This window comes from Pseudomonas putida W15Oct28, from assembly GCF_000708715.2.
Classification (GTDB): Bacteria; Pseudomonadota; Gammaproteobacteria; order Pseudomonadales; family Pseudomonadaceae; genus Aquipseudomonas; species Aquipseudomonas putida_R.
In genome coordinates, this window is sequence record NZ_JENB01000041.1 from 1 (window position 1) to 46,051 (window position 46,051).

Below are 46,051 nucleotides of genomic sequence, written 5' to 3' on the forward strand. Positions count from 1 at the left end.
GCCTTCGGTATTCGCGAAGAGAACATCTTCCCGATGTGGGACTGGGTGGGTGGGCGCTATTCGCTTTGGTCGGCCATCGGCCTGCCAATCGCCCTGGCCATCGGCACAGCCAACTTCAAGGAGCTGCTGTCAGGTGCCCACACCATGGACCAGCACTTCCAGACCGCGCCGTTCGACAAGAACATGCCGGTGCTGCTGGCCCTGCTGGGCGTGTGGTATGGCAACTTCTGGGGCGCGAACAGCCACGCGATCCTGCCGTACGACCACTACCTGCGCAACATCACCAAGCACCTGCAGCAACTGGACATGGAGTCCAATGGCAAGAGCGTGCTGCAGGACGGCACCCCGGTGAAGATCGATACCGGCCCGGTAATCTGGGGCGGGGTCGGTTGTAACGGCCAGCATGCCTACCACCAGTTGTTGCACCAGGGCACCCAACTGATTCCGGCCGACTTCATCGTACCGGTGGTGAGCTTCAACCCGGTGGCCGACCACCACCAGTGGCTGTACGCCAACTGCCTGTCGCAGAGCCAGGCGCTGATGCAGGGCAAGACCCGTGAAGAAGCTGAGGCCGAACTGCGCAGCAAAGGCCTGAACGAAGCGGACATCGCCAAGCTGGCCCCGCACAAGGTGATCCCTGGCAACCGCCCGAGCAACACCCTGGTGGTGGAGCGCATCAGCCCACGCCGCTTGGGCGCACTGGTGGCGATGTACGAGCACAAAGTGTTCGTGCAGAGCGTGATCTGGGGTATCAACGCCTTTGACCAGTGGGGTGTGGAACTGGGTAAAGAGCTGGGCAAGGGTGTTTACCAACGCCTGGTCGGCACCCTGGAAGACAGCGCCGAAGACGGCTCTACCCAAGGCCTGATCAACTACTTCCGCGGCCGTCACCGCGGTTGACCTGATACCTTCGCTGGCCTCTTCGCGGGCTTGCCCGCTCCCACAGGTACTGCACAGTCGTTGAAGGCTGTGTTGTCCCTGTGGGAGCGGGCAAGCCCGCGAAGAGGCCAGCACAGGTTGAACACCTCTCCCAGCTACACTGTCCTATCGAATAGCCGTTGCAGTCCATCGCCCCTTACAAGAGCAGGACCACCCGCCATGTTCGATATCCGCAATTACCCCGAGGCCCTGGCCGTCAGCCAGTCTGCCACCCTCACCCCCGACGACTACCACCGCCTCTACCGCCAGTCGGTAGACGACCCTGACACCTTCTGGGCCGAACAGGCCAAACGCCTGGACTGGATCAAGCCCTGGTCGAGCGTGCAGCAATGCGACCTGAACACCGGCAAGGCCCGCTGGTTCGACGGTGCGCAACTGAACGTCAGCTACAACTGCATCGACCGTCACCTGGCCCAGCGCGGCGAGCAGACCGCCCTGCTGTGGGAAGGCGACGACCCGAAAGATTCCAAGGCCATCACCTACTGCGAGCTGCATCGCCAGGTCTGCCGCCTGGCCAACGCACTGAAAGCCCGCGGGGTTAAAAAAGGCGACCGGGTATGCATCTACATGCCGATGATCCCCGAAGCTGCCTTCGCCATGCTCGCCTGCACCCGCATCGGTGCCATCCACTCGGTGGTGTTCGGCGGTTTCTCACCTGACGCCCTGCGTGACCGCATACTCGACGCCGACTGCCGTACCGTGATCACCGCCGATGAAGGCGTGCGCGGTGGCAAGCGCATCCCGCTGAAGCAGAACGTCGACAAGGCCCTGGCCAGCTGCCCTGCGGTCAGCAGTGTATTCGTGGTGCGCCGTACCGGCGGCGATGTCAGCTGGGCCGAAGGCCGCGACCTCTGGTACCACGAGGCAACCGACAAGGCCGGCGACGACTGCCCCCCCGAGCCGATGGAGGCCGAAGACCCGCTGTTCATCCTCTATACCTCCGGCAGCACCGGTAAACCCAAAGGCGTGCTGCATACCACCGCCGGCTACCTGCTGCAGGCGACGATGACCTTCAAGGTGGTGTTCGATTACCGCAACGGCGAGGTGTTCTGGTGCACCGCCGACGTCGGCTGGGTCACCGGCCACAGCTACATCGTCTATGGCCCGCTGGCCAATGGTGCGATCTCGCTGATGTTCGAAGGCGTGCCCAATTACCCGGACACCTCGCGCTTCTGGCAAGTGGTGGACAAGCATCAGGTGAACATCTTCTACACCGCCCCAACCGCCCTGCGCGCCCTGATGCGCGAGGGTTCTGCGCCGTTGCAGAGCACTTCGCGCAAAAGCCTGCGCTTGCTGGGCAGCGTCGGCGAGCCGATCAACCCCGAAGCCTGGGAATGGTATTTCGAGGAAGTCGGGCAAAAGCGTTGCCCCATCGTCGATACCTGGTGGCAGACCGAAACCGGCGGCATCATGCTCACCCCGCTTCCCGGCTCGCAGTCACTCAAGCCCGGCTGCGCCACCCAGCCCATGTTCGGCGTGCAACCGGTGCTGCTGGACGAAAAAGGCAAGCTGATCGAAGGCCCCGGCGCTGGCCTGCTGGTGATCAAGGCCAGCTGGCCGGGGCAGATCCGCAGCGTCTATGGCGACCACCAGCGCATGGTCGACACCTACTTCAAGCCCATGCCCGGCTATTACTTCACCGGCGACGGCGCCCGCCGCGATGCCGATGGCGACTACTGGATCACCGGGCGCATCGACGATGTGATCAACGTGTCCGGGCACCGCATCGGCACCGCAGAGGTGGAAAGCGCGCTGGTGCTGCATGACAGCGTCGCCGAAGCAGCGGTGGTCGGTTACCCCCACGACCTCAAGGGCCAGGGCGTCTACGCCTTCGTCACGACCATGAACGGCGTGACCCCGGACGACGCGCTCAAGGCCGAACTGCTGGCCCTGGTCAGCAAGGAAATCGGCAGTTTCGCCAAGCCCGAGCTGATTCAGTGGGCCCCGGCGCTGCCCAAGACCCGCTCAGGCAAGATCATGCGGCGTATACTGCGCAAAATCGCCTGCAACGAACTGGACAACCTGGGCGACACCTCGACCCTGGCCGACCCCAGCGTGGTACAGGGCCTGATCGATAAACGCCTCAACCAGTAACCGGCGGCCACTGTCCATGGCCGCCCTGAACCACAGGTCGCCATGGAAGCCCTTCGCCGCCGCATCGAAACCCAGGTCATGAGCCTCACCGGGCTGGCCCTCGGCCAGCTCGACCTGGAATCGCCCAAGGGCGACCCCGGCCTGTTCGGCCCGCACAGCATCAGTTGGCAAGTACATGGCGACTTCCCGAGCATGCTGGTCGGGGGCATCAGCGCACTCATGCTGCAGTTGTTGCACCCGCTGGCCCTGGCCGGTGTGTGGGACCACTCCAATTTCCGCGAAGACCTGCTCGGCCGCCTGCGCCGCACCAGCCAGTTCATTTCCGGTACCACCTTTGGCGCCACCGGCGATGCCGAGTGGCTGATCGACAAGGTTCGCACCATTCACCTGCAGGTCACCGGCACCGCACCGGACGGCCGCCCCTACGCAGCCAGTGACCCGGACCTGCTGACCTGGGTGCATGTGGCGGAGGTCAGCAGTTTCCTCGCCGCCCACCTGCGTTACCGCAACCCGCACCTGCCGCGCGCCGAGCAGGATGCCTATTACAACGAAATCGCCCTGATCGCCGAGCGCCTTGGCGCCCGTGACGTGCCACGTTCGTGCCAGCAGGTCGAAGACTACCTGCAACGCATGCGCGCGCAGCTGCACTGCGATACGCGCAGCCATGAAGTGATACAGATCCTGCTCGACGCCCCTGCCCCCAGCCGCATGGCACAGCCGGTAGGCAAGCTGATGCTGCACGCCGGGATCGACCTGCTGCCGGGCTGGGCCCAGGCGATGCTCGGCCTGCAGCACGGGCCCTTGCAACAGCGCCTGATCCGCCTGGGCCTGCAACGCACCGCGCCTGTGCTGCGCTGGGCAATGCGCGACGGCTCGGCGCATCGGGCCAAACGGCGCATGGGCATCGAATGAGGGCAAATGGTCGCCCCTGCGGAACTGATTTAACGTGCCATACTCCAAGCATTCCTGCTTAGACAGACGAAGCGACACATGTACAAAGGATTGACTCGCGCCGCTGGCGCAATCGTGGCCCTCGTAGCCCTCTATAGCCTGCTCGGCTTTCTCATTCTTCCCGGTGTCGCGCTGCGTATCGCCAACCAGCAGTTGGCCCAGTACGCGACCGTGCCGGCCCACCTCGAGCGGATCGAACTCAACCCCTTCAGCCTCGAGCTGACGCTGTGGGGCCTGCAGATCGGCGAGCCGGGCAAGGAGCAGGTCGGTTTCGAGCGGTTGTACGCCAACCTCTCGCTCGACAGCCTGTGGACCAAAGCCCTGCATCTGGAAGCGGTGGAACTCGAGAAACCTCGCAACGAGGTGCTGTTCGCCAAGGACGGTACCCTCAACCTGACCAGGTTGTTCAAGCTGCCCGCCAGTGAAGCCAAACCCGACGCCCCGCCCAGCGACCCGTTCCCGCTACGCATTGGCAGCATCAAGCTGGTCGATGGCTACCTGCACTTCGAGGACCAGCGCCCCAGCGAGCCGATCGAGTTCCTGTACGACAACATGAACCTGGAGCTGAAAAACCTCAGCACCCTGCCCAACGACAATGCCGACATGACGCTGGTGGCCAACGGCCCCAACGGTGGCCGGGTCGACTGGAAAGGCACCCTCAGCCTGTCGCCGATCGCCTCCGAAGGCACACTGAAGGTCACGGACGCCAAGATGAAGCTGTTCTGGCCCTACGTGCGCGATGCGGTGCCACTGGTGCTGGAAGACGGCGTGGTCAGCCTCGATACGCATTACAAGCTCAACCTCGCCAAACAGACCGAGCTGCTGCTGGACAACGCCTCCCTGCGCATCGCGCCATTCGCCATCAAGGCACCGGACGGCCGCCCGTTGGCGCGCCTGGCCAGCCTGGATGTGAGCGAAACCTCCGTCGACCTGGTCAAGCAAGTGGTCAGCGTGGGCAAGATCCGCAGCGAAAAACTGGAAACCTGGGCGGCGCTGGAAAAAGACGGCCAGCTCGACTGGCAGAAGCTGTTCGCCAGCCAACCGGCCAAAGCCACGCCGAAGGAAAAGGCCGAGCCTGCCGCCGCCGAGCCTACGCCTGAAGAGAAAGCCGCCAAGGAGCCCGGCAAGCCTTGGCAAGTGCTGCTCAAGGACGTGCAACTGCGCAACTACCTGGTGCACCTGGCAGACCGCAGCCAGAAAGAACCGGTCGCCTTGGACATCGGCCCGCTCAACGCCGACCTGCAAGGTTTCGACAGCCTCAACCAGTCTCCCTTCACGCTCAAACTCGATACCGGCGTAGGCAGACAAGGCAAACTGCAGGCGGCTGGCCAGGTGAACCTGGCGCCGATATGGGCCAAGCTGGATGTGAGCACCCGCGACATCGACCTGCGCGTGGCCCAGGCCTACATCAGCCCGTTCATCCTGCTGGAGCTGCGCAGCGGCATGCTCTCCAGCGACCTCAAGGTCGACCTGAAGAACACCGCGCCGCTGGCTTTCAACGTGACCGGCAAGGCGCAGGTCAACCAGTTGCATACCCTCGACACCATCAAGAGCCGCGACTTCGTCAAATGGCAGCAGGTGAATGTCGACGGCTTGTCCTACGTGCACGGCGATGCGCTGTCGATCGACAAAGTGACCCTGCTGCAGCCCTATGCGCGGTTCATCATCAACGAAGACCGCACTACCAACGTCAATGACCTGCTGATCCCGCAACCGGCCGGCGCTCCGGCGAGCAGCCCGGCCAAGCCGGCCTCGGCCAGCAGCGACAAGCCGCTGGGCATCCACATCGGCCAGATCGACATCAAAGACGGTTCGGCCAACTTTGCCGACCTGTCGCTCACCCCCAACTTCGCCACGGCCGCGCAGCAGCTCAATGGCCAGATTGGCACCATCGACAACCGCAAGCCGCTGCCGGCCAAGGTCGATATCAAGGGCAAGGTCGACCGCTACGCACCGGTAACCATCAAGGGCGCCCTCAACCCGTTCAACCCGCTTGCCAGCCTGGACATCGCCACCAGCTTCAAGCGCGTCGAGCTGACCACGTTGACGCCCTACTCCGGCAAATTTGCCGGCTTCCGCATCCGCAAGGGCCGGCTCAACCTCGACCTGCACTACCTGATTACCAACGGCCAGCTCAAGGCCGAGAACAAGGTGGTGGTGGAGCAACTACAACTGGGCGAGAAAGTCGACAGCCCGGACGCGGTCGACCTGCCGATCCGCCTGGCAGTGGCACTGCTGAAGGATACCGAGGGCAAGATCTCGATCGAGCTGCCGGTGACCGGCGACCTCAACAACCCACAGTTCAGCGTCATGCCGATTGTGTGGCAAACCCTGCGCAACCTGGTGCTGCGCGCTGCACAGGCGCCGTTCAAGTTCATTGGCGGGCTGATTACCGGCGGTGGCTCGGAAGACCTGGGTAACGTGGCCTTTGCCCCGGGCTCCAGCGAACTCACTGGCGATGCCCAGTCGTCACTGGACAAGCTGGCGTCGGCGCTGAAAGAGCGCCCGGAGCTGCGCCTGGAAATCGAAGGCACCAGCGCCCAGGCCAGCGACGGCCCGCTGATCGCCCAGCAGCGCCTGGAGCGTGAGTACCAGGCCACCTGGTACAAGATCCTGCAGCGCCGCGGTGACAAAGTGCCGGCCAATGCCTCGATGCTGGTAGTCGACGACAGCGACAAGCCGGCAATGCTGGAAGGCATCTACCGCACTCGCCTGAAACAGCAACCGCCTGCCGAATGGGAGCAACTGGGCCGCGACGAACGTACCACCAAGCTGCGTGAGGCAGTGATCAAGTCGTGGGCAGAAAGCACCGCCCTGCTGCGTACACTGGGCCAGGAGCGGGCCAGCAGCATCAAGGATTACCTGGTGGACAAGGGCAAGCTGGAAGATGACCGGGTGTACTTCATCGATACCAGCCTGGGCCAGCCTGAAAGCGATGGCCGGGTAGTGACGCCGATGCACCTGGATGCTGAATAACTTGAAGCTGATGCGTTCCCTGTAGGAGCGGCCTTGTGTCGCGATAGGGCCGCACAGCGGCCCCAGGATAGTTGTACCAAAGCTGAGAACTGGGGGCCGCTTTGCGGCCCTTTCGCGACACAAGGCCGCTCCTACAAAGAGATGTGGTGCCTGCTTAGACCAACCGCTGCCCCGACACCGCCGGGTGATACAGCGGCTGTACCTTGTTCCCCGCCGGGTCCAGCAGGTGGAAGCTGCGGGCCCCGTCACCATGGTTGAATGGCCGGTCCAGCAAGGTCACGCCATGGGCCTTGAAGTACTGGTACCAGGCCTCCAGCTCCTCCACGCTGTCCACAATGAACCCGTAGTGGTCCAGGGTCTGCAACCCATTGGCCGCCCCTGCCCCACGCCCCAGCGACAGGTTGTCGTTGCCGCAGGTGAGGTACACCAGGTCTTCGTTGGCGCGGTTCAGCACTTCCATGCCCAGCACATCGACGTAGAAGCGTTCGCACTCCTCCAGGTTGGGTACCAGCAGGGCAATATGGCGCAGGCCATTCAGGCGGCCGGGGCGTGCAGGCAATTCAGACATTGGCGAGGCTCCATTTTTGTATACAATTCATAATTGAATTTAAAACAAAAGGAGCGCCTTGTGTATAGCCTGTTCATCAAGACCCGTGTAAAGCCCGGTTGTGCCAAGGACTTTCTGGCAGCGATCAAGGTCAATGCCGCCGCTTCCGTTGCCAGCGAGCCAGGCTGCCTGGTGTTCGATGTGTCGCAGGACCGGGTCGACCCGGAGCTGATCTACCTGTACGAGATCTACCGCGACGATGCCGCGTATGAAGCCCATACCCAGACCGCGCATTTTCGCGACAGCCGCCCACTGGTAGAACCGCTGATCCTGGAGCAGGAATGCTTCGAGAGCGATGTAATCGCCCGCAACCCGGTGTACTAAGCGCCAAAAGCAAAGCCCTGGCACAGGGCCAGGGCTTCGGTAGAGGTGGCCAAATCCGTATGGCCGACGGGACTATCCTTATTCGGACTTCAGGCCATCAGCCGACACGGCCTGAACGCCTTTGATTTTCTTGGCGATGGCGACTGCCATCTCTTTCTGTGCATCGGTAACGGCCATATCGGACGACAGCGACACGACACCTTTGTTGGTTTCAACCTTGATGTCGCTGCCTGGCACGCCTTTCTCGGTCATCAGGTCAGCTTTGACCTTGGTGGTGATCCAGGTATCGGAGGTAGCTTCCTTGGCTTTGGTCACCTCACCGGCCGCCAGCGTCATGGGGGCCTGGGTGGACTGTTGGGCGAATGCCGCGTTAGCCATGGTCAGGGTCAGAGCGGTAGCAGTAGCGGCAGCAATGGCGAACTTCTTCATGTGGGTCACTCCTGTTTTTCGAAAGGTCTGCGCCTATGTCCTGGCGGCAGGTATGAAGGTAGTTGCATGTGCTGTGCCAGCTTTCAGAATTCTATTTAACCCTTATAAATCAACTAGTTAGCATACAGCCATCATTTGCGTGGTCGTGCATTTTGCAATCAGCGCGGTAAACCTGCATGCAAGATGCAAGTCCGCAAAAGGTTCCCGCCACCCATAAAAAAAGGGCCCCGAAGGGCCCTTTTTCTGTTGCGGTGCAGTCGCTTAGACGCCCGAGGCCTTGGCCGCGGCAACGTCTTTGATCGACAGCTTGATACGGCCGCGGTTGTCCACGTCCAGTACCAGCACTTCAACTTCCTGGCCTTCTTTCAGGATGTCGGTGACTTTCTCGACGCGAGCATCGCTCAGCATGGAGATGTGCACCAGGCCGTCCTTGCCAGGCAGGATGTTGACGAATGCGCCGAAGTCGACGATACGCTCAACCTTACCAACGTAGATCTTGCCGATTTCGGCCTCGGCGGTGATGCCCAGGATGCGCTGCTTGGCAGCCTCTGCCGCTTCCTTGGTTTCGCCGAAGATCTTGATCGAGCCGTCGTCTTCGATATCGATCGAAGCTTTCGTCTCTTCACAGATGGCACGAATGGTGGCGCCGCCTTTACCGATGACGTCACGGATCTTGTCGGTGTCGATCTTCATCGCGATCATGGTCGGGGCGTTGGCCGACAGTTCGGTACGCGACTGACCAATGATCTGGTTCATCTGGCCGAGGATGTTCAGGCGCGCTTCCAGGGCCTGGCCCAGGGCGATTTCCATGATCTCTTCGGTGATGCCGTTGATCTTGATGTCCATCTGCAGCGCAGTAACACCTTTGGCGGTACCGGCTACCTTGAAGTCCATGTCGCCCAGGTGGTCTTCGTCACCCAGGATGTCGGTCAGAACGGCAAACTTCTCGCCTTCCTTGACCAGGCCCATGGCGATACCGGCAACCGGTGCCTTCATCGGCACACCAGCGTCCATCAGCGCCAGGGAAGCACCACAGACCGAAGCCATGGAGCTGGAACCGTTGGACTCGGTGATTTCCGAAACCACGCGGATGGTGTACGGGAACACATCAGCAGCCGGCAGCATGGCCTGGACCGAACGACGGGCCAGACGGCCGTGGCCGATTTCGCGACGGCCAGCACCGCCCATACGACCACACTCGCCCACCGAGAACGGAGGGAAGTTGTAGTGCAGCATGAAGGGGTCTTTCTTCTCGCCTTCGAGGGTATCCAGCAGCTGGGCGTCACGGGCGGTACCCAGGGTCGCAACGACCAGTGCCTGGGTTTCGCCACGGGTGAACAGCGCCGAACCGTGGGTCTTCGGCAGAACACCTACTTCGATGTTCAGCGGGCGAACGGTCTTGGTGTCGCGGCCGTCGATACGTGGCTTGCCGTTTACGATGTTTTCGCGAACGGTGCGGTATTCGATTTCGCCGAAGATTTCTTTGACTTCGGAAGCCGAAGGCTGGCCTTCTTCACCGGAGAACTTGGCGATGGCCTGATCACGCAGCTCGCCCAGGCGCGCATAGCGGTCAGCCTTGACGGTGATGGTGTAGCCCTGCGAAACGCCCTCGCCGAATTCGGCGCGGATGGCGTTGAACAGTTCGGTGTTGGCAACGGCAGGTTTCCAGTCCCAGGTCGGCTTGGCAGCTTCGGCAGCCAGCTCTTTGACAGCCTGGATAACAGCCTGGAATTCGTCGTGGGCGAACAGTACCGCACCCAGCATCTGGTCTTCGGTCAGCTCTTGGGCTTCCGATTCAACCATCAGTACGGCGTCGGAGGTACCGGCAACGACCATGTCCAGGCTCGAGGCAGCCAGTTGCTCGTAGGTCGGGTTCAGCAGGTAGCCGGTGCTTTCGTGGAAGGCAACGCGGGCGGCGCCGATCGGGCCTTCGAACGGAATACCGGAAATGGCCAGGGCAGCCGAGGTACCGATCATCGCAGCGATGTCCGGGTCGGTCTTCTTGCTGGTGGAAACCACGGTGCAGACGACCTGCACTTCGTTCATGAAGCCTTCCGGGAACAGCGGACGGATCGGGCGGTCGATCAGGCGCGAGGTCAGGGTCTCTTTCTCGGAAGGACGCCCTTCACGCTTGAAGAAACCACCTGGGATCTTGCCGGCGGCGTAGGTCTTTTCCTGGTAGTGAACCGACAGCGGGAAGAAACCCTTGCCTGGATCAGCCTGTTTGGCGCCTACCACAGTCACCAGCACGGTGACGTCGTTGTCGACGGTAACCAGCACGGCGCCGGTTGCCTGACGGGCAATACGGCCCGTTTCGAGAGTAACGGTCGACTGACCGAACTGGAATGTCTTGATTACCGGGTTCACGGTTTCCTACCTTTTTCAGTGGCTCTGGGGGAACTGGTTTCTTGCGAATTTGTGGGCAGAACGGGGAATCGGCCCCATTGACCGTCCAGATACAACACGAGGCTGGGAGCCTGGTTGAAGAGCGGAAAACCGCTCATCTTCACCAGGCTGCCAACCTCGGAGATACGCATGGCGTGCCCATAGACAACGCTGCCAGGCAGCGCTGCCAATGCATGAGACACGCCATGCACACCACTGACCAGGCCGCTATTAGCGACGCAGGCCCAGGCGACCGATCAGGGCGCTGTAACGAGTGGTGTCTTTGCCCTTCAGGTAGTCCAGCAGCTTACGACGCTGGTTTACCATACGGATCAGGCCACGACGCGAGTGGTGGTCTTTACCGTTGGCCTTGAAGTGGCCTTGCAGCTTGTTGATGTTCGCGGTCAGCAGAGCAACCTGAACTTCCGGGCTACCAGTGTCGCCAGCGGCTTGCTGGAAGTCGGTAACGATTTGAGCTTTTTCTTCAACGCTGAGGGCCATTTGGCTTCTCCTGATAACGGATCCCGCAAGCGGGGTCCAATAGGCCAGGGACAAATCCCTGTATTAATAAGAAAGGTGTGACCGTGCCTACTGACAGCCACCCTTGATTCCGTAGGGTTCGGCCAAAGCCTCACCCTGCGGTTTCGGTCATTCCGACCGAATCAGCCGACGCGGCGCAATACGCCCGTCTTCGCTCACTTCACCGATACCGATGAAGCGCGCATTGTGATCCTGTACCCGGACCATGCCAAATTGTGGCGCGTCCGGCGCACGTACCGCCTGGCCATGCAGCCAGTAGAACGCGCTGTGCTCGGACAGGCTCACCATGGGCCAGTCCTGCAGACCGCTGTCCGAGGGCATCAGAAAGCGATCGAGCGCTTCGTTACCGCCTTCGGCATGGGCCTGTTCAAGCGCTTCGAGCGTGACCGTCTGTGCCAGCGCGAAGGGCCCGGCCTGGGTCCTGCGCAGCTCGGCGACATAGGCGCCGCAACCAAGGGCCTCGCCGATATCCTCCACCAGGGTGCGGATATAGGTGCCTTTGCTGCATCCTACGGTCAACCGTGCACGGGTGCCTTCGCACTCCAGCAACTCCAAGCGGTTAATAGTAACAGAACGCGCCTCGCGCTCCACTACCTCTCCTGCACGTGCCAGCTTGTACAACGGCTGGCCGTCACGCTTGAGCGCCGAGTACATCGGCGGTATCTGGCTGATCGGCCCACGAAAACGTGGCAGCACCGCTTCGATGTCGGCACGACCAACGGTCACTTCGCGGGTCTGCAGCACCTCACCTTCGGCATCGCCGGTGTTGGTAGTCTGCCCCATCTGCATGACGGTTTCGTAGCCCTTGTCGGAATCGAGCAAGTACTGCGAAAACTTGGTCGCCTCGCCGAAGCACAGCGGCAGCACGCCGGTTGCCAACGGGTCGAGGCTACCGGTGTGGCCGGCCTTCTCCGCGTTGAGCAGCCAGCGCACCTTTTGCAGGGCGGCGTTGGAGGTGAAGCCCAAAGGCTTGTCGAGCAGGATGATGCCGCTGACATTGCGGCGGATACGTTTGACCTGGGCCACCGCTTACTCCTTGGTGTCCAGCTCGTCGGTATCCTTGTGCAGGCGGTCTTCGGCCACTGCACGCTCGATCAGCGCCGACAGGTGCACACCGCGGCTGACGCTTTCATCGAAGTGGAAGTGCAACTGCGGCACGCTGCGCAGCTGCATCGAGCGGCCCAGGTGCAGACGCAGGAAGCTGGCAGCACTGTTCAGTGCCTTCAACGACTGCTTCACGGCGTCTGGCGTTTCCTCGCCCATGACGGTGATGAACACCTTGGCATGGCCCAGGTCACGGCTGACGTCCACGGCGGTGATGGTGACCAGACCGACACGTGGATCCTTGACTTCGCGACGGATCAGCTCGGCCAGCTCGCGCTGCATCTGATCGCCGATACGTTGGGTACGGCTGTATTCTTTGGCCATTCTTGCTACCTGTAACTTAAAGCGGCAAACGCCCGGTCAGACGAATGCCTGACCGGGCGCTACCTGAAGAGGTGCCGCAAACCGCCCTGTAGCGGGAGTTTGCGGCTTGCTCGCCCTTAGAGGGTACGAGCCACCTGGACTTTCTCGAAGACTTCGATCTTGTCGCCGACCTTGACGTCGTTGTAGCTCTTGACGCCAATACCACACTCCATGCCGTTACGCACTTCGGCGGCGTCGTCCTTGAAGCGACGCAGCGATTCCAGCTCGCCTTCGAAGATAACCACGTCTTCGCGCAGTACGCGGATCGGACGGTTACGGTACACGGTACCCTCGATGACCATACAGCCAGCGACGGCGCCGAACTTCGGCGAACGGAACACGTCACGTACTTCGGCGACACCCAGGATGTTCTCGCGAACATCGCTGCCGAGCATACCGGTCAGGGCCTTCTTGACGTCTTCGATGATGTCGTAGATCACGTTGTAGTAACGCATATCCAGACCTTCCTGCTCGACGATCTTGCGCGCGCCGGCATCGGCACGCACGTTGAAGCCGAACAGTACTGCATTCGAAGCCAGCGCCAGGTTGGCGTCGCTTTCGGTGATACCACCAACGCCACCACCGATCACACGGACCTGCACTTCGTCGTTGCCCAGAGCGCCGAGCGAACCGTTGAGCGCCTCGAGCGAACCGCGAACATCGGTCTTGAGAACGATGTTGAGGGTTTTCTTCTCGGCCTGGCCCATGTTCTCGAAGATGTTTTCCAGCTTGCCGGCGTGAGCACGGGCCAGCTTGACCTCGCGGTACTTGCCTTGACGGAACAGGGCAACTTCGCGGGCTTTCTTCTCGTCGGCCACTACCGACAGCTCGTCACCGGCTTCCGGCGTGCCATCCAGGCCGAGGATCTCGACCGGGATCGACGGGCCAGCTTCCTTCACAGGCTTGCCGTTCTCGTCGAGCATGGCGCGAACGCGGCCATAGTTGGAGCCGCACAGGACCATGTCGCCCTGACGCAGCGTACCGTCCTGAACCAGGATGGTGGCAACCGGACCACGGCCCTTGTCGAGGCGCGATTCAACCACGACACCACGGCCTGGGGCTGTTGGCGTAGCGGTCAGTTCGAGAACCTCGGCCTGCAGCAGGACGGCTTCGAGCAGTTCGTCGACACCGGTACCCATCTTCGCCGAAACCTTGACGAACGGCGTGTCACCACCCCATTCCTCGGAGGTCACGCCTTCGACGGACAGTTCGTTGCGGATGCGATCGAGGTCAGCACCTGGCTTGTCGATCTTGTTCACCGCGACCACCAGCGGAACGCCAGCTGCCTTGGCATGCTGAACGGCCTCGCGGGTTTGCGGCATCACGCCGTCGTCCGCCGCCACCACCAGGATGACGATGTCGGTCGCCTTGGCACCACGTGCACGCATCTGAGTGAAAGCTGCGTGGCCCGGGGTGTCGAGGAAGGTGACCATGCCGCGGTCGGTTTCCACGTGGTAGGCACCGATGTGCTGGGTGATACCACCGGCTTCGCCAGCGGCAACCTTGGCACGACGGATGTAGTCGAGCAGCGAGGTCTTACCATGGTCAACGTGACCCATGACAGTAACCACCGGCGCACGCGACTCGGCCTGGCCTTCGAATTTCAGCGATTCGGCCAGGGAGTCTTCCAGGGCGCTATCGCTGACCAGGGTGACCTTGTGGCCCAGCTCTTCTGCGATCAGCTGAGCGGTTTCCTGGTCGAGCACCTGGTTGATGGTAACCGGGGTACCCATCTTGAACATGAACTTGACGACTTCAGCGCCCTTGACGGACATCTGGTTGGCCAGTTCGGAGACCGTGATGGTCTCGCCGATGGTCACGTCACGAATGACGGGGCCGGTCGGGTTCTGGAAGCCATGCTGGTTACGCTTCTTCAGCTTGCCCTTGCCACCACGACCGCGACGAGCGCCATCGCTCTCTTCGTCGGTGGTACGCGGAGCAGCACGCGGAGTCGGCGCCTTTTCCTTTTCCTTCACCTTGACCTTGATCGACACACGAGGCGCCTCGCCACGACGACGATCGTCATCGCGAGTACGGCTTTCGTTGCGACGGGTCTCGTCCTTCTTGCGCTCGGCAGCACGGGCTGCAGCGTCTTCGGAGGCCGGGGCGTCGGCGACTACCGGAGCCGGAGCAGCGGCAGGTGCCTGCTCTGGCTTGGCGGCAGGCGCAGGAGCGGCTACAGCAGAGTCGGCTGCCTGACGGCGAGCCTGATCTTCGTTGCGCTGGCGGACTTCGGCATCAACCTTGTCACGAACGGCGTTTTCAGCCGCGCGGCGCTCTTCCACTTCACGCTTCTGCTCAGCCTGGACTTCTTCCGGGCTGCGCTGCACGAATACTTTCTTCTTGCGTACTTCTACGCTAATGCTCTTGCTACCGGCGACACGCAGGGTGCTGGTGGTTTTGCGCTGCAAGGTAATCTTGCGCGGCTCTTCCGCCTTGCTCTTGTGGCTGCTTTTCAAATGAGTCAGCAGGGTCTGCTTCTCATTGTCGGTCACTACCTGACCGGCGTCGGTGTGCGGCAGACCTGCCTCACGCATCTGCTGCAGCAGGCGCTCTACCGGTGCCTCGACCTCTTGGGCCAGTTCTTTCACCGTGACTTGCGTCATGCACTTCTCTCCTCAGGCCGCGCCTAATTACTCGAACCAATGGGCTCGGGCGGCCATGATCAACTTGCCGGCACGCTCTTCGTCGATGCCGTCGATGTCGAGCAGATCGTCGATCGACTGCTCGGCCAGGTCTTCGCGGTTAACCACGCCGCGCACCGCCAGTTCAGCCGCCAGGTCCTTGTCCATACCCTCAAGAGAGAGCAGGTCTTCGGCCGGGTGGGCGTCTGCCAGTTTTTCTTCGGTAGCGATGGCCTTGGTCAACAAACGGTCCTTGGCTCGAGCGCGGAGCTCATTGACGATATCTTCGTCAAAGCCATCGATGTTGAGCATTTCTTCCAACGGTACGTAGGCAATTTCTTCGAGGCTGGTGAAGCCTTCGTCGACCAGCACTTGGGCCAGCTCCTCGTCGACTTCCAGTTCATCGATGAAATTGCGCAGGATGTCACCTGTTTCGGCCTGCTGCTTGGCCTGAATGTCCTTCTCGGTCATCACGTTCAGGGTCCAGCCGGTCAACTGACTGGCAAGACGAACGTTCTGACCGCCACGGCCAATGGCCTGGGCCAGGTTATCCTCGGCGACGGCGATGTCCATGGCATGGGCATCTTCATCAACGATGATCGCCGCGACTTCGGCCGGCGACATGGCGTTGATGACGAACTGCGCCGGGTTATCGTCCCACAGGACGATATCCACACGCTCACCACCCAACTCCCCGGATACAGCTTGGACGCGCGAACCACGCATGCCGATACAGGCGCCTTGCGGGTCGATGCGCTTGTCCTTGGAGCGGACGGCGATCTTGGCTCGCGAACCCGGATCACGGGAGGCAGCCATGACTTCAATGAGGCCCTCGGCAATTTCCGGCACTTCAATGCGGAAAAGCTCGATCAGCATCTGTGGCGCGGTGCGCGACAGGATCAGCTGAGGACCACGGTTTTCAGTGCGAATTTCCTTGAGCAGTGCACGCAGGCGCACACCCACACGGAAGGTTTCGCGCGGAATGATATCTTCGCGGGCCAGCAAGGCCTCTGCGTTGTTGCCCAGATCAACGATGACGTTGTCGCGGGTAACCTTTTTAACGGTACCGGAAATGATCTCGCCTACGCGTTCGCGGTAGGCATCGACCACCTGGGCACGCTCGGCCTCACGGACCTTCTGTACGATGACCTGCTTGGCGGTCTGAGCGGCGATACGACCGAACTCGATGGACTCGATCTTCTCCTCGATCACGTCACCAATCTTGGCTTCCGGATGAGTGTCCTTGATCTTGTCCAGCCAGGTTTCGATCGCCGGATCATCAAGATCGGATTCATCGACCACGGTCCAGCGACGGAAGGTCTCGTAGCTACCGGTGTGACGGTTGATTTCCACACGCAGATCGACTTCGTCTTCAAAACGTTTTTTGGTCGCAGTGGCCAGGGCCACTTCCAGCGCTTCGAAAATGACGCCGGGCGGTACACCTTTTTCGTTGGATACCGATTCAACAACCAGCAGTACTTCTTTGCTCATCGTACGCCTCGCCTTGCGCAAGCCATTGGGCCCGGATAGTCCGCCGGGCCCGGCACGTCTCAGTCAAAACTGGGAATAATATTGGCCTTGTCGATCGAGTCGATCGGCAACAGGAACTCTTGATCGTCCACCTGGACCACCACATCCTGCTCCTCCACACCGCGGAGAAGGCCCTGGAAGTTACGACGACCCTCGAAGGGTGAGCGCAGCTTGATCTTCACTTGTTCGCCGGCATGCGAGGCAAACTGTTCAAGCGTGAACAGCGGGCGTTCCATGCCAGGAGAAGAAACCTCTAGGGTATATTCAGAGCTGATCGGATCTTCCACATCGAGAACGCTGCTGACCTGACGGCTGACTTCTGCGCAGTCGTCCACCAGAATCCCGCCTTCCTTGTCGATGTAGACACGTAATACCGAATGCTTGCCCTGGGAGACGAATTCAATCCCCCAGCATTCGAAGCCCAGCCCCGTGACCACCGGGGCCAACAAGGCCTGCAACTGTTCTAGCTTGCTCGACACCTGAACCCCCTCGTGCATGCTGTGCAAATGAAAAATGGGCGAAGCGCCCATCCCTGAAAGCGCCGTTGGACAACGACGCCGAAACTGTTCGGTTAGCAAAAAGCCCCTGAAAAGGGGCTCCGCTGAAGCTGGTTGCGGGGGCTGGATTTGAACCAACGACCTTCGGGTTATGAGCCCGACGAGCTACCAAGCTGCTCCACCCCGCGACAAAGCTGGGGCGAAAGTATAAGACCGAACCCCATTGAGGGTCAAATCCAAACGTTCACCTACAAGAAAGCCCGCTAAAGCGGGCTCTCAAGCTTCAATTGGTACCGAGAAGGGGACTCGAACCCCTACACCCTATGGGCACAACCACCTCAAGGTTGCGTGTCTACCAATTCCACCACCTCGGCAATACTACTATTTGAAACCCGTTACTTCTGCTCTTGAGCCGGAGGAGGTACATCACCCGTATTATTGGTGGTTTCGCTCTTCTGCTGCTGGAGCACCGGTACATCATCATTAACTGCCGGCTTCTGCTGCTCTTTCACTTCTAGCACTGCTGGATCTGGAAGACCTGCTTGGCTAAGCTGGTGAGCTTGTTGCTTCGCGAAGTATCCTAACCCAAGTGCTGTCAAAAAGAAAGTGGCAGCGAGTATAGCAGTGAATTTACTTAGGAACGTTGCAGAGCCCTGGCTCCCGAACACGGTATTAGAAGCACCCGCGCCGAAAGATGCACCTGCTTCGGCACCCTTACCCTGTTGCAACAGTACCAGCACTACAAGCGACAGCGCTGCCAACAGATGAAAAACAACGATGACTGTTTCCAGCATTTGTTCAGTTTCCTGCGGCGCGACAAATTGCACCGAATTCGTCTGCGTTCAGGGAAGCCCCACCAATGAGACCCCCATCGATATCCGGCATGCCGAACAGTTCGGCCGCATTGGCCGCCTTCACGCTGCCGCCGTAGAGCAGCTGCACCTTCGCAGCCACTTCAGCATCTTCTGCCGCCAGCTGGCCGCGGATGGCGGCGTGCACATCCTGGGCCTGCTGTGGCGTGGCCGTCAGGCCGGTGCCGATGGCCCATACAGGCTCATAGGCAATTACTGCATTGGCAAAAGCCTTAACACCGAATGCTTCGATGATACTGCTTAGTTGACGCCCGACAACTTCAAGCGTCTTGCCAGCCTCACGCTCTTCAAGGGTTTCCCCGATGCAAAGCACTGGCTTCAAACCTTTGGCCTGGGCCGCTGCAAACTTGCGATTGAGTACCTCGTCGGTTTCACCAATGATCTGGCGACGCTCCGAGTGACCAACCAACACCAACTTGCAACCTGCTTCAACCAGCTGCTCCGGAGCAACTTCCCCGGTCAGCGCACCCTGTTCGGGTTGTACAGCAGAATTCTGTGCGCCGACAGTAATTTCTTTACCTGCCAGGCCATCAATCACTTGATTGATGAACAAAGCCGGTGGAAACACCGCGACTTCCACTCCGCTCGGCAAGGCGAGATTGCTCAAGCCTTCGGTCAGCTCAGCGACGCTAGCGCGGGTACCGTGCATCTTCCAGTTACCAGCTACCATAGGGCGACGCATGCTTTACCTCGTCGGTCAAAGTGGGCGCAGATCTTACCCAACCAGATCTGCGCTGGCAAGCGCCTTCAGACACAAACTTCGCTGACCAGCTTGGCCAGTGCTTCAGCGTGCGTGCGCACCTGGTTTTCGTCTTCGCCCTCGACCATGACCCGCACCAGCGGCTCGGTACCGGACTTGCGCAACAGAACACGGCCGCGGCCCGCCAAGGCTTCGGTCACATTGGCACTGGCTTCCTTGACTGCAGGGTGCTCCAGCGGGTCGACCTTGCTCGCGCCGAAGCGCACGTTGATCAGCACCTGCGGGCACTTGCGCAGGGCCTGACGGGCCTGCGCCAGGGTTTCACCACGGCGCTTGAGCGCCATCAGCACCTGCAGCGCGGCAATGATCGCGTCACCGGTGGTGGTGTGGTTGCAGCACACGACGTGGCCGGAGTTTTCACCACCGACCAGCCACTCACGCTCCAGCAGCTCGGCCATGACGTAACGATCACCGACCTTGGCCCGCACGAACGGGATATCCAGGTCCTTCAGCGCAAGCTCCAGGCCCAGGTTGCTCATCAGCGTACCTACTACCCCGCCCTGCAGCTTGCCACGGTCGTGCAGGTCGCGGGCGATGATGAACAGCAGCTCGTCACCGTCGACGATGGCGCCGGTATGGTCGACCATCAACACGCGATCGCCGTCACCGTCGAAGGCAATGCCCAGGTCGGCATGACCAACCAGCACGGCGGCCTGCAGCGATTCGATATGGGTCGAGCCACAACCTTCGTTGATGTTCAGGCCGTCCGGCTGCGCATGCAGCACGGTCACGTCCGCACCCAGCTCGCGGAACACGCTTGGCGCAACCTTGTAGGTGGCACCGTGGGCGCAATCGACCACAAGCTTCAGGCCGTCGAAGCTGGTGCTGCTAGGCACGCTGCTCTTGCAGAACTCGATGTAACGGCCGGCAGCATCGTTGATGCGTGAAACCTTGCCCAGCTTACCCGAGTCGACAACGGTCATCGGCTGGTCGAGCAGCTCTTCGATCATCAGCTCGACTTCGTCCGGCAGCTTGGTGCCCTGGCCCGAGAAGAACTTGATGCCGTTGTCTTCGTGCGGGTTGTGCGAGGCACTGATGACAATGCCCGCCTGGGCGTGGAAGGTGCGAGTCAGGTAGGCGATGGCCGGCGTAGGCATTGGCCCCAGCAGCATGACGTCGGCACCTGCCGCGGCCAGACCGGCTTCGAGCGCGGACTCGAACATGTAGCCGGAGATACGCGTGTCCTTGCCCACCAGCACCCGGCAATGCCCCTGCTTGCGGAAGGCCATGCCGGCCGCCCAGCCAAGCTTCAGCATGAAGTCAGGCGTGATCGGGAATTCGCCGACGCGGCCACGAATGCCGTCGGTACCAAAGTATTTTCTGCTCATAGGGACTCCAATGTTCTTATTCGGCGTTTTGCACCGCAGCAATCATGCGTACCACATCGACAGTTTCGGCCACGTCATGGACACGAAGGATACTCGCCCCCTTGGTCATGGCCAACGCCGCCAGCGCAAGGCTGCCGTACAAGCGCTCGCCGACCGGACGATCCAGCGTCAGGCCGATCATGCTCTTTCGTGAAACACCCACCAGCAGCGGGCGCCCAAGGCGATAGAGCGCTTCCATGTGCTTGAACAGGCTCAGGTTGTGCGCCAGTGTCTTGGCGAAACCAAAGCCCGGGTCAAGGATGATTCTGTTCGCGTCGATGCCCGCTGCAGCGCAGGCGGCCATCCGCTGTTCAAGATAACGCGTAACGTCGGCGGTCACATCTTCGTAATGCGGGTCGTCCTGCATGTTACCCGGCTCGCCACGCATGTGCATGAGGCACACCGGCAACCCGGTGTCCGCAGCGGCGTCCAGGGCGCCATCACGCTCCAGGCCCCGGACGTCATTGATCAGCCCGGCACCGAGGCGCGCCGATTCACGCATGACGGCAGGTGTCGAGGTATCGACCGAAATGACCACATCGAGGCGGCTATTGATTGCCTCGACCATCGGCGCCACACGTTCCAGTTCCTCGGTCACCGATACCGCCCGCGCGCCGGGGCGCGTGGACTCACCACCGATGTCGATCAGCGTGGCGCCGGCGGCAGCCATCGCTTCGGCATGGCGCAGGGCCTCGTCACGCTGACTGAAGCGCCCACCATCGGAGAAGGAATCGGGGGTGATATTGAGAATACCCATCACATGGGTACGCGACAAATCAAGAACCCGGTTGCCGCAAGGCAACCGGGTCGGGTACTGCACTGAGCTCATAGACGCCCTTAGAGTTGAGCAGCCGGGCCGCCAATTGGCGATTCAGGGCGATCATCCTGGGCAGTAGGGGTGCCCGAATGCTTGTCATCGTCCCAATCACGCGGTTCGCGTGGCGTACGGCCAGCCATGATGTCATCGATCTGATCGGCATCAATGGTCTCATACTTCATCAGCGCTTCGGTCATCGCTTCGAGCTTGTCGCGATTCTCGACCAGCAACTGCTTGGCCGTGGCGTAGCACTGGTCGATGATGCTGCGCACTTCGGAGTCGATCAGCTTGGCAGTCTCGCCGGACACGCTGGCGTGCTGACTGCCCGCGCTACGGCCGAGGAACACCTCACCCTCTTCTTCTGCATACATCAGCGGGCCGAGCTTTTCCGACAAGCCCCACTTGGTCACCATGTTACGGGCGATCTGGCTGGCCCGCATGATGTCGTTGGAAGCACCCGTGGTGACGCCGTCGAAGCCCAGAGTCATCTCTTCGGCGATACGGCCGCCGTACAACGAGCAGATCTGGCTGATCAGCGCACGCTTGGACAGGCTGTAGCGGTCTTCTTCCGGCAGGAACATGGTCACGCCCAGGGCACGACCGCGCGGAATGATGGAAACCTTGTAAACCGGGTCGTGCTCAGGCACCAGGCGACCAACGATGGCATGACCTGCCTCGTGGTAGGCCGTGTTGCGCTTTTCTTTCTCGGACATGACCATCGACTTGCGCTCGGCGCCCATCATGATCTTGTCCTTGGCCAGTTCGAATTCTTTCATTTCGACCAGGCGCTTGTTGGAACGCGCGGCAAACAGCGAGGCCTCGTTGACCAGGTTGGCCAGGTCGGCACCCGAGAAGCCAGGAGTACCACGGGCAATGACCGCCGGGTTGACGTTTTCGCCGACCGGCACCTTGCGCATGTGCACCTTGAGAATCTGTTCGCGACCGCGGATGTCTGGCAGGCCCACCACCACCTGGCGGTCGAAACGGCCAGGACGCAGCAGTGCCGGGTCGAGTACGTCGGGACGGTTGGTGGCGGCGATGACGATGATGCCATCGTTCATTTCGAAGCCGTCCATCTCTACCAGCAACTGGTTGAGGGTTTGCTCACGCTCGTCGTGACCACCGCCCATGCCGGCGCCACGGTGGCGACCAACGGCGTCGATCTCGTCGATGAAGATGATGCACGGGGCGTGCTTCTTGGCCTGCTCGAACATGTCGCGCACACGGCTGGCACCTACACCGACGAACATTTCCACGAAGTCCGAACCGGAAATGGTGAAGAACGGTACTTTCGCCTCGCCCGCAATGGCCTTGGCCAGCAGGGTCTTACCGGTACCGGGCGGGCCTACCATCAGCACACCGCGCGGGATACGGCCACCCAGGCGCTGGAACTTGCCCGGATCACGCAGGAACTCGACCAGCTCGCCCACTTCTTCCTTGGCTTCGTCGCAACCTGCAACGTCGGCCAATGTGGTCTTGACCTGGTCCTCGGACAGCAGGCGCGCCTTGCTCTTGCCGAAACTCATCGGCCCGCCCTTGCCACCCGCGCCGCCTTGCATCTGGCGCATGAAGAACATGAACACGGCAATGATCACCAGGATCGGGAAGCTGGCTACCAGCAACTGCGTCCAGATGCTCTGCTGTTCTGGCTGCTTGCCTTCGACAACCACGTGGTTGTCGACCAGGTCACCAATCAGGCCATTGTCGGTAATGGCCGGGCGCACGGTCTTGAAGTTGTCGCCGTCGGCACGCTTGCCGGTAATGATGTAGCCGTCGACGGTCACACGCTCGACCTTGCCATCCTTGACCTGCTGGATGAAGTCGGAATAGTTGAGGGTCTGCGGCTCGTTAGGGCTGGAGAAGTTGTTCATCACTGTCACCAGGACAGCTGCGATGATCAACCACAGGATCAGATTCTTTGCCATGTCGTTCAATTCGCTACCCTCTGAGGCCGGCGCACGACGCAGCCGTGCCTCGCATGATATTCATCGCCCTAACTTACTACATTACCTACGCAGCCGCAGGCACCGTCTGTAACCCTTTGTGAAACCTAGACTACACGAAGTTCGGACGATCCAGACGGGAGGGCCGATTGGAAATAACTATCGACCACCCGCAGCACGCTTTTCAAACACCTTTGAAACCTTTGCCCAACAGGTACTGCTCACGGGAACGGTCCCGCGAAGAGGACGGCTTGCGCATTTGCACCTTGTCGAACTTGGTGCGCACATCCTTCAGGTACATATCGAAGCCTTCACCCTGGAAAATCTTGATCAGGAAGTCGCCGCCGGGCTTCAACACGCGGGTTGCCAGATCCAGAGCCAGCTCGCAGAGGAACATGGCGCGCGGCATGTCCACTTCGGGCGTACCACTCATATTGGGGGCCATGTCTGAAATCACAAGGTCTACGTGCGAATCACCGACCGCCGCGAGGATCTGCTGCAGCACTGCGTCATCGGTGAAGTCACCCTGAATGAAGGTCACGTCAGGGATCGAGTCCATTTCCAGGATGTCGGAAGCGATCAAGCGGCCCTGACCACCAATCAGACGACTGGTCACCTGCGACCAGCCACCAGGGGCCGCGCCAAGGTCGATTACACTCATGCCAGGACGGATCAGGCGGTCTTTCTCCTGGATCTCCAGCAGTTTGTAGCTCGCACGCGAGCGGTAGCCATCCTTCTGCGCCTGTTTCACAAAAGGGTCGTTAAAATGCTCTCGCAGCCAGTTTGCGCTGCTTTTGGAACGTTGTACCACGGGGCACCTCGATGATATGCGTCGTGATTGACTGGGCGGAGCCGGTGGCCCTCGGGTAAAATGCCGGTCAATTTTACAGAATCAGACGGAAAGGGTCAGATTATGCCGCTCAATAACGAGCAGAAGAAGCAGTACAAGTCCATTGGTCATGACCTGAAGCCGGTTTTGATCGTTGCTGGCAACGGTTTGAATGAAGGCGTAGTCGCCGAACTGGAACGCGCCCTGGTCGACCATGAGCTGATCAAGGTCGAGATTCGCTCGGAAGACCGCGAAGAACGTGCCGCAACCATTGCAGAACTGTGCAAGGCCGGCCGTGCCGAGCTGGTGCAGACCATCGGCAAGAAAGCGCTGATCTACCGCAAGAACCCACAGCCTAACAAGCAGCTGTCCAATATCCACCGCTACAAGTAACGGTGGCTCCGATCAGTGGCGCGGTTTACGCGCCCTGACCGGTACCGGCTGGGCCACCAGCACGATGCCGGAAAAACCCAGCACCAGGAAACAGAACATCTGCCAGCGCTCGCCGACCGAAATCCCGTAGCGCAAGGTGTAGTACCCCACGCAGGCTGAAAACCCCAGCAACAGCATCTGGCCGCGAAATTGCCGCCACCAGGCCGCCAGGCCGTCTACCCTCGCCAGTACCGCCAGCTGGGTCAACAGCCCAAGCAGCGCCACGCCAATCAACCAGCGGTCGATCTGCCCGGCAATGTCTTGCACCAGCAAGGGTGCCAGACCACTGACCTTGAGCGCAGGCACCAGCCCCACATGGAACACCCACAGGCCACCGACCCAGAAAACCTGGGCCAGTTGCCAGAGGATCCCCTCAAGGGATGGCGCCCGCAGGCGCCGGTCAGATGTGCTGGACTTCGACAATCTCGTACTCGACCGTGCCGCTTGGCGTCTTGATGACGACGATGTCGCCTTCTTCCTTGCCGATAATGGCACGGGCAATCGGCGCGCTTGCCGAAAGCTTGCCGAGCTTGATGTTGGCTTCATCCTCGCCAACGATCTGGTATTTCACCCGCTCGTCGGTTTCGGTATTGGCCAGCTCTACGGTGGTGCCGAAGATGACCTTGCCGGTATGGGCAATGGTGGTCACGTCGATCACGACCGAATTCTGCAGACGGCCTTCGATATCGCGGATACGCGCCTCGACCATGCCCTGCTCTTCGCGGGCGGCATGGTATTCGGCGTTTTCCTTGAGGTCGCCCAGTTCGCGCGCTTCACCGATCGCCTGGCTCAGGCGCGGGCGCTCGGTCTTGCTCAGGAACAGGTGCTCCTCTTCCAGGGCGCGAGCGCCCTGGACGGTCATCGGGTACTTGGTAATGCTCATGCTTTCATTCCTGCATGCAGATCTTGCAGGCGACGAACGGTCTTTTCAGGACCAAATTTCAGCGCCTCGCAGATGGCTTCACCGGCCGCAATGGTGGTGGTGCAGTAAATCTTGTGCTGCAGCGCATTGCGACGAATCGAGTAGGAATCGGCAATCGACTGGCGGCCTTCGGTGGTGTTGATGATCAGCGACACTTCGTCGTTCTTGATCATGTCGACCACGTGCGGGCGACCTTCGGTCACCTTGTTCACACGGCGCACTTTCAGGCCAGCCGCCTCGATAACCTTGGCGGTGCCAGCAGTTGCAACCACTTCGAAGCCCAGGGCGATCAGGTCGCGGGCAACGCCAGCCACTTGCGGCTTGTCGTCGTCACGCACGCTGATGAACGCGGTACCACCGGTCGGCAGCACTTCGCTGGCACCCATCTGGGCTTTGGCGAATGCTTCACCGAAGGTGTCACCGACACCCATGACTTCACCGGTCGATTTCATCTCAGGGCCGAGGATCGGGTCAACCCCCGGGAACTTGGCGAACGGGAAGACGGCTTCCTTGACGCTGTAGAAGTTCGGGATGATTTCCTGGGTGAAGCCCAGCTCTTTCAGGGTTTTGCCGGCCATTACGCGGGCGGCGATCATGGCCAGGGAGGTGCCGATGCACTTGGACACGAACGGCACGGTACGCGAGGCGCGCGGGTTGACTTCGATCACGTAGATCTTGTCGCCCTGCAGGGCCAGCTGCACGTTCATCAGGCCGACAACGCCCAGTTCCAGGGCCATTTTGGCGACCTGTACGCGGACTTCGTCCTGCACATCCTTGCTCAGCGAGTAAGGTGGCAGCGAGCATGCCGAGTCACCGGAGTGAACACCGGCCTGTTCGATGTGCTGCATGATGGCGCCGATCACGACGTCAGTGCCGTCGCACACCGCATCCACGTCCATCTCGATGGCGCAGTTGAGGAAGTGGTCGAGCAGTACCGGGCTGTCGTTCGACACCTGTACCGCTTCACGCAGGTAGCGCTTGAGCTCGTCCAGTTCGTAGACGATTTCCATCGCGCGGCCGCCCAGTACGTACGACGGGCGCACCACCAGCGGGTAGCCGATGCCGCCAGCAGCGCGGATGGCTTCTTCTTCGCTGCGCACGGTGGCGTTTGGCGGCTGCAGCAGGTTCAGGCGCTGAACCATCTGCTGGAAGCGCTCACGGTCTTCGGCACGGTCGATGGCGTCCGGGCTGGTACCGATAATCGGTACGCCGGCCTCTTCCAGGGCACGCGCCAGTTTCAGCGGGGTCTGGCCACCGTAGTGGACGATCACGCCTTTCGGCTTCTCGACGCGGCACACTTCCAGCACGTCTTCCAGCGTCAGCGGCTCGAAGTACAGGCGGTCGGAGGTGTCGTAGTCGGTGGAGACGGTTTCCGGGTTGCAGTTGACCATGATGGTCTCGTAACCGTCTTCACGCAGCGCCAGGGCAGCGTGTACGCAGCAGTAGTCGAACTCGATACCTTGGCCGATACGGTTCGGGCCGCCACCCAGGATCATGATCTTGTCGCGGGTCGACGGGTTGGCCTCGCACTCTTCCTCGTAGGTGGAGTACAGGTAGGCGGTGTCGGTGGCGAACTCGGCGGCGCAGGTGTCGACGCGCTTGTACACCGGGAACACTTCCAGCTTGTGGCGGTGACGGCGCAGGTTCTTGTCGGTGATACCCAGCAGCACGGCCAGGCGTTGGTCCGAGAAACCTTTGCGCTTGAGGCGCAGCATCAGGCTCTTGTCGATCGACGACAGGGCCAGGGTCTTGACCTTCTCTTCTTCCTTGATCAGATCTTCCATCTGCACCAGGAACCACATGTCGATGCCGGTCAGGGCAAAGATTTCTTCGCACTTCATGCCCGAACGCATGGCGTCAGCGACGTACCAGATACGCTCGGCGCCCGGCACGGTCAGCTCGCGCTTGAGGATGCCGGCAGCTTCCGGGCTGGCCAGGTCGACTTTCGGGTCCAGACCGCATGCGCCCACTTCCAGGCCGCGCAGGGCTTTCTGCAGGGACTCCTGGAAGGTACGGCCGATGGCCATGACTTCACCCACGGATTTCATCTGGGTGGTCAGACGGGCGTCGGCTTTCGGGAATTTCTCGAAGGCGAAGCGCGGCAGCTTGGTGACGACGTAGTCGATCGACGGCTCGAAGGAAGCCGGAGTGCGGCCGCCGGTGATGTCGTTCTGCAGTTCGTCGAGGGTGTAACCAATGGCCAGCTTGGCGGCGATCTTGGCGATCGGGAAGCCGGTAGCCTTGGAAGCCAGGGCGGACGAACGCGATACGCGCGGGTTCATCTCGATGACGACCATGCGGCCGGTGTCCGGGCAGATACCGAACTGCACGTTGGAACCACCGGTTTCAACACCAATTTCACGCAGCACCGCCAGCGAGGCGTTGCGCATGATCTGGTATTCCTTGTCGGTCAGGGTCTGCGCAGGAGCAACGGTAATCGAGTCACCGGTGTGCACGCCCATCGGGTCGAAGTTTTCGATCGAGCAGACGATGATGCAGTTGTCCTTTTTGTCGCGGACCACTTCCATCTCGTACTCTTTCCAGCCGATCAGCGATTCGTCGATCAGCAGCTCTTTGGTCGGCGACAGGTCCAGACCACGGGTGCAGATTTCTTCGAATTCTTCACGGTTGTAAGCGATACCACCGCCAGTGCCACCCATGGTGAACGACGGGCGAATGATGCACGGGAAGCCGAGCTTTTCGAGGACCGCATAGGCCTCTTCCATGCTGTGGGCGATACCCGAGCGCGGGCATTCCAGGCCGATGTCTTTCATGGCCTTGTCGAAGCGCGAGCGGTCTTCAGCCTTGTCGATGGTGTCGGCGTTGGCACCGATCATCTCTACGCCGAACTTCTCCAGAACGCCGTGGCGCTCCAGGTCCAGGGCGCAGTTCAGTGCGGTCTGGCCACCCATGGTCGGCAAAACGGCGTCCGGGCGCTCTTTCTCGATGATCTTGGCCACCGACTGCCACTTGATCGGCTCGATGTAGGTGGCGTCGGCCATGGAGGGGTCGGTCATGATGGTGGCTGGGTTGGAGTTCACCAGGATGACGCGGAAACCTTCCTCGCGCAGGGCCTTGCAGGCCTGGGCGCCGGAGTAGTCGAATTCACAGGCCTGGCCGATCACGATCGGGCCGGCACCGAGAATCAGGATGCTTTTGATGTCTGTACGTTTTGGCATGGTGGTCACTCAAATCCGGGGTCAGTCGGCAAGCCGCTTTGAACAATCTGGGTCAGGCGCTTCCGGGCGCGGCGCGAGCCGGCCCGGGGCCTTGAAGCAGGATGCTCAGCGGCGCTTGGCCATGGCATCGGTGAAACGATCGAACAGTGGCGCGACGTCGGTCGGGCCAGGGCTCGCTTCAGGGTGGCCCTGGAAGCTGAACGCGCTCTTGTCGGTGCGCTCGATACCCTGCAGGGTGCCGTCGAACAGCGACTTGTGGATGGCGCGAACGTTGCCCGGCAGGGTGGCTTCGTCAACCGCAAAACCGTGGTTCTGGCTGGTGATCATGACCACGCCGCTGTCCAGGTCCTGGACCGGGTGGTTGGCACCGTGGTGGCCATGGCCCATTTTCACGGTCTTGGCGCCGGAGGCCAGGGCCAGCAGCTGGTGGCCGAGGCAGATGCCGAATACCGGAATCTCGGTTTCGAGGATTTCCTTGATTGCCTGGATGGCGTAGTCGCACGGCTCAGGGTCACCAGGGCCGTTGGACAGGAACACGCCGTCCGGGTTGAGTGCCAGCACTTCGCTGGCCGGGGTCTGGGCCGGCACCACGGTCACGCGGCAGCCACGGGCAACCAGCATGCGCAGGATGTTCAGCTTGACGCCGTAGTCGAAGGCGACCACGTGGTAAGGCAGGTCGGCAGCTTCGATGGTCGGGTGGCTGTCGGTTTTCAGTTCCCACACGCTGGAGCGCCACTCGTAGCGTTCCTTGGTGGAAACGACCTTGGCCAGGTCCATGCCCTTCAGGCCCGGGAAACCACGGGCAGCGGCGATGGCGGCTTCTTCGCTGATGTTGTCACCGGCGAGGATGCAACCGTTCTGGGCGCCCTTTTCACGCAGGATACGGGTCAGGCGACGGGTGTCGATGCCAGCGATGGCAACGACGTTGTTGGCCTTGAGGTATTCAGGCAGCGACTGGGTGTTACGCCAGTTGCTGGCCAGCAGCGGCAGGTCACGGATGACCAGGCCAGCGGACCAGACGCGGTTCGACTCGGCATCTTCCGGGGTAGTACCGGTGTTGCCGATGTGCGGGTAGGTCAGGGTAACGATTTGCTGCGCATAGGAAGGGTCTGTAAGGATTTCCTGGTAGCCGGTCATAGCGGTATTGAATACCACCTCACCAACGGTCTGACCGTCGGCACCGATGGCTTCACCGCGAAAAATACTGCCGTCGGCAAGGGCGAGTATGGCTGGCTTTGTCAAGAAGACCTCCCGTAAATCAAGCATGAAAGGGCGATCGCAGGTTGCAAAAAAGCGGAGTGACGTATGGACACGTCACCCCGCTTTCATGTGCTGAATTCAATTCGCTGCGCGCTTTTAGTGGACACACTAAAGCTGTAGCTTACAGAAAAGTGCGTTTTCGGTCTACCGTAGATGTGTCTCTAAAACACAAGATTGCGACAGACTGACATCGGCGGTGGCTTCTTCGCGGGCTCGCCCGCTCCCACAGGACCACCACAGGCCCCGAGACCGGCGCAATACCTGCGGGAGCGGGCAAGCCCGCGAAGAAGCCAACACCGCTCGAACGGCTTAGCGCAGCTCGAGCACGTCCTGCATATCGTACAGGCCAGGCTCGCGCCCATCCAGCCACAGCGCCGCACGCACGGCGCCCTTGGCGAAGGTCATGCGGCTGGAGGCCTTGTGCGTGATTTCCAGGCGCTCGCCTTCGGCAGCGAACAATACGGTGTGATCACCCACCACATCACCGGCACGCACAGTCGCGAAGCCGATGGTCTTGCGATCACGCGCACCGGTCTGCCCTTCGCGGCCATACACGGCCACTTCCTGCAGGTTTCGGCCCAGCGCATTGGCAACCACTTCACCCATGCGCAGCGCAGTACCCGACGGTGCATCGACCTTGTGCCGGTGGTGCGCCTCGATGATCTCGATATCCACATCGTCACCCAGCACCCGCGCCGCCATATCCAGCAGTTTGAGGCTGAGGTTGACGCCGACACTGAAGTTGGCAGCGAACACGATTGGAATGTCCTTGCCCGCCTCGGCCAGCAGCTGCTTCTCCTCGACAGAGAAGCCCGTAGTACCGATGATCATCGCCTTGCCGTGCTTGCGGCAGAACGCCAGGTTCTTGAGCGTGACCGAAGGGTGCGTGAAATCGATCAGCACGTCGAACTCGTCGGCAACCTTGGCCAGGTCATCGGACAGCAGCACACCGATCCGGCCGAGGGCCGCCAACTCACCGGCGTCAGCCCCGACCAGCGAGCTGTCAGGGCGATCGATCGCCGCCGTCAGGCCGGCACCCGGGGTTTGCTGCACAGCCTCGATCAGGGTCTTGCCCATCCGCCCTGCCGCGCCCATCACTGCAATACGTCGCATAGCCTTTTCCTTGTCAGAGATCGCCGAAGAAGCGCTTCACGCCATCGAACCAGCCACTGGCCTTGGGCGAGTGAGAGCTGTCGCCTTCCAGCGAGTCGCGCAGCTCTTCGAGCAGCTCGCGCTGACGGCGGCTGAGGTTAACCGGGGTTTCCACCGCCACACGGCACAGCAGGTCGCCCGCACCACCACCGCGCACCGGCGCCACACCCTTGCCACGCAGACGGAACTGCTTGCCAGTCTGGGTGCCTTCCGGAATCTTCAGCTTCACGCGACCATCGAGGGTCGGCACTTCCAACTCGCCACCCAGGGCGGCATCTGTATAGCTGATGGGCACTTCGCAGTACAGGTGCTTGCCATCGCGCTGGAAGATCTCGTGCTCACGCACGCTGATCACCACGTACAGGTCGCCAGTCGGGCCACCATGAGTACCAGCCTCGCCCTCGCCCGACAGGCGGATGCGGTCGCCGGTATCGACACCTGCCGGCACCTTGACCGACAGCGTCTTGTATTCCTCGACACGGCCTTCGCCGTGGCACGAGGTGCACGGGTCGGTAATGATCTTGCCTTGGCCATGGCAGCGCGGGCAGGTCTGCTGCACCGAGAAGAAGCCTTGCTGCATGCGCACCTGGCCGATGCCGCCGCAGGTCGGGCAGGTCGACGGGGTCGAACCCTTCTTGGCACCGGAACCGTCGCAAGGCTGGCAGTTGACCAAGGTAGGCACGCGGATACTGACCGTGGTGCCACGCACCGCTTCTTCCAGGTTCAGCTCCAGCGTGTAGCGCAGGTCACTGCCGCGCTGGGCACCGCCACGTCCGCCACCGCGGCCGCCGCCGAAGAAATCGCTGAATACATCACCGAAGATGTCGGAGAAGTTGGCGCCACCGAAGCCGGCACCGCCGCCACCCATGCTCGGGTCTACGCCGGCATGACCATACTGGTCGAACGCCGCGCGCTTGCTGGCATCAGACAGTACTTCGTAGGCCTCGTTGGCCTCCTTGAACATGTCTTCCGACTCTTTGTCACCCGGATTGCGGTCCGGGTGGTACTTCATCGCCAGACGGCGATAAGCCTTTTTGAGGTCAGCTTCACTGGCGCCGCGCTCGACACCCAGAACCTCATAGTAATCACGCTTGGACATAGGTCATTTGCACCTTGTTGGGCGTCTGGCATCTGCGCCGCGCCGTCAGCACCCGCCTGCGCCACCAAGGGCCGCTGACAGATGCTGTAAAAATTCTCGAATTCCAGATACGCCAACGCGGGAGCAAGCCCCCGCGCGGCGACATCCTACCAGTTCACCGCCAAACGGCGGTGAACTGGCCGACAACATGCAACGATTACTTCTTGTCGTCGCCTTTTACTTCTTCGAACTCGGCGTCAACCACGTCATCGTGCTTGGCTTCCGGCTCAGCTTGCTGCGCGCCACCCTGAGGCTGTTCGGCCGACTGCTCGGCGTACATCTTCTGGGCAACCGGGGCAGAGACCTTGGACAGCTCTTCGACCTTGGCGTCGATTGCAGCCTTGTCGTCGCCTTTGACGGCGGCTTCCAGGGCAACCACGGCCGCTTCGATGGCAGTCTTCTCTTCAGCAGTGGCCTTGTCGCCAGCGTCCGCGACCATCTTGCGGGTCGAGTGAACCAGCGCGTCACCCTGGTTACGGGCAGCGGCCAGCTCTTCGAACTTGCGGTCTTCCTCGGCGTTGGCCTCGGCGTCACGCACCATGCGCTCGATTTCGTCATCCGACAGGCCGGAGTTGGCCTTGATCACGATCGACTGCGACTTGCCGGTGGCCTTGTCTTTGGCGCTGACGTGCAGGATGCCGTTGGCGTCGATGTCGAAGGTAACTTCGATCTGTGGCACGCCACGTGGAGCCGGTGGAATGTCCGCCAGGTCGAACTTGCCCAGCGATTTGTTCTGCGCGGCCTGCTTACGCTCACCCTGCAGCACGTGAATGGTCACGGCGCCCTGGTTGTCGTCGGCAGTCGAGAACACCTGCGACTTCTTGGTCGGAATGGTGGTGTTCTTCTCGATCAGCGCAGTCATCACGCCACCCATGGTTTCGATACCCAGGGTCAGCGGGCTGACGTCCAGCAGCAGCACGTCCTTCACGTCACCGGCCAGAACAGCGGCCTGAATAGCGGCGCCCATGGCAACGGCTTCGTCCGGGTTGACGTCCTTGCGCGCTTCTTTACCGAAGAAGTCGGCAACGGTTTTCTGCACCAGCGGCATACGGGTCTGGCCACCGACCAGGATCACGTCGTCGATCTTGCTGGCTTCGATGCCGGCATCTTTCAGGGCGATACGGCAAGGCTCGATGGTGCGCTGTACCAGCTCTTCAACCAGCGACTCCAGCTTGGCGCGGGAGATCTTCACGTTCAGGTGCTTAGGACCGGTGGCATCTGCAGTGATGTACGGCAGGTTGACGTCGGTCGACTGAGCAGACGACAGCTCGATCTTGGCCTTCTCGGCAGCTTCCTTCAGGCGCTGCATGGCCAGAGGGTCGCCCTTCAGGTTCATGCCGGACTCTTTCTTGAACTCTTCGACCAGGTAGTCGATCAGCAGCATGTCGAAGTCTTCGCCACCCAGGAAGGTGTCGCCGTTGGTAGCCAGTACTTCGAACTGGTGCTCGCCGTCGACTTCGGCGATTTCGATGACCGAAACGTCGAAGGTACCGCCACCCAGGTCATAAACGATGACAGTGTGGTCGCCCTTGGCCTTGTCCATGCCGTAGGCCAGCGCAGCAGCGGTCGGTTCGTTGATGATGCGTTTTACGTCCAGACCTGCGATGCGGCCGGCGTCTTTGGTCGCCTGACGCTGGCTGTCGTTGAAGTAGGCCGGAACGGTGATGACCGCTTCGGTAACTGGCTCGCCGAGGTAGTCTTCGGCAGTTTTCTTCATCTTTTTCAGCACTTCGGCGCTGATTTGCGGCGGTGCCATTTTCTGGCCGTTCACTTCAACCCAGGCGTCACCGTTGTCGGCCTTGGCGATTTTGTACGGAACCAGTTCGATGTCTTTCTGCACGACCTGCTCTTCGAAGCGGCGGCCGATCAGGCGTTTTACCGCGAACAGGGTGTTGTGCGGGTTGGTAACAGCCTGGCGCTTGGCCGACTGACCTACCAGGATTTCGCCATCGTTGGCGTAGGCCACGATCGAAGGGGTAGTACGCGCACCTTCGGCGTTTTCGATGACTTTGACGTTACCGTTTTCCAGGATGGAGACGCACGAGTTGGTGGTCCCCAGGTCGATACCGATGATTTTGCCCATGTTAACTCTCCCGAAACTTGAATTTGGTTAGCAGCGACTACTTTGGCCAACTGCGGTAATACTTGAAGGCTTGACACCTAGATGGGGTTGCCCCGATGGATTTCAAGCCTTTTCATTGATCGAGGGTTGCGCCGCGCTCGGCGCCTTGCTGACCACCACCATGGCGGGGCGCAGCAGGCGGCCGTTCAGCAGGTAACCCTTCTGGAACACGTTCAGCACGCTGTTTGGCTCGACTTCGGCGCTTTCCTGCATGGCCATCGCCTGGTGGTGCTCAGGGTTGAACGGCTCACCATGCGGGTCGACGACTTCGAGGTTGTAGCGCTTGAGGGTGTCCTGGAACATCTTGAGGGTCAGTTTGACGCCTTCGCGGATGGCCTTGACCTGCTCATCTTCGTCATTGGAATGCGCCAGGGCCAGTTCCAGGCTGTCGATCACCGGCAGCAAGTCGTTGGAGAACTTTTCCAGGGCGAACTTGTGGGCTTTCTCGACATCCTGCTCGGCACGACGGCGCACGTTCTGCACGTCGGCAACGGCGCGCAGCGCCTGGTCCTTGGCCGCGGCCAGCTGCTCCTCGAGCTCCAGAACACGGGCCTCAGCAGCATTGGCTGCACCGGCTTCTTCGACGTTAAGGTCTTTCTCGTTCAGCTGTTCGTCAGCCATTGGGTCTCTCCTGCGCAATTTTGTGGACTGCGAGCCAGGCTCGCCTGTGATGTCGGCTATATGGGGCCGGAAAAACCAGCTTCAAGGGGCAAGGTGGTTTTCCCGGTCGCAACAGAATCTGCCAAGGGGCATTGGCAGGCCAGAAAAAAGTACTGTATAAATAACCAGATCAGACTTTCGGGAGCCGCCCTCATGCTGGTGCACCTGTCCATTCACAACTACGCCATCGTCGAGCACCTCGACCTCGAAATTGCCCGCGGCATGTCCGTCATCACGGGCGAGACCGGCGCCGGCAAATCGATCATGCTTGACGCCCTCGGCCTGGCCCTGGGCGATCGGGCCGACAGTGGCGTGGTGCGCCCTGGCACCGACAAGGCCGACATCCTCGCCACCTTCGACCTGGTGGACATCCCGGAGGCCCATGCCTGGCTGACCGAACGCGACCTGGACAACGACGGCCCGTGCATCCTGCGCCGGGTCATCACCGCCGAAGGGCGCAGCCGCGGCTACATCAACGGCACGCCGTGCCCGCTGGGCGACCTCAAGGCGCTGGGCGAGCTGCTGATCGATATCCACAGCCAGCACGAGCACCAGTCGCTGCTGAAAACCGACACCCACCGCCGCCTGCTCGACGAATATGCCGGCGCCGTCGACCTGGCCCGCCAGGTGCACCTGGCTGCCAAGCGCTGGAACCAGACCCGCCTGGAGCGCGAGCGCCTGTCCAATTCAGGTGACGAGCAACGTGCCCGCCATCAGTTGCTCAGCTACCAGCTGGAAGAGCTGGACAACCTTGGCCTGGGCGAGCACGAACTGGAGCAACTGGAGCAGGAGCACAAGAACCTGACCAGCGCCGAAGCCCTGTTCGGCATTTGTCGCCAGGTGATCGATCAGTGCAGTGAGAGCGATTCGGGCAACGTACTCAGCGCCCTTACCTCCAGCCTCAACCGGCTGGGCGCTGCCACCCACTCGCCCAAGGCCTTGGGCGAGGCAGCCAACCTGATCGCCAGTGCACAGATCCAGGTAGAAGAAGCCGTGGGCGAGCTCAACCGCTTCCTCGACAACTTCGACGCCGACCCGATGCGCCTGCAGGCGTTGGAAGAACGCCTCGACACCATCTATACACTGGCGCGCAAACACCGCGTGCACCCCACCGAACTGCCTCACCTGCAGCAGCAGTTGATGGAAGAAATCGAAGGCCTGAACGCCAGTGACGAGTCGATTGAGCGGCTGGGCGAAGAACTGGCCGCTTTCGCACAGCATTATAAAGAGCGGGCCCGCGAACTCAGCGCCCTGCGCCAGCAAGCCGCCCAGCAACTGGCGGGCGCCGTCGAGCAGGAAATCCAGCGGTTGGGCATGCCCGGCGGGCGCTTCTGCATCGAGCTGACGCCCACCGAGGGGGCAGACCTGTCACCGCATGGCCTGGAGCAGATCGAACTGCTGGTCAGCGCCAACCCGGGCCAACCGCTCAAGGGCTTGGCAAAGGTAGCGTCGGGGGGCGAACTGTCGCGTATCAGCCTGGCGATCCAGGTGATTACCGCGCAGACATCGCGTATTCCTACCCTGGTGTTCGACGAAGTCGACGTGGGTATCGGCGGCCCTACTGCCGAAATTGTCGGCCAATTGTTGCGCCGCCTGGGCGAGCGCGGCCAGGTGCTGACCGTGACTCACCTGCCACAGGTGGCCGCGCAAGGGCATCACCACCTGTTCGTGCATAAAGTGCGCAACAGCGACACCACCCACACCGCCGTGGCCAGCCTGGGCAAGCGTGAGCGAGTAGAAGAAGTGGCGCGGATGCTTGGCGGTATCGACTTGACCAAGGAATCGTTGGCGCATGCGCGCAAGATGGTCGTGAGCGGCAAGGCCTGAACCCTTCTTTTCCGAGGCAATTCGCGGGCACGCCCGCTCCCACAGGATGATCATGGGATCTGAAAGCTGTGGCTTACCTGTGGGAGCGGGCATGCCCGCGAAGAGGCCAGCATTGACAACACACTTTTCAACCTCTCAGAAAGCACAAAGGCGACCCTAGGGTCGCCTTTGTCATTCATAACGATAAAAAATCGTTACTTCTTCTTACGGACGTACAGGACCAGATTGTGGTCCACCAGCTCAAAGCCATGCTCGGCTACGATTTCGCGCTGGCGCTTCTCGATTTCGGCATCCATGAACTCGATGACTTCACTGGTATCCACGTTCACCATGTGGTCGTGGTGACCGCCATCGGCCAGCTCGAACACTGCGTGGCCGCCGTCGAAGTTGTGGCGAACCACCAGACCCGCTGCTTCGAACTGGGTCAGTACGCGATAGACGGTGGCCAGGCCTACGTCCTCGCCTGCTTCCATCAGTGCCTTGTAAACATCCTCGGCACTCATGTGACGCTGCTCGGTGGAATCGAGCATCTGAAGGATCTTGACTCGAGGCAGGGTCACCTTGAGACCGGCTTTGCGCAATTCGCTATTTTCAACCATGGTCAGCTTTCTCGCCGATGCTGCTTCGCAGCTTCTCTTAATACGGGTATGATCGGGGTTTACGTTGTCCAGCCAAGATAGTGGAAGTCGCCCACCGATGCAAAACACCAAGCTCTTGCTAACCAGCCTCACCCTAGTGGGACTGCTCGCACTCGCCGGTTGCTCGTTTCCCGGGGTTTACAAAATCGACATCCAGCAGGGCAATGTCGTCACGCAGGACATGATAGACCAATTACGCCCGGGAATGACCCGACGGCAAGTAAGGTTTATCATGGGCAACCCGCTGATCCAGGATACTTTCAACACCAATCGTTGGGATTACCTGTACAGCCTGCAGCCTGGTGGCGGTAAACGCCAGCAAGAGCGCATGAGCATTTTCTTCAACGAAAGCGACCAACTGGTCAACTTGTCTGGCGACTTCATGCCAGGCGTCAGCCGCGACCAGGAAATCCTCGGTGGCAGCGGCGACACCTCGGTCAGCCCGGCCAGCGAGCCAGGCCAGACACAGCAGCCAGCAGCTCAGCCTGAAGAAAAACCGGCCAAGCCAGGCTCGGTGGAAGAATCCATCCAGCGCGAAATCGACACCATCGAGACCACCCCGGTCCCGACGCCGGCTCCGCTGGAAACCCGTTAACCGGGAACAGCAGCCGTAAAAAAGCCCGGACCTGGTCCGGGCTTTTTGTTTGCGCCGTATCTGTCAGGCATGCAATTGCTTGGCACGCTGGCAGAAAGCATCGACCAATGTGTTGGCCGCCTGATTGAACAGCGGGCCCAAGGTGGCGCGCACAATCGGCCCGGCATAATCGAAGGACAGGTCCAGGCTGATCTTGCAGGCCTTTTCACCCAGCGGCTTGAACACCCACACGCCATGCAACTGCGTGAACGGCCCTTCTTCAAGGTTCATCTCGATAGACTGCCCCGGCACCAGCACGTTTCGCGTGACGAAGTACTGGCTCATGCCGCCCTTGGCCACCTCGAGCTTGGCGTGCATGTGCGTGTCGCTGGCGTCGATCACCGTCGAGGCCGAGCACCACGGCAGAAACTCTGGGTAGCTGGCCACATCGTTGACCAGATCGTAGAGCGCCTGGGCGGGGTATGGCAGCAGGGCGGAGCGTTGAATATGGGTAGTCATCCAGGCGTCACTTCCAAGGCTGGGTGGCGACGCTTCGCAGCGTGCCGAAAACAGGTTCTGTCACCAAGACAGGCCCGTATTGTCCGGTATTCATTGCAGTGGCTCAAGCACACCGAAATCCCATAGCGGACGACGCACGGACTTGCCTATAATGCCGCCCCTATGGCTAAGCAAAAAAAACATCCGACCGGGACCATCGCGCAGAATAAAAAAGCGCGACACGATTACTTCATCGAACACAAGTTCGAGGCCGGGCTGGTCCTGTCCGGCTGGGAAGTAAAAAGCCTGCGAGCTGGCAAGGCGCACCTCGTTGACAGTTACGTGCTGCTCAAGGACGGTGAGGCCTGGCTGTTCGGCAGCCACATCACCCCGCTGACCACCGCCAGCACCCACGTCATCGCCGACCCGATCCGCACCCGCAAGCTGCTGCTGAACAAGCGCGAGCTCGAGCGGCTGGAAGCGGCTGTAGCGCAAAAGGGCTACACCTGCGTGGCGTTGTCGCTGTACTGGAGCAAGCACCTGATCAAGTGCGAAATTGCACTGGGCAAGGGCAAGAAGGAATTCGACAAGCGCGACACCGTGCGCGAACGCGATTCCAACCGCGAGCTGCAGCGGGTTGTGCGGAACAAAGGCAAGGAAGACTAATTACTCCTTAAGCCTGTTCCGGCCTCTTCGCGGGCGCGCCCGCTCCCACAGGGACCGCACCAGCTTCAAGCCTGGCGCATATCCTGTGGGAGCGGGCGTGCCCGCGAAGAATCCAGCACCGATCTCAACGCCCGCTACGCCGCTCCGCCCGCGCCACCCGCTGCGCCTCTTCGTGTGCCTCTTGCAGCACCTCCTGCACATACAGAATGTGCCGGCTGGACACTTCCCGCGCATCCTCCGCCCTGCCCTCGACAATCGCCAGGTACAGCTCCCGGTGCTGGCTGATCAGCATGTCCCGGGTCTCGGTCCGTTGCTGGTACATGCCACCAATGTTGGTCACCACGTTGCGCTTCAGCAGGTCGAACAAACCACGAATGGTGTGCAGCAGCACCGCGTTATGGCTGGCCTCGGCAATCGCCAGGTGAAAGCGCGCATCGGCCACACCCTCCTCCGCCCGGGTGACTTCATCAACCCTGGTGTAGCAGTCCTGCAACGCGTCGAAGGCCGCCTTCAAGCGCGCCCGGTCCGGCTCGGTGGCACGCTGGGCAGCGTAATAGGCACACGAAGCCTCCAGGGTATGGCGAAATTCAAGCAGGTCGCGCTGCGCCTCGGCACTGTGCTCGAGCAGCTGCAGCAATGGGTCGCTGAAGGTAGAGCCCAGTGACTCGGCAACAAAATTGCCCCCGCCCTGGCGGCTGACCAGCAGCCCTTTGGCCACCAGCTTCTGGATCGCCTCACGCAGTGACGGGCGGGACACGCCGAACTGCTCGGCGAGGGCGCGCTCGGCCGGCAGCCGCTGCCCCGAGGTCAGCGTGCCTTCCAGAATCATCCCTTCCAACCGATCGACGATGTCGTCGGACAGGCGCCGTTGGCGGACCTGATCAAAAACCATCACATGCTCTCCACAAACCCCCCGCAGATTTCAGGGGGCGCCTATTCTCGCCGATCCACGCCGCGCAAACACCCATCAAGCCAGGATTTTCCAAGCGCATCAGGCGCCCGCTCATCGGCACGCGACCAAAGTTTTGCACAGGACAAATTGACACACCCACGACAGCGCTTTTAACCTAGCGCCCAGCCATTGTAAATTGGTCTTACCAATTATCCAATGCCAGTGCTGACCAACAACAATTAGGGGCCACCCCATATGCAAACCTGGCAACAACTCTATAGCCCGCTTGGTAGTCTTGGCCTGTCCGCACTGGCGGCGGTCATCCCTATCGTGTTCTTCTTCCTTGCCCTCGCCGTGTTCCGCCTCAAAGGCCACGTAGCGGGCAGCATCACCCTCGCGCTGTCGATCCTGGTGGCGATCTTCGCCTTTCAGATGCCTGTCGACATGGCCTTCGCCGCGGCGGGTTATGGGTTCCTCTATGGCCTCTGGCCAATTGCCTGGATCATCGTTGCCGCGGTGTTCCTGTACAAACTCACGGTCAAGAGTGGCCAGTTCGAAGTGATCCGCAGCTCGGTACTGTCGATTACCGACGACCAGCGCCTGCAAGTGCTGCTGATCGGCTTCTGCTTCGGTGCCTTCCTGGAAGGCGCGGCGGGCTTCGGCGCCCCCGTGGCAATCACTGCCGCGCTGCTGGTGGGCCTGGGCTTCAACCCACTGTACGCCGCCGGCCTGTGCCTGATCGCCAACACCGCGCCGGTGGCCTTCGGCGCCCTGGGCATCCCGATCATCGTGGCCGGCCAGGTCACTGGCATCGACGCCTTCCACATCGGCGCCATGACCGGCCGACAGCTGCCGCTGCTGTCGTTGTTCGTGCCGTTCTGGCTGGTGTTCATGATGGACGGCCTGCGCGGCGTGAAGGAAACCTGGCCTGCCGCCCTGGTCGCCGGCCTGAGCTTCGCCGTTACCCAGTACTTCACTTCGAACTTCATCGGCCCGGAACTGCCCGACATCACCTCGGCACTGGCCAGCCTGATCTGCCTCACCCTGTTCCTGAAAGTCTGGCAGCCAAAGCGTTCGTTCAGCGAGGCCAAAGGCAGCGTCGGCGCAGCCGTTGTGCAGTCCAGCGGCAGCCAGCCTAGCCCTTACAGCTTCGGCGAAATCTTCAAGGCCTGGTCGCCGTTCCTGATCCTGACCGTACTGGTCACCATCTGGACCCTGAAGCCGTTCAAGGCTGCGTTCGCCCCGGGCGGCGCGATGTACAACTTCGTGTTCAACTTCGCCATCCCGCACCTCGACCAGCTGGTGGTCAAGACCGCACCGATCGTTGCTGCGCCCACTGCCATGCCAGCGGTGTTCAAGCTCGACCCGATCTCCGCCACCGGCACCGCGATCTTCCTCTCGGCGCTGATCTCCATGGCAGTGCTGAAGATCAACTTCAAAACTGGTCTTACCACTTTCAAAGAGACTTTCTGGGAGCTGCGCTGGCCTATCCTGTCGATCGGCATGGTGCTGGCCTTCGCCTTCGTCACCAACTACTCGGGCATGTCTTCGACCATGGCCCTGGTACTGGCTGGCACCGGCGCCGCGTTCCCGTTCTTCTCGCCGTTCCTCGGCTGGCTGGGCGTGTTCCTGACCGGCTCGGACACCTCGTCCAACGCCCTTTTCAGCTCGCTGCAGGCCACCACCGCGCACCAGATCGGGGTCAGCGACACCTTGCTGGTAGCGGCCAACACCAGCGGCGGCGTAACCGGCAAGATGATCTCGCCGCAGTCCATCGCCGTGGCGTGCGCCGCCACCGGCCTGGTGGGCAAGGAGTCCGACCTGTTCCGCTTCACCGTCAAGCACAGCCTGTTCTTTGCCACCATCGTCGGCCTGATCACCCTGATTCAGGCTTACTGGCTGACCGGCATGCTGGTTCATCACTAAAGTGAAAGGGGCCGGGCGCCATTGCGCGCCCGGCAATCCCCACAAGCAACGCTGCGAGAATCCATGATCATTTCTGCCTCTACCGACTATCGCGCCGCGGCCCAACGCAAGCTGCCTCCCTTCCTGTTCCACTACGCCGACGGCGGCGCCTACGCCGAGCACACCCTGCGCCACAACGTGTCGGACCTGGCCGGCATTGCCCTGCGCCAGCGCGTGCTGAACAACATGTCCGAGCTCAGCCTGGAAACCAAGCTGTTCGACGAAACCCTGAGCATGCCGGTGGCCCTGGCCCCGGTCGGCCTCACCGGCATGTACGCCCGCCGTGGCGAGGTGCAGGCGGCGCGTGCAGCGGCGGCCCATGGCATCCCGTTCACCATGTCCACCGTCTCGGTCTGCCCGATCGAAGAAGTGGCGCCAGCCATCAACCGGCCAATGTGGTTCCAGCTGTACGTGCTCAAGGACCGCGGCTTCATGCGCAACGCCCTGGAGCGGGCCAAGGCCGCCGGGGTCAAAACCCTGGTGTTCACCGTCGACATGCCCGTACCCGGCGCCCGCTACCGCGATGCCCACTCGGGCATGAGCGGCCGCAACGGCCCGCTGCGCCGCGTGCTGCAAGCCATGACCCACCCCGAGTGGGCGTGGGATGTCGGCGTGATGGGCCGCCCGCACGACCTGGGCAACATCTCCAAATACCGTGGCAACCCCACCGGCCTTGCCGACTACATCGGCTGGCTGGGCAACAACTTCGACCCGTCGATCTCCTGGAAAGACCTGGAGTGGATCCGCGAGTACTGGGACGGCCCGATGATCATCAAGGGCATTCTCGATGCCGATGACGCCCGCGATGCGGTCAAGTTCGGCGCCGACGGCATCGTGGTGTCCAACCACGGCGGCCGCCAGCTCGATGGCGTGCTGTCCAGCGCCCGCGCCTTGCCGGCGATTGCCGATGCGGTAAAGGGTGACCTGAAGATTCTCGCCGACTCCGGCATTCGCAGCGGCCTCGACGTGGTGCGCATGATCGCCCTGGGCGCCGACACCGTACTGATCGGCCGCGCCTTCCTCTACGCACTTGCGGTGCACGGCGAGGCCGGGGTGAAGAACCTGCTGGAGCTGTTCGAGAAGGAAATGCGCGTGGCGATGGTGCTGACCGGCGCCAAGTCGATCAGCGAGATCACCCGCGACTCGCTGGTACGCGAACTGGGCGCCTGATCGCCTGCAAGAAACACCGCCTGATTGACCCGGGGCATGTGCCGCACAGACGCCACAGCCCCGCGAGGAGACTGCATGAGCTTGCCCGCCGCATTCCTGCGTGATGCCGAGCGCCTGATACCCGCCGAACGCCGCTTCGACGACCCCACGTCCACCCTGGCCTTCGGCACCGACGCCAGCTTCTACCGGCTGATCCCCAAGCTGGTGGTGCGCGTCGAGTCCGAGGACGAAGTGGTCGGCCTGATCAAACTGGCCCAGCGCGAGCGGGTGCCGGTCACCTTCCGCGCTGCGGGTACCAGCTTGTCTGGCCAGGCCATCAGCGACTCGGTGCTGATCGTGCTCGGCGATAACTGGAACGGCCGCGAAATCCGTGGCCAGGGCGAGCAGATCCGCCTGCAACCGGGCGTGATCGGCGCCCAGGCCAACGCCTGGCTGGCCCCCTTCGGCCGCAAGATCGGCCCCGACCCGGCGTCGATCAACGCCTGCAAGATTGGCGGCATCGTTGCCAACAACGCCAGCGGCATGTGCTGCGGCACCGCGCAGAACACCTACCACACCCTGGCAGGCCTGCGCCTGGTGCTGGCCGACGGCACGCGCCTGGACAGCGAAGACCCGGCCAGCGTCGCCGCCTTTGAAAGCAGCCACGCCGAGCTGCTGGAATCGCTGGCCAGCCTGGCCCGCGAGACCCGCGCCAACACCGCGCTGGCCGAGCGCATCCGGCACAAATACCGGCTGAAGAACACCACCGGCCTGTCGCTGAACGCATTGGTGGACTACGACGAGCCGCTGGACATCCTGCAGCACCTGCTGGTCGGCTCCGAAGGCACCCTGGGCTTCATCAGCGCCGTCACCTACGACACCGTGCCCGACCACCCGCACAAGGCCAGCGCCCTGCTGGTGTTCCCCAGCGTCGAAAGCTGCTGTCGCGCGGTGCCCGTGCTCAAGCAGCAGCCGGTTTCGGCCGTGGAACTGCTCGACCGCCGCAGCCTGCGTTCGGTGCAGAACATGCCTGGCATGCCGCTGTGGGTAAAAGGCCTGTCGGACAACGCCTGCGCCCTGCTGATCGAGTCCCGCGCCGCCAGCCAGAGCCTGCTGCACGAGCAACTGCGCCAGGTGATGGCCTCGATTGCAGATTTCCCGCTGGAACAGCAGGTGGACTTCAGCGAAGACCCGGCCGTGTACAACCAGCTGTGGAAAATCCGCAAGGACACCTTCCCCGCCGTCGGCGCCGTGCGCCAGACCGGCACCACCGTCATCATCGAAGACGTGACCTTCCCCGTCGAGCAACTGGCCGAGGGCGTCAACCGCCTGATCCTGCTGTTCGACAAGCACCGCTACGACGAAGCGATCATTTTCGGCCATGCGCTGGAAGGCAACCTGCACTTCGTCTTCACCCAGGGCTTCAACAGCGCCGAGGAAGTCGCCCGTTACCAGGCGTTCATGGACGAGGTGGCGCAACTGGTGGCGGTGGAGTTCGGCGGCTCGCTGAAGGCCGAGCACGGCACCGGGCGCAACATGGCGCCGTTCGTGGAGCTGGAGTGGGGCCATGACGCCTACCAGCTGATGTGGAAGCTCAAGCGCCTGCTCGACCCCAACGGCATCCTCAACCCCGACGTGGTGCTGAGCGAAGACCCAGACATCCACCTGAAAAACCTCAAGCCGCTGCCTGCCGCCGACGAAATCGTCGACAAGTGCATCGAATGTGGCTTCTGCGAACCGGTGTGCCCGTCCAAGGGGCTTACCCTCAGCCCGCGCCAGCGCATCGTCATGTGGCGTGACATCCAGGCCAAGCAACGCGCCGGCATCGATACCCGCGAACTGCGCCGCACCTACCAGTACCAAGGCCTCGACACCTGCGCCGCCACCGGCCTGTGCGCACAACGCTGCCCGGTGGGCATCAACACCGGCGAGCTGGTGAAAAAGCTGCGCAGCCAGGCCGCCGACCACGACAAGACCGCCAACTGGCTGGCCGAGCACTTCCACACCGTATTGGGGGGCGCACGCCTTACCCTCACGGCCGCCAACACTGCACGCAAGCTGCTCGGCGCCCCGCGCCTGGGCCGCCTGAGCGCCTCGCTGAGCAACGCCAGCAAAGGCCGCCTGCCACAGTGGACCCCGGCCATGCCACAACCCCTGCGTCCGATCAGCTTCGGCGCGGCCAGCAACGACGCCCGCCCCCGCGTGGTGTACCTGGCCGCCTGCGTTTCACGGGTGATGGGGCCGGCCTATGCCGACCGCGAGCAAAGCTCGCTGCTGGACAAAACCCGCGGCCTGCTGGAAAAAGCCGGCTACCAGGTGGTGTTCCCCGACAATGCCGACAGCCTGTGCTGCGGCCAGCCTTTCGCCTCCAAGGGTTACCCCGAACAGGCCGAGCACAAGCGCCAGGAGCTGATTACCGCCCTGCTGCACGCCAGCCGCGGCGGCCTTGACCCGATCTACTGCGACACCAGCCCCTGCACCCTGCGCCTGGTGCAAGACCTGGGCGACACCCGGCTCGACCTGTACGACCCGGTGCGCTTCATCCGCACCCACCTGCTCGACCGCCTGGAGTTCACCCCCCAGGACGAGCCGGTAGCCGTGCATGTGACGTGCAGCACCCAGCACTTGGGTGAAAGCCAGGCGCTGATCGACCTGGCACGGCGTTGCAGCAAACAGGTGGTAATCCCCGAAGGTATCCATTGCTGCGGGTTTGCCGGTGACAAAGGCTTCACCACCCCCGAGCTCAATGCCCACGCGCTGCGCAGCCTGAAGGATGCGGTGCAGTATTGCAGCGAAGGCATCTCCACCAGCCGCACCTGCGAGATCGGCCTGTCGAGCCACAGCGGCATCGACTACCACGGCCTGGTCTACCTGGTAGACCGCGTCACCCGCCCACGCAGTATCTGAGCGCTAACGCAAAGCCCTTGGGCAAAATCTGCCGGCTGCTGCAATCTCTGTGGGAGCGGGCATGCCCGCGAACACCGGCGCAGCCGGTGCCATAAACCGCGGCGCCTGTTTCGCGGGCA

Annotated in this window: 37 protein-coding genes, 2 tRNA genes and 1 pseudogene; 12 read left to right on the forward strand and 28 right to left on the reverse strand. The window is 61.6% G+C overall.

The window, feature by feature from the left end; translation table 11 throughout:
• From AK81_RS22200 to AK81_RS22215, 4 genes and pseudogenes are all read left to right on the forward strand, one after another.
• Nucleotides 1-900 (forward strand): annotated as a pseudogene (locus AK81_RS22200) (glucose-6-phosphate isomerase); the annotation flags it as partial.
• Nucleotides 901-1,098: 198 nt separating this feature from the next.
• A complete protein-coding gene (gene acs, locus AK81_RS22205; protein WP_043202553.1) occupies nucleotides 1,099-3,033 on the forward strand; it encodes an acetate--CoA ligase in 1,935 nt (644 codons plus the stop codon).
• Between the two features lie 42 nt (nucleotides 3,034-3,075).
• Complete coding sequence (locus AK81_RS22210; protein ID WP_043202555.1) at nucleotides 3,076-3,945, forward strand: oxygenase MpaB family protein; 870 nt, start codon at nucleotides 3,076-3,078, stop codon at nucleotides 3,943-3,945.
• A 78-nt stretch (nucleotides 3,946-4,023) separates the two neighbouring features.
• Nucleotides 4,024-6,960 carry a DUF748 domain-containing protein gene (locus AK81_RS22215; protein WP_043202558.1) on the forward strand — a complete coding sequence of 979 codons (2,937 nt, stop codon included), beginning with the start codon at nucleotides 4,024-4,026 and terminating at the stop codon, nucleotides 6,958-6,960.
• Nucleotides 6,961-7,114: 154 nt separating this feature from the next.
• Here the strand turns inward: AK81_RS22215 and AK81_RS22220 are convergent, their stop codons facing one another.
• Nucleotides 7,115-7,528: a VOC family protein gene (locus tag AK81_RS22220; RefSeq protein ID WP_010955354.1), complete on the reverse strand. Its 414-nt coding sequence runs from the start codon at nucleotides 7,526-7,528 to the stop codon at nucleotides 7,115-7,117.
• Between the two features lie 60 nt (nucleotides 7,529-7,588).
• On the opposite strand from AK81_RS22220, the gene AK81_RS22225 reads away from it, so the two are divergent.
• The gene (locus AK81_RS22225) at nucleotides 7,589-7,891 is read left to right on the forward strand and encodes a putative quinol monooxygenase (protein WP_043202560.1); all 303 of its coding nucleotides are present in this window, start codon (nucleotides 7,589-7,591) and stop codon (nucleotides 7,889-7,891) included.
• Nucleotides 7,892-7,969: 78 nt separating this feature from the next.
• On the opposite strand, the gene AK81_RS22230 is transcribed toward AK81_RS22225, so the two are convergent.
• The 16 genes from AK81_RS22230 to rlmE all read right to left on the reverse strand — a co-directional run bounded on the left by AK81_RS22230 (nucleotide 7,970) and on the right by rlmE (nucleotide 23,933).
• Nucleotides 7,970-8,320, reverse strand: coding sequence for a BON domain-containing protein (locus tag AK81_RS22230; RefSeq protein ID WP_043202561.1), 351 nt, complete (start codon nucleotides 8,318-8,320; stop codon nucleotides 7,970-7,972).
• 261 nt (nucleotides 8,321-8,581) lie between these two features.
• Nucleotides 8,582-10,687: a polyribonucleotide nucleotidyltransferase gene (pnp, locus tag AK81_RS22235; RefSeq protein ID WP_043202562.1), complete on the reverse strand. Its 2,106-nt coding sequence runs from the start codon at nucleotides 10,685-10,687 to the stop codon at nucleotides 8,582-8,584.
• A 249-nt stretch (nucleotides 10,688-10,936) separates the two neighbouring features.
• Nucleotides 10,937-11,206, reverse strand: a complete 270-nt coding sequence (gene rpsO, locus AK81_RS22240; protein ID WP_012274241.1) for a 30S ribosomal protein S15 — start codon at nucleotides 11,204-11,206, stop codon at nucleotides 10,937-10,939.
• Nucleotides 11,207-11,353: 147 nt separating this feature from the next.
• Nucleotides 11,354-12,271, reverse strand: a complete 918-nt coding sequence (gene truB, locus AK81_RS22245; RefSeq protein ID WP_016501634.1) for a tRNA pseudouridine(55) synthase TruB — start codon at nucleotides 12,269-12,271, stop codon at nucleotides 11,354-11,356.
• Nucleotides 12,272-12,274: 3 nt separating this feature from the next.
• Complete coding sequence (gene rbfA, locus AK81_RS22250; protein WP_016489165.1) at nucleotides 12,275-12,673, reverse strand: 30S ribosome-binding factor RbfA; 399 nt, start codon at nucleotides 12,671-12,673, stop codon at nucleotides 12,275-12,277.
• 116 nt (nucleotides 12,674-12,789) lie between these two features.
• Nucleotides 12,790-15,318, reverse strand: a complete 2,529-nt coding sequence (gene infB / locus AK81_RS22255) for a translation initiation factor IF-2 (RefSeq protein ID WP_043202563.1) — start codon at nucleotides 15,316-15,318, stop codon at nucleotides 12,790-12,792.
• A 27-nt stretch (nucleotides 15,319-15,345) separates the two neighbouring features.
• A complete protein-coding gene (gene nusA, locus AK81_RS22260) occupies nucleotides 15,346-16,827 on the reverse strand; it encodes a transcription termination factor NusA (RefSeq protein WP_043202564.1) in 1,482 nt (493 codons plus the stop codon).
• Between the two features lie 59 nt (nucleotides 16,828-16,886).
• Nucleotides 16,887-17,345: a ribosome maturation factor RimP gene (gene rimP, locus AK81_RS22265; RefSeq protein ID WP_033702568.1), complete on the reverse strand. Its 459-nt coding sequence runs from the start codon at nucleotides 17,343-17,345 to the stop codon at nucleotides 16,887-16,889.
• A gap of 129 nt (nucleotides 17,346-17,474) precedes the next feature.
• A tRNA-Met gene (locus AK81_RS22270) sits at nucleotides 17,475-17,551 on the reverse strand.
• Nucleotides 17,552-17,651: 100 nt separating this feature from the next.
• Nucleotides 17,652-17,737 (reverse strand) — tRNA-Leu (locus AK81_RS22275).
• Between the two features lie 21 nt (nucleotides 17,738-17,758).
• Entirely contained in the window at nucleotides 17,759-18,157 is a 399-nt protein-coding gene (gene secG, locus AK81_RS22280; protein WP_043202565.1) for a preprotein translocase subunit SecG, read from the reverse strand.
• 4 nt (nucleotides 18,158-18,161) lie between these two features.
• Nucleotides 18,162-18,917 carry a triose-phosphate isomerase gene (gene tpiA / locus AK81_RS22285; protein WP_043202566.1) on the reverse strand — a complete coding sequence of 252 codons (756 nt, stop codon included), beginning with the start codon at nucleotides 18,915-18,917 and terminating at the stop codon, nucleotides 18,162-18,164.
• A gap of 65 nt (nucleotides 18,918-18,982) precedes the next feature.
• Complete coding sequence (gene glmM, locus AK81_RS22290; RefSeq protein ID WP_043202567.1) at nucleotides 18,983-20,323, reverse strand: phosphoglucosamine mutase; 1,341 nt, start codon at nucleotides 20,321-20,323, stop codon at nucleotides 18,983-18,985.
• 16 nt (nucleotides 20,324-20,339) lie between these two features.
• Nucleotides 20,340-21,191 carry a dihydropteroate synthase gene (folP, locus tag AK81_RS22295; RefSeq protein WP_043202568.1) on the reverse strand — a complete coding sequence of 284 codons (852 nt, stop codon included), beginning with the start codon at nucleotides 21,189-21,191 and terminating at the stop codon, nucleotides 20,340-20,342.
• An 8-nt stretch (nucleotides 21,192-21,199) separates the two neighbouring features.
• Nucleotides 21,200-23,104, reverse strand: a complete 1,905-nt coding sequence (ftsH, locus tag AK81_RS22300; RefSeq protein WP_043202569.1) for an ATP-dependent zinc metalloprotease FtsH — start codon at nucleotides 23,102-23,104, stop codon at nucleotides 21,200-21,202.
• A gap of 202 nt (nucleotides 23,105-23,306) precedes the next feature.
• Nucleotides 23,307-23,933, reverse strand: coding sequence for a 23S rRNA (uridine(2552)-2'-O)-methyltransferase RlmE (gene rlmE / locus AK81_RS22305; protein WP_019470449.1), 627 nt, complete (start codon nucleotides 23,931-23,933; stop codon nucleotides 23,307-23,309).
• 102 nt (nucleotides 23,934-24,035) lie between these two features.
• Here rlmE and AK81_RS22310 point away from each other — a divergent pair, with 102 nt between their 5' ends.
• Nucleotides 24,036-24,344, forward strand: a complete 309-nt coding sequence (locus AK81_RS22310) for a YhbY family RNA-binding protein (RefSeq protein WP_016489174.1) — start codon at nucleotides 24,036-24,038, stop codon at nucleotides 24,342-24,344.
• Between the two features lie 12 nt (nucleotides 24,345-24,356).
• Here the strand turns inward: AK81_RS22310 and AK81_RS22315 are convergent, their stop codons facing one another.
• The 8 genes from AK81_RS22315 to grpE form a co-directional block, all read right to left on the reverse strand.
• Entirely contained in the window at nucleotides 24,357-24,806 is a 450-nt protein-coding gene (locus tag AK81_RS22315; protein WP_016501644.1) for a hypothetical protein, read from the reverse strand.
• Nucleotides 24,784-25,266: a transcription elongation factor GreA gene (gene greA / locus AK81_RS22320; protein ID WP_016501645.1), complete on the reverse strand. Its 483-nt coding sequence runs from the start codon at nucleotides 25,264-25,266 to the stop codon at nucleotides 24,784-24,786. Before greA ends, AK81_RS22315 begins: the two co-directional genes overlap by 23 nt.
• On the reverse strand, nucleotides 25,263-28,484 hold the full coding sequence (gene carB / locus AK81_RS22325) for a carbamoyl-phosphate synthase large subunit (protein WP_043202572.1): 3,222 nt from the start codon (nucleotides 28,482-28,484) through the stop codon (nucleotides 25,263-25,265). Before carB ends, greA begins: the two co-directional genes overlap by 4 nt.
• A gap of 105 nt (nucleotides 28,485-28,589) precedes the next feature.
• The gene (carA, locus tag AK81_RS22330) at nucleotides 28,590-29,726 is read right to left on the reverse strand and encodes a glutamine-hydrolyzing carbamoyl-phosphate synthase small subunit (RefSeq protein WP_016501647.1); all 1,137 of its coding nucleotides are present in this window, start codon (nucleotides 29,724-29,726) and stop codon (nucleotides 28,590-28,592) included.
• A gap of 327 nt (nucleotides 29,727-30,053) precedes the next feature.
• Complete coding sequence (gene dapB, locus AK81_RS22335; RefSeq protein ID WP_043202574.1) at nucleotides 30,054-30,857, reverse strand: 4-hydroxy-tetrahydrodipicolinate reductase; 804 nt, start codon at nucleotides 30,855-30,857, stop codon at nucleotides 30,054-30,056.
• A gap of 13 nt (nucleotides 30,858-30,870) precedes the next feature.
• On the reverse strand, nucleotides 30,871-31,995 hold the full coding sequence (gene dnaJ, locus AK81_RS22340) for a molecular chaperone DnaJ (RefSeq protein WP_016501649.1): 1,125 nt from the start codon (nucleotides 31,993-31,995) through the stop codon (nucleotides 30,871-30,873).
• 196 nt (nucleotides 31,996-32,191) lie between these two features.
• Nucleotides 32,192-34,117 carry a molecular chaperone DnaK gene (gene dnaK, locus AK81_RS22345; protein ID WP_043202576.1) on the reverse strand — a complete coding sequence of 642 codons (1,926 nt, stop codon included), beginning with the start codon at nucleotides 34,115-34,117 and terminating at the stop codon, nucleotides 32,192-32,194.
• Nucleotides 34,118-34,219: 102 nt separating this feature from the next.
• Nucleotides 34,220-34,777 carry a nucleotide exchange factor GrpE gene (grpE, locus tag AK81_RS22350; RefSeq protein WP_043202578.1) on the reverse strand — a complete coding sequence of 186 codons (558 nt, stop codon included), beginning with the start codon at nucleotides 34,775-34,777 and terminating at the stop codon, nucleotides 34,220-34,222.
• A 192-nt stretch (nucleotides 34,778-34,969) separates the two neighbouring features.
• On the opposite strand from grpE, the gene recN reads away from it, so the two are divergent.
• Nucleotides 34,970-36,643 carry a DNA repair protein RecN gene (recN, locus tag AK81_RS22355; protein WP_043202580.1) on the forward strand — a complete coding sequence of 558 codons (1,674 nt, stop codon included), beginning with the start codon at nucleotides 34,970-34,972 and terminating at the stop codon, nucleotides 36,641-36,643.
• A gap of 194 nt (nucleotides 36,644-36,837) precedes the next feature.
• Here recN and fur read toward each other — a convergent pair whose 3' ends face one another.
• Nucleotides 36,838-37,242 (reverse strand): ferric iron uptake transcriptional regulator, encoded by a 405-nt coding sequence (fur, locus tag AK81_RS22360; RefSeq protein ID WP_003249922.1) that lies wholly within the window; start codon nucleotides 37,240-37,242, stop codon nucleotides 36,838-36,840.
• 97 nt (nucleotides 37,243-37,339) lie between these two features.
• On the opposite strand from fur, the gene AK81_RS22365 reads away from it, so the two are divergent.
• Nucleotides 37,340-37,876, forward strand: a complete 537-nt coding sequence (locus AK81_RS22365; protein WP_043202582.1) for an outer membrane protein assembly factor BamE — start codon at nucleotides 37,340-37,342, stop codon at nucleotides 37,874-37,876.
• A 63-nt stretch (nucleotides 37,877-37,939) separates the two neighbouring features.
• Here the strand turns inward: AK81_RS22365 and AK81_RS22370 are convergent, their stop codons facing one another.
• Complete coding sequence (locus AK81_RS22370; RefSeq protein WP_016501654.1) at nucleotides 37,940-38,374, reverse strand: type II toxin-antitoxin system RatA family toxin; 435 nt, start codon at nucleotides 38,372-38,374, stop codon at nucleotides 37,940-37,942.
• A 162-nt stretch (nucleotides 38,375-38,536) separates the two neighbouring features.
• On the opposite strand from AK81_RS22370, the gene smpB reads away from it, so the two are divergent.
• Nucleotides 38,537-39,019, forward strand: coding sequence for an SsrA-binding protein SmpB (gene smpB / locus AK81_RS22375; protein WP_016489183.1), 483 nt, complete (start codon nucleotides 38,537-38,539; stop codon nucleotides 39,017-39,019).
• A gap of 124 nt (nucleotides 39,020-39,143) precedes the next feature.
• Here the strand turns inward: smpB and AK81_RS22380 are convergent, their stop codons facing one another.
• A complete protein-coding gene (locus tag AK81_RS22380) occupies nucleotides 39,144-39,911 on the reverse strand; it encodes an FCD domain-containing protein (protein WP_016501656.1) in 768 nt (255 codons plus the stop codon).
• A gap of 255 nt (nucleotides 39,912-40,166) precedes the next feature.
• Between AK81_RS22380 and AK81_RS22385 the strand changes: the two genes are divergently transcribed.
• From AK81_RS22385 to AK81_RS22395, 3 genes are all read left to right on the forward strand, one after another.
• Entirely contained in the window at nucleotides 40,167-41,837 is a 1,671-nt protein-coding gene (locus AK81_RS22385) for a lactate permease LctP family transporter (protein ID WP_043202587.1), read from the forward strand.
• 63 nt (nucleotides 41,838-41,900) lie between these two features.
• The gene (lldD, locus tag AK81_RS22390; protein ID WP_043202589.1) at nucleotides 41,901-43,046 is read left to right on the forward strand and encodes an FMN-dependent L-lactate dehydrogenase LldD; all 1,146 of its coding nucleotides are present in this window, start codon (nucleotides 41,901-41,903) and stop codon (nucleotides 43,044-43,046) included.
• Between the two features lie 75 nt (nucleotides 43,047-43,121).
• Entirely contained in the window at nucleotides 43,122-45,932 is a 2,811-nt protein-coding gene (locus AK81_RS22395; RefSeq protein ID WP_043202591.1) for an FAD-binding and (Fe-S)-binding domain-containing protein, read from the forward strand.
• The last annotated feature ends 119 nt before the right edge of the window (nucleotides 45,933-46,051 follow it).

Excerpts from the sequence above, each read along its gene's own strand:
- tpiA (WP_043202566.1), bottom strand. The coding sequence starts at position 18,917 with ATGCGTCGCCCTATGGTAGCTGGTAACTGGAAGATGCACGGTACCCGC.
- acs (WP_043202553.1), top strand. The coding sequence starts at position 1,099 with ATGTTCGATATCCGCAATTACCCCGAGGCCCTGGCCGTCAGCCAGTCT.
- AK81_RS22395 (WP_043202591.1), top strand. The coding sequence starts at position 43,122 with ATGAGCTTGCCCGCCGCATTCCTGCGTGATGCCGAGCGCCTGATACCC.
- nusA (WP_043202564.1), bottom strand. The coding sequence starts at position 16,827 with ATGAGCAAAGAAGTACTGCTGGTTGTTGAATCGGTATCCAACGAAAAA.
- AK81_RS22310 (WP_016489174.1), top strand. The coding sequence starts at position 24,036 with ATGCCGCTCAATAACGAGCAGAAGAAGCAGTACAAGTCCATTGGTCAT.
- fur (WP_003249922.1), bottom strand. The coding sequence starts at position 37,242 with ATGGTTGAAAATAGCGAATTGCGCAAAGCCGGTCTCAAGGTGACCCTG.
- greA (WP_016501645.1), bottom strand. The coding sequence starts at position 25,266 with ATGAGCATTACCAAGTACCCGATGACCGTCCAGGGCGCTCGCGCCCTG.
- carB (WP_043202572.1), bottom strand. The coding sequence starts at position 28,484 with ATGCCAAAACGTACAGACATCAAAAGCATCCTGATTCTCGGTGCCGGC.
- AK81_RS22385 (WP_043202587.1), top strand. The coding sequence starts at position 40,167 with ATGCAAACCTGGCAACAACTCTATAGCCCGCTTGGTAGTCTTGGCCTG.
- recN (WP_043202580.1), top strand. The coding sequence starts at position 34,970 with ATGCTGGTGCACCTGTCCATTCACAACTACGCCATCGTCGAGCACCTC.
- rpsO (WP_012274241.1), bottom strand. The coding sequence starts at position 11,206 with ATGGCCCTCAGCGTTGAAGAAAAAGCTCAAATCGTTACCGACTTCCAG.
- AK81_RS22210 (WP_043202555.1), top strand. The coding sequence starts at position 3,076 with ATGGAAGCCCTTCGCCGCCGCATCGAAACCCAGGTCATGAGCCTCACC.
- ftsH (WP_043202569.1), bottom strand. The coding sequence starts at position 23,104 with ATGGCAAAGAATCTGATCCTGTGGTTGATCATCGCAGCTGTCCTGGTG.
- lldD (WP_043202589.1), top strand. The coding sequence starts at position 41,901 with ATGATCATTTCTGCCTCTACCGACTATCGCGCCGCGGCCCAACGCAAG.
- dapB (WP_043202574.1), bottom strand. The coding sequence starts at position 30,857 with ATGCGACGTATTGCAGTGATGGGCGCGGCAGGGCGGATGGGCAAGACC.
- glmM (WP_043202567.1), bottom strand. The coding sequence starts at position 20,323 with ATGAGCAGAAAATACTTTGGTACCGACGGCATTCGTGGCCGCGTCGGC.
- AK81_RS22370 (WP_016501654.1), bottom strand. The coding sequence starts at position 38,374 with ATGACTACCCATATTCAACGCTCCGCCCTGCTGCCATACCCCGCCCAG.
- AK81_RS22215 (WP_043202558.1), top strand. The coding sequence starts at position 4,024 with ATGTACAAAGGATTGACTCGCGCCGCTGGCGCAATCGTGGCCCTCGTA.
- rbfA (WP_016489165.1), bottom strand. The coding sequence starts at position 12,673 with ATGGCCAAAGAATACAGCCGTACCCAACGTATCGGCGATCAGATGCAG.
- secG (WP_043202565.1), bottom strand. The coding sequence starts at position 18,157 with ATGCTGGAAACAGTCATCGTTGTTTTTCATCTGTTGGCAGCGCTGTCG.
- AK81_RS22365 (WP_043202582.1), top strand. The coding sequence starts at position 37,340 with ATGCAAAACACCAAGCTCTTGCTAACCAGCCTCACCCTAGTGGGACTG.
- dnaJ (WP_016501649.1), bottom strand. The coding sequence starts at position 31,995 with ATGTCCAAGCGTGATTACTATGAGGTTCTGGGTGTCGAGCGCGGCGCC.
- AK81_RS22220 (WP_010955354.1), bottom strand. The coding sequence starts at position 7,528 with ATGTCTGAATTGCCTGCACGCCCCGGCCGCCTGAATGGCCTGCGCCAT.
- folP (WP_043202568.1), bottom strand. The coding sequence starts at position 21,191 with ATGAGCTCAGTGCAGTACCCGACCCGGTTGCCTTGCGGCAACCGGGTT.
- grpE (WP_043202578.1), bottom strand. The coding sequence starts at position 34,777 with ATGGCTGACGAACAGCTGAACGAGAAAGACCTTAACGTCGAAGAAGCC.
- dnaK (WP_043202576.1), bottom strand. The coding sequence starts at position 34,117 with ATGGGCAAAATCATCGGTATCGACCTGGGGACCACCAACTCGTGCGTC.
- smpB (WP_016489183.1), top strand. The coding sequence starts at position 38,537 with ATGGCTAAGCAAAAAAAACATCCGACCGGGACCATCGCGCAGAATAAA.
- infB (WP_043202563.1), bottom strand. The coding sequence starts at position 15,318 with ATGACGCAAGTCACGGTGAAAGAACTGGCCCAAGAGGTCGAGGCACCG.
- AK81_RS22230 (WP_043202561.1), bottom strand. The coding sequence starts at position 8,320 with ATGAAGAAGTTCGCCATTGCTGCCGCTACTGCTACCGCTCTGACCCTG.
- AK81_RS22380 (WP_016501656.1), bottom strand. The coding sequence starts at position 39,911 with ATGGTTTTTGATCAGGTCCGCCAACGGCGCCTGTCCGACGACATCGTC.